The organism is Roseovarius spongiae (assembly GCF_003651245.1).
Lineage (GTDB): Bacteria > Pseudomonadota > Alphaproteobacteria > Rhodobacterales > Rhodobacteraceae > Roseovarius > Roseovarius spongiae.
The window spans coordinates 1-55,770 of record NZ_RAPE01000007.1; the positions used below are offsets into that span (position 1 = coordinate 1).

56 protein-coding genes and 1 pseudogene (1 of these 57 only partly in view) are annotated in these 55,770 nt (G+C 60.3%); 23 read left to right on the forward strand and 34 right to left on the reverse strand.

All coding sequences use genetic code 11. The features are described 5' to 3' along the window. The coding region (locus D6850_RS17395) for an AAA family ATPase (protein WP_147438920.1) at positions 1-3,359 on the reverse strand (3,359 nt) is incomplete at its 3' end. Then, positions 3,356-4,534, reverse strand: a complete 1,179-nt coding sequence (locus D6850_RS17400) for a metallophosphoesterase family protein (protein WP_121168895.1) — start codon at positions 4,532-4,534, stop codon at positions 3,356-3,358. The genes D6850_RS17395 and D6850_RS17400, both read right to left, overlap by 4 nt. A gap of 387 nt (positions 4,535-4,921) precedes the next feature. Between D6850_RS17400 and D6850_RS17405 the strand changes: the two genes are divergently transcribed. After that, positions 4,922-6,328, forward strand: coding sequence for a hypothetical protein (locus tag D6850_RS17405; RefSeq protein WP_147438921.1), 1,407 nt, complete (start codon positions 4,922-4,924; stop codon positions 6,326-6,328). Between the two features lie 79 nt (positions 6,329-6,407). Here the strand turns inward: D6850_RS17405 and D6850_RS17410 are convergent, their stop codons facing one another. Both D6850_RS17410 and D6850_RS17415 read right to left on the reverse strand, forming a co-directional pair. Continuing rightward, entirely contained in the window at positions 6,408-6,689 is a 282-nt protein-coding gene (locus D6850_RS17410; protein ID WP_121168897.1) for a hypothetical protein, read from the reverse strand. 86 nt (positions 6,690-6,775) lie between these two features. Beyond that, a complete protein-coding gene (locus D6850_RS17415; protein WP_147438922.1) occupies positions 6,776-8,074 on the reverse strand; it encodes a DUF5623 domain-containing protein in 1,299 nt (432 codons plus the stop codon). Positions 8,075-8,371: 297 nt separating this feature from the next. Between D6850_RS17415 and D6850_RS17420 the strand changes: the two genes are divergently transcribed. Further along, positions 8,372-9,409 carry a hypothetical protein gene (locus D6850_RS17420; RefSeq protein ID WP_147438923.1) on the forward strand — a complete coding sequence of 346 codons (1,038 nt, stop codon included), beginning with the start codon at positions 8,372-8,374 and terminating at the stop codon, positions 9,407-9,409. After that, the gene (locus D6850_RS17425) at positions 9,403-10,161 is read left to right on the forward strand and encodes a hypothetical protein (RefSeq protein WP_121168900.1); all 759 of its coding nucleotides are present in this window, start codon (positions 9,403-9,405) and stop codon (positions 10,159-10,161) included. The genes D6850_RS17420 and D6850_RS17425 overlap by 7 nt, the downstream gene beginning before the upstream one ends. Before the next feature lie 55 nt (positions 10,162-10,216). Here D6850_RS17425 and D6850_RS17430 read toward each other — a convergent pair whose 3' ends face one another. From D6850_RS17430 to D6850_RS17445, 4 genes are read right to left on the reverse strand one after another with little or no spacing between them, the layout of a single operon-like run. Further along, the gene (locus D6850_RS17430; RefSeq protein ID WP_121168901.1) at positions 10,217-10,693 is read right to left on the reverse strand and encodes a type II CBASS E2 protein; all 477 of its coding nucleotides are present in this window, start codon (positions 10,691-10,693) and stop codon (positions 10,217-10,219) included. 5 nt (positions 10,694-10,698) lie between these two features. After that, entirely contained in the window at positions 10,699-11,898 is a 1,200-nt protein-coding gene (locus D6850_RS17435; protein ID WP_121168902.1) for a nucleotidyltransferase domain-containing protein, read from the reverse strand. Beyond that, positions 11,895-12,881 carry a CBASS cGAMP-activated phospholipase gene (locus D6850_RS17440; RefSeq protein ID WP_121168903.1) on the reverse strand — a complete coding sequence of 329 codons (987 nt, stop codon included), beginning with the start codon at positions 12,879-12,881 and terminating at the stop codon, positions 11,895-11,897. Before D6850_RS17440 ends, D6850_RS17435 begins: the two co-directional genes overlap by 4 nt. Positions 12,882-12,888: 7 nt before the next feature. After that, entirely contained in the window at positions 12,889-13,113 is a 225-nt protein-coding gene (locus D6850_RS17445; RefSeq protein ID WP_121168998.1) for a DUF2188 domain-containing protein, read from the reverse strand. A gap of 103 nt (positions 13,114-13,216) precedes the next feature. Here D6850_RS17445 and D6850_RS17450 point away from each other — a divergent pair, with 103 nt between their 5' ends. Beyond that, positions 13,217-14,287 (forward strand): helix-turn-helix domain-containing protein, encoded by a 1,071-nt coding sequence (locus tag D6850_RS17450; RefSeq protein WP_121168904.1) that lies wholly within the window; start codon positions 13,217-13,219, stop codon positions 14,285-14,287. An 8-nt stretch (positions 14,288-14,295) separates the two neighbouring features. Further along, positions 14,296-14,799, forward strand: a complete 504-nt coding sequence (locus D6850_RS17455; protein ID WP_121168905.1) for a PIN domain-containing protein — start codon at positions 14,296-14,298, stop codon at positions 14,797-14,799. Positions 14,800-14,886: 87 nt separating this feature from the next. On the opposite strand, the gene D6850_RS17460 is transcribed toward D6850_RS17455, so the two are convergent. Genes D6850_RS17460 through D6850_RS17475 form a run of 4 tightly spaced genes read right to left on the reverse strand, consistent with a single transcriptional unit; the run spans position 14,887 to position 18,424 of the window. Next, positions 14,887-16,044, reverse strand: coding sequence for a HEPN-associated N-terminal domain-containing protein (locus tag D6850_RS17460; RefSeq protein ID WP_121168906.1), 1,158 nt, complete (start codon positions 16,042-16,044; stop codon positions 14,887-14,889). A gap of 60 nt (positions 16,045-16,104) precedes the next feature. After that, positions 16,105-16,845: a peptide arginase family protein gene (locus D6850_RS17465; RefSeq protein WP_121168907.1), complete on the reverse strand. Its 741-nt coding sequence runs from the start codon at positions 16,843-16,845 to the stop codon at positions 16,105-16,107. A 23-nt stretch (positions 16,846-16,868) separates the two neighbouring features. After that, a complete protein-coding gene (gene scpB / locus D6850_RS17470) occupies positions 16,869-17,474 on the reverse strand; it encodes an SMC-Scp complex subunit ScpB (protein ID WP_121168908.1) in 606 nt (201 codons plus the stop codon). Continuing rightward, complete coding sequence (locus D6850_RS17475; RefSeq protein ID WP_121168909.1) at positions 17,471-18,424, reverse strand: DUF1403 family protein; 954 nt, start codon at positions 18,422-18,424, stop codon at positions 17,471-17,473. Before D6850_RS17475 ends, scpB begins: the two co-directional genes overlap by 4 nt. Positions 18,425-18,580: 156 nt before the next feature. Here D6850_RS17475 and D6850_RS17480 point away from each other — a divergent pair, with 156 nt between their 5' ends. Next, a complete protein-coding gene (locus tag D6850_RS17480) occupies positions 18,581-19,681 on the forward strand; it encodes a tyrosine-type recombinase/integrase (RefSeq protein ID WP_121168910.1) in 1,101 nt (366 codons plus the stop codon). A gap of 33 nt (positions 19,682-19,714) precedes the next feature. On the opposite strand, the gene repC is transcribed toward D6850_RS17480, so the two are convergent. The 5 genes and pseudogenes from repC to D6850_RS17500 form a co-directional block, all read right to left on the reverse strand. After that, positions 19,715-21,010: a plasmid replication protein RepC gene (gene repC, locus D6850_RS17485; protein ID WP_121168999.1), complete on the reverse strand. Its 1,296-nt coding sequence runs from the start codon at positions 21,008-21,010 to the stop codon at positions 19,715-19,717. Between the two features lie 241 nt (positions 21,011-21,251). After that, positions 21,252-22,202 carry a plasmid partitioning protein RepB gene (repB, locus tag D6850_RS17490; RefSeq protein WP_245964242.1) on the reverse strand — a complete coding sequence of 317 codons (951 nt, stop codon included), beginning with the start codon at positions 22,200-22,202 and terminating at the stop codon, positions 21,252-21,254. Positions 22,203-22,225: 23 nt separating this feature from the next. Then, positions 22,226-23,410 (reverse strand): plasmid partitioning protein RepA, encoded by a 1,185-nt coding sequence (repA, locus tag D6850_RS17495; protein ID WP_121168912.1) that lies wholly within the window; start codon positions 23,408-23,410, stop codon positions 22,226-22,228. 302 nt (positions 23,411-23,712) lie between these two features. After that, a complete protein-coding gene (locus D6850_RS19330; RefSeq protein WP_147438924.1) occupies positions 23,713-24,276 on the reverse strand; it encodes a TraB/TrbI/VirB10 family type IV secretion system protein in 564 nt (187 codons plus the stop codon). Then, positions 24,272-24,752: pseudogene (locus tag D6850_RS17500) on the reverse strand (recombinase family protein); the annotation flags it as partial. The pseudogene D6850_RS17500 and the gene D6850_RS19330, both read right to left, overlap by 5 nt. 358 nt (positions 24,753-25,110) lie before the next feature. On the opposite strand from D6850_RS17500, the gene D6850_RS17505 reads away from it, so the two are divergent. The 16 genes from D6850_RS17505 to D6850_RS17590 all read left to right on the forward strand — a co-directional run bounded on the left by D6850_RS17505 (position 25,111) and on the right by D6850_RS17590 (position 39,736). Further along, a complete protein-coding gene (locus D6850_RS17505; RefSeq protein ID WP_121168913.1) occupies positions 25,111-27,663 on the forward strand; it encodes an NAD-dependent epimerase/dehydratase family protein in 2,553 nt (850 codons plus the stop codon). 143 nt (positions 27,664-27,806) lie between these two features. Then, positions 27,807-28,235 carry a Cu(I)-responsive transcriptional regulator gene (gene cueR / locus D6850_RS17510; protein ID WP_121168914.1) on the forward strand — a complete coding sequence of 143 codons (429 nt, stop codon included), beginning with the start codon at positions 27,807-27,809 and terminating at the stop codon, positions 28,233-28,235. A gap of 19 nt (positions 28,236-28,254) precedes the next feature. Then, entirely contained in the window at positions 28,255-28,596 is a 342-nt protein-coding gene (locus D6850_RS17515; protein WP_121168915.1) for a hypothetical protein, read from the forward strand. Positions 28,597-28,735: 139 nt separating this feature from the next. Continuing rightward, positions 28,736-30,187, forward strand: coding sequence for a multicopper oxidase family protein (locus D6850_RS17520; protein ID WP_121168916.1), 1,452 nt, complete (start codon positions 28,736-28,738; stop codon positions 30,185-30,187). 32 nt (positions 30,188-30,219) lie between these two features. Beyond that, positions 30,220-31,137: a WD40/YVTN/BNR-like repeat-containing protein gene (locus D6850_RS17525; protein WP_245964243.1), complete on the forward strand. Its 918-nt coding sequence runs from the start codon at positions 30,220-30,222 to the stop codon at positions 31,135-31,137. Continuing rightward, positions 31,137-31,646 (forward strand): DUF411 domain-containing protein, encoded by a 510-nt coding sequence (locus tag D6850_RS17530; RefSeq protein WP_425452415.1) that lies wholly within the window; start codon positions 31,137-31,139, stop codon positions 31,644-31,646. Before D6850_RS17525 ends, D6850_RS17530 begins: the two co-directional genes overlap by 1 nt. Positions 31,647-31,650: 4 nt before the next feature. Further along, the gene (locus tag D6850_RS19870; RefSeq protein ID WP_281272600.1) at positions 31,651-31,779 is read left to right on the forward strand and encodes a hypothetical protein; all 129 of its coding nucleotides are present in this window, start codon (positions 31,651-31,653) and stop codon (positions 31,777-31,779) included. Further along, the gene (locus D6850_RS17535) at positions 31,776-32,261 is read left to right on the forward strand and encodes a c-type cytochrome (RefSeq protein WP_121168918.1); all 486 of its coding nucleotides are present in this window, start codon (positions 31,776-31,778) and stop codon (positions 32,259-32,261) included. Before D6850_RS19870 ends, D6850_RS17535 begins: the two co-directional genes overlap by 4 nt. Then, complete coding sequence (locus D6850_RS17540) at positions 32,258-32,830, forward strand: DsbE family thiol:disulfide interchange protein (protein ID WP_121168919.1); 573 nt, start codon at positions 32,258-32,260, stop codon at positions 32,828-32,830. Before D6850_RS17535 ends, D6850_RS17540 begins: the two co-directional genes overlap by 4 nt. After that, complete coding sequence (locus D6850_RS17545) at positions 32,827-33,342, forward strand: TlpA family protein disulfide reductase (RefSeq protein WP_121168920.1); 516 nt, start codon at positions 32,827-32,829, stop codon at positions 33,340-33,342. Before D6850_RS17540 ends, D6850_RS17545 begins: the two co-directional genes overlap by 4 nt. A 321-nt stretch (positions 33,343-33,663) precedes the next feature. Continuing rightward, on the forward strand, positions 33,664-33,954 hold the full coding sequence (locus tag D6850_RS17555) for a hypothetical protein (RefSeq protein ID WP_121168921.1): 291 nt from the start codon (positions 33,664-33,666) through the stop codon (positions 33,952-33,954). A 240-nt stretch (positions 33,955-34,194) separates the two neighbouring features. Next, entirely contained in the window at positions 34,195-34,695 is a 501-nt protein-coding gene (locus D6850_RS17565) for a hypothetical protein (protein WP_121168922.1), read from the forward strand. Beyond that, entirely contained in the window at positions 34,689-35,423 is a 735-nt protein-coding gene (locus D6850_RS17570; protein ID WP_121168923.1) for a cytochrome c biogenesis CcdA family protein, read from the forward strand. Before D6850_RS17565 ends, D6850_RS17570 begins: the two co-directional genes overlap by 7 nt. A gap of 192 nt (positions 35,424-35,615) precedes the next feature. Beyond that, positions 35,616-36,281 (forward strand): L,D-transpeptidase, encoded by a 666-nt coding sequence (locus tag D6850_RS17575; protein ID WP_121168924.1) that lies wholly within the window; start codon positions 35,616-35,618, stop codon positions 36,279-36,281. Positions 36,282-36,796: 515 nt separating this feature from the next. Next, positions 36,797-39,160: a heavy metal translocating P-type ATPase gene (locus tag D6850_RS17585; RefSeq protein WP_245964245.1), complete on the forward strand. Its 2,364-nt coding sequence runs from the start codon at positions 36,797-36,799 to the stop codon at positions 39,158-39,160. A gap of 99 nt (positions 39,161-39,259) precedes the next feature. After that, positions 39,260-39,736 carry a L,D-transpeptidase family protein gene (locus D6850_RS17590; RefSeq protein WP_121169002.1) on the forward strand — a complete coding sequence of 159 codons (477 nt, stop codon included), beginning with the start codon at positions 39,260-39,262 and terminating at the stop codon, positions 39,734-39,736. A 3-nt stretch (positions 39,737-39,739) separates the two neighbouring features. On the opposite strand, the gene phnE is transcribed toward D6850_RS17590, so the two are convergent. From phnE to D6850_RS17610, 4 genes are read right to left on the reverse strand one after another with little or no spacing between them, the layout of a single operon-like run. Continuing rightward, a complete protein-coding gene (gene phnE, locus D6850_RS17595) occupies positions 39,740-40,498 on the reverse strand; it encodes a phosphonate ABC transporter, permease protein PhnE (RefSeq protein WP_121168927.1) in 759 nt (252 codons plus the stop codon). Further along, on the reverse strand, positions 40,498-41,280 hold the full coding sequence (locus tag D6850_RS17600; protein WP_121168928.1) for a phosphonate ABC transporter ATP-binding protein: 783 nt from the start codon (positions 41,278-41,280) through the stop codon (positions 40,498-40,500). The genes phnE and D6850_RS17600 overlap by 1 nt, the downstream gene beginning before the upstream one ends. After that, the gene (locus D6850_RS17605) at positions 41,277-42,152 is read right to left on the reverse strand and encodes a phosphate/phosphite/phosphonate ABC transporter substrate-binding protein (RefSeq protein WP_121168929.1); all 876 of its coding nucleotides are present in this window, start codon (positions 42,150-42,152) and stop codon (positions 41,277-41,279) included. The genes D6850_RS17600 and D6850_RS17605 overlap by 4 nt, the downstream gene beginning before the upstream one ends. Beyond that, positions 42,152-44,008 (reverse strand): cytochrome c peroxidase, encoded by a 1,857-nt coding sequence (locus tag D6850_RS17610; protein ID WP_245964246.1) that lies wholly within the window; start codon positions 44,006-44,008, stop codon positions 42,152-42,154. Before D6850_RS17610 ends, D6850_RS17605 begins: the two co-directional genes overlap by 1 nt. Before the next feature lie 116 nt (positions 44,009-44,124). Between D6850_RS17610 and mntR the strand changes: the two genes are divergently transcribed. Next, complete coding sequence (gene mntR, locus D6850_RS17615; protein WP_121168931.1) at positions 44,125-44,577, forward strand: manganese-binding transcriptional regulator MntR; 453 nt, start codon at positions 44,125-44,127, stop codon at positions 44,575-44,577. Between the two features lie 42 nt (positions 44,578-44,619). On the opposite strand, the gene D6850_RS17620 is transcribed toward mntR, so the two are convergent. The 13 genes in view from D6850_RS17620 to D6850_RS17675 are tightly spaced (at most 47 nt apart) and all read right to left on the reverse strand, a layout consistent with a single transcriptional unit that may run on beyond the window. Continuing rightward, positions 44,620-45,714 (reverse strand): cytochrome c oxidase assembly protein, encoded by a 1,095-nt coding sequence (locus D6850_RS17620; protein ID WP_121168932.1) that lies wholly within the window; start codon positions 45,712-45,714, stop codon positions 44,620-44,622. Between the two features lie 38 nt (positions 45,715-45,752). Then, complete coding sequence (locus D6850_RS17625) at positions 45,753-46,748, reverse strand: cytochrome c oxidase assembly protein (protein WP_121168933.1); 996 nt, start codon at positions 46,746-46,748, stop codon at positions 45,753-45,755. Further along, on the reverse strand, positions 46,745-48,697 hold the full coding sequence (locus D6850_RS17630; RefSeq protein ID WP_121168934.1) for a penicillin acylase family protein: 1,953 nt from the start codon (positions 48,695-48,697) through the stop codon (positions 46,745-46,747). The genes D6850_RS17625 and D6850_RS17630 overlap by 4 nt, the downstream gene beginning before the upstream one ends. 24 nt (positions 48,698-48,721) lie before the next feature. Then, positions 48,722-48,889 (reverse strand): hypothetical protein, encoded by a 168-nt coding sequence (locus D6850_RS19575; RefSeq protein WP_166434118.1) that lies wholly within the window; start codon positions 48,887-48,889, stop codon positions 48,722-48,724. Beyond that, entirely contained in the window at positions 48,889-50,457 is a 1,569-nt protein-coding gene (lnt, locus tag D6850_RS17635; protein WP_245964247.1) for an apolipoprotein N-acyltransferase, read from the reverse strand. The genes D6850_RS19575 and lnt overlap by 1 nt, the downstream gene beginning before the upstream one ends. Beyond that, positions 50,454-50,957 carry a signal peptidase II gene (lspA, locus tag D6850_RS17640; RefSeq protein WP_206019315.1) on the reverse strand — a complete coding sequence of 168 codons (504 nt, stop codon included), beginning with the start codon at positions 50,955-50,957 and terminating at the stop codon, positions 50,454-50,456. The genes lnt and lspA overlap by 4 nt, the downstream gene beginning before the upstream one ends. Further along, positions 50,941-51,723 carry a ZIP family metal transporter gene (locus D6850_RS17645; RefSeq protein WP_121168937.1) on the reverse strand — a complete coding sequence of 261 codons (783 nt, stop codon included), beginning with the start codon at positions 51,721-51,723 and terminating at the stop codon, positions 50,941-50,943. The genes lspA and D6850_RS17645 overlap by 17 nt, the downstream gene beginning before the upstream one ends. Positions 51,724-51,749: 26 nt before the next feature. Further along, positions 51,750-52,205 carry a DUF411 domain-containing protein gene (locus D6850_RS17650; RefSeq protein WP_121168938.1) on the reverse strand — a complete coding sequence of 152 codons (456 nt, stop codon included), beginning with the start codon at positions 52,203-52,205 and terminating at the stop codon, positions 51,750-51,752. Positions 52,206-52,208: 3 nt separating this feature from the next. After that, positions 52,209-53,531, reverse strand: coding sequence for a peptidoglycan DD-metalloendopeptidase family protein (locus D6850_RS17655; RefSeq protein ID WP_425452414.1), 1,323 nt, complete (start codon positions 53,529-53,531; stop codon positions 52,209-52,211). Between the two features lie 47 nt (positions 53,532-53,578). Continuing rightward, positions 53,579-54,205 carry an SCO family protein gene (locus tag D6850_RS17660; RefSeq protein WP_121168940.1) on the reverse strand — a complete coding sequence of 209 codons (627 nt, stop codon included), beginning with the start codon at positions 54,203-54,205 and terminating at the stop codon, positions 53,579-53,581. Next, positions 54,205-54,672, reverse strand: coding sequence for a copper chaperone PCu(A)C (locus tag D6850_RS17665; protein WP_121168941.1), 468 nt, complete (start codon positions 54,670-54,672; stop codon positions 54,205-54,207). Before D6850_RS17665 ends, D6850_RS17660 begins: the two co-directional genes overlap by 1 nt. 23 nt (positions 54,673-54,695) lie before the next feature. Beyond that, positions 54,696-55,355 (reverse strand): DsbA family protein, encoded by a 660-nt coding sequence (locus D6850_RS17670; RefSeq protein ID WP_121168942.1) that lies wholly within the window; start codon positions 55,353-55,355, stop codon positions 54,696-54,698. Next, positions 55,352-55,770, reverse strand: partial view of a disulfide bond formation protein B gene (locus D6850_RS17675; protein WP_121168943.1) — the 3' portion only. Its footprint extends 4 nt past the window's final position; 419 of the gene's 423 nt are visible here — the last part of the coding sequence; its start codon lies beyond the right edge, outside the window; its stop codon occupies positions 55,352-55,354. Before D6850_RS17675 ends, D6850_RS17670 begins: the two co-directional genes overlap by 4 nt.

The following is a 55,770-nucleotide window of genomic DNA, read 5'->3' on the forward strand; positions in this document are numbered from 1 at the left end:
ATCTCAACCAGGTGCGCGTGGTGCGTGAATAGGATCGCCTGCCCACTTGCCCCGATCTCGGCGCATAGCTGCAGCGCGGCCCGGGCGCGCGTGTCGTCGAAAGTTTCCATGATGTCGTCGAGGATCATCGGAAGAGGACCGGGGTCGCGCGCAAAGCCGCGATAACCGGCCAGCCGCAATGCGAAGTAAAGCTGTCCCATCGTCCCCGTCGACATCTTTTCGACCGGAACCTTGGCGCCGTCGGCGTCGATGCCGACCAACTTTTCGCCTTCGACCTGGCTCCAGGCATCGACGCCGCGCCACTTGGGCTTGGTCATTGTCACAAAGGCAGCCTCGACATCGCGCAACATGTCGCTGCGTCGTTCCTCCGCCAGCCGACGAAGTGCCCCGCGGGCCGCCAGCACACCCAGCCTTGCAATGACCGCCTTGCGACCGCCACTTCGGAGCGCCTCCAATAACGTCGCCTGTTCGGTGACCAGATCGCTACGGTCGGCGGCGTCGAATGCTTCGCGGTACAAACGCTCGGCCTCACGTTGTGCGTCGCGCGCGGAGTCTCGGCTGTCTTGCGCGTCTCGCACCTGCTGTTCGAGAACAAGTCCGCGGGAGGCGTCCGGCATCCGGTCGAGTTCCTCCCCGAAGAGATCTTCGTCGACGCCAACGATGGCCTGCTGCCTGTCCTGATCCGCCGCCAGATGGTTGGCGCGCAACCGATCCCGTTCAACCAGCCTTGCTATCCGATCGCTCGGCAGAAGGCTGTCATCTCCCTGACCGTTGAAATGGGCATCTAGTTCGCTCCTTGCGGTCCCAAGCTCGGTCGTATGGCGATGCCGTGCCGCCATGACCTTGTCCCGGCGGGACTTGGCATCACCGCGTTTCTCGTCGGCGCGCGTTGCCGCCGCCAGACGCAAGCGCACCTGGTCGATGGTCTGAATAGGTTCCAGCCCGCCCTGATCCTCTGTCGTACCAAGAATCTTCGCCAGCCGTTCGGCCCCCTCTGACAACGCCGAAATCGCCTGTTGCAGAGCCTCGATCCGGTCATCGAGACGCTGATGATCGGTATTCAGCCGAAGTAGGTTCCGCAAATGTGGAAGAGCATTCCGGACCCCCTCGACCGAGCGATCCGGCAGCGGCAAAGAGGAAGTCAACCGTTCGAACTCGAGCTCTGCCCGCTTGAGATCGTCCTTCTTGACCTGCTCGTCGCCGTCCAGTTTTTCAATAGCCTTCTGGCTGTCCTGCCATTTGCTCCAAGCCCTGCGATCGCTTTCTTCGAGCGCCAGAACCCTTTGCACCCGGGCCGCCAGATCGCCCTTCGCCGTGCCGAGGTCGAGAGCGCGAACCGCGTCCGCCAGCTCAGCGCGCAAGGTCCCTTCGCGGCGACGGCCGGTATCCAACGCTGTTTGCGCGTTCGAGTGATCGGCTGCAGCGCTAGCGGCGGCCGCAAGAGCTTGGTGGCGTGGTCCGAAAGCCGCTGGAGGAGCGCCTGCTTCCAGACCAAGCCTCAGCGACAGCTTCGAATAAGTTTCGGACAAACTCTCGTGGCGATCGATCAGGTCTGCCAGCCGCGCCTCAGCGGTTTCGACACCCGCCTTTGCTGTCTTTTCCCGCCTCTGCGCTTCGAGCCGCCGCTGGCGGATCTCGGCTCCCGCCACGAAATGGGCGCGCGCACTGTCATCCGCGTGCATCGCCTCTTCGAAATGGTCGGCGGACGGATCCGACAGGTCGTCGCGGTGGCGCATCCAAGCCAAGTCGCGGTAACGGCGGGTTTCTTCGGTCGTGGCGACATCCACCGCCTCAGGCGCGGCTTGCAATGCCGACATGTCAGCCGTGGCATCCGCCAGTTCCTTCGAGCGCTCCTCGACGTTGCCCTTTGCGGCGGCAATGTCCGCGGACAAGGCCGACCACTCCCGCGCGGCTTGCTCAAGCGTTTCGGGCGCGGGCAGGCCGGCATCCACCAAACCGGTCCAGTCCGAAGGCAAACCGGCGGCAGCCTTGGTCAGTCGCGCAAGCGTCTGATCCCGTTCCGCCTCGAACGTGGTCAGGTCCGAAACCGGTCTCCAGGCCTCGAATGCGTCGCGCAGGAGGGTCAGATCCTGCGGTTCGCTAGGCGCCTCGCCCTCCCGCGCTCTCGCCGCATCGGCAACGGCCTTCGCCGTGTTCAACGCCTCGCGGGCCATGCGGCACGCCTCGACAGCCTCGGCGATCTCTTCCAGTTCCGCCGTGTCAAAAACAAGATCCGACACCAAAACATTGGAAAGCGAAAGCCGCGCCAGCGCCGCTGATATCTCCGTGGCGAGCGCATCCCGGTCTGCAGTCCGACGGTCGAGATCCGCGCGCGCCGTCGTGGCGCGGTCCATCAACGGGGCTCCATCGATCGTCATCTGATCAAGACGTTCCAACTCGGCGTTTAGCGCCGGAGCGAGCGTGTCAGCGGGATTCTCCTCAATGATCCCGTCCAGGCTGGCGACGTCATTGTCTGCCTCGGAGATCCTGGCCTCGAGCGAGGAAGTTTTCTCCACCAGCGCCGCGACGCGCTCCGCCGCATCCTGGGGCAGGTCCGGGCCATCGGGGTAGTCCCCCAGGGCCTCGGCAAGTCGTTCCATCTCCTCGGTTCGGTCGAACCACGTACTGGCCGCCGTGGCGGCAAGACGACGTTTTTGAGCAGTGACCAGCGCCAAGTTTTCCGCCTCGAACCGCGCGGTCTTCTGTTCACGGTCCTGACGAAGAGTTCGTTCCCGTTCCGAGGTCAGCCGATCAGCTCGAAGCTCGCGGCTGATCTGTTTCAGGCGGTCGTTCGCCTGTTTCAGCTCCGTGGCACGGCCATGTTTTTTGTGGAATTTGTCGGCGCGCTCCGACAGTGCATTCAGCGTCTCCGAAATGCCGGTCAGACCCGAGACGCCCGCATGCAAAAGCTGACCGAGATCGCCCTTCGCACTGGCAATCCGTTCACCGCCGTCCCGCAGACCTCTCTCATCCAGCGAGAACCTCTCCTCAAATTCCTCCCGCGTCAGCCCGTGCAACGCGCTCGCGAGGATCGCGTCGGCGACCGGCCGATTGTCTGTATCCAGCAAGGACTGCGACCGCTTGCTGTTTCGCCGCAGGACAGTTGCCCCGCGACCGGGTAGATCAAGCCCCGCCCCCACAAGCAAGTCGCTTCGCTCGAACCGGAATGCATAGGGATGCGCACCAGCTCGGAAGCCAAAGAGAACTTCCAGTAGCGCGTGAAACGCCGTCGACTTTCCGGCCTCGTTCGGCCCGTAAACCACAGTTACGTCGGGGGTGCCTGGCCCCGGCACCGGAAAGACGATCTCAGCGTCTTCGAAATTGCCGTAGCGGATAAGATGCAGCTCATTCAGTCTCATTCCGGCCGCTCCGCATGAAGCGCAAGCATCACCTCGGCGATGGCATCTTCGAACAGAGCGTCCAGAGCGCTGTCGTCCAACTCTCCCGCGATTTCGCTCGCCAGGGCGGTACGGACTTCATCAAGTTGCTGAAGGGCTGCTTGCCGGAAGCCGTCTTCGGCCATTTCGGCGCGCATCAGTCGAACAAGGTCATCTGTCTCGGTGTTGAGTGGGCGAGAGGGCGGTACGACTGTGATCTTGTCCAGAAAAACCTGATCGACGTCGCCCACGACTTCTTCGGCGAGTTCCGTGACATACTCGGCACTCTGCCCCAAGCTCGTGGCCGTCAGCCGGACGGCGATATGCTGATTCCGCACCTGCGCCGACAAGAACCCGTCTCTGAGGCGACCAACTAGGTCCTGCTGATCGCCGCAGTCTTGGAGGTCTAATTCCAGTTCGGCGAAACCCAACTGCGCAACGTCGCGCCGCTCGACTATGGGCGCGCCGTCTCCCATTTCGACAAGCGTGACTGTCCCGCCCCGGCGCTCACCGAAATGGCGCGGCTGCGGAATGCCCGGCATGACCGCCAAAACGGGGCCGTCCCGACGCTCAAATGGCGCATGTATATGACCGAGGCACCAAAGGTCGAAGCCGTGCGCCATCAAATCGGCCGCGGCACAGGGCGCATACGGATCATGACCGGGAGCTCCATCAAGCGAGGTATGCATAAGGCCGACATTTCGTTTGCCCGGCACCGGTTTTGGGTAATCGGGCAGGAAGCTCTTTCGGACATGAGCTGCATCGTACGAAAGCCCATGAAAAGCGACATCGCCAATTTCGACCGTCGGCATGTCCTTGTGCAGTAGATGGATGTTGGGGCCAAGTTCTCCGTGAGCTTGGTGGTCGAGCAACGCATCGTGGTTACCGCGGACCAACACCGTTGGCACACCTGCCTCCGCGGCCCGTGACAACTGTGCGATCAGGAAGGCGCGAGAACGCAAATCCGGGTATCCATTGTCGAAAATGTCCCCCGCCAAAACGAGCGCATCCACGTTCTCGGTCACCGCCAGATCGACGATCCGTGCGAACGTGTCACGACTCGCCTGTTTCAAACGATCGCCAAGATCAGAGTTTCGCAGCGCGACCGACCTGATCGGAGATCCGAGGTGAATGTCAGCTGAAACAAGGAGCCGCATGATTGTCTGCTTAAAGATTACAAATTGAACAGTTCATTACACCTACGATTTTTTGCCTCTGTGCTCCAGCTTTGTCCTACCTCACGTCGCAGTGCCTAAACTTCCGGATCAAGCCAAAGTGTGTCCCGGATTCTGGGCACCTCGCAGGTAGTTGCTTGTCGAGCGTCAGCAATATAGACTTATTCTAGCTCAGTTGGGGCTGGCGCGCTGTGAGGAACAGGTCGGCGCAGCAGGTGAGAACCAACCCAGCGAACCTGATCCGGGCCCATTGGATCCTGGTTTGCCGAGCTTCTTGAAATTCATCGGTTTGCTCAATCAGCTGCGCGCTTTCCGACTCCTGCTATAGGGCCCACGGCTTGAATTTGGACTCGGAGGCACGCCAGAGGGATGAGCAAAATGAACATGAACACAGATGTGCCATCAGCCGAGACCTTCCCGGTCGAACTCGACCGCCTGTCGAAAGGCGTGGATCGGATTCTGGAACGATGGAGGGGAGAAGATCGCCCCACGAAGCTGACACTTCTGAACGATCTCGCCGCTGCAATCTGCCCAGGTTCAAATTGGGGCGCATTGAAAGCCAGGCAATCCAAGCGTACCCGCCTTCCGGTAGGCCTTAACATCGGTTTTATTCCACCGGTCGACCGAAATGCTATAGAGCGTCCTGCACGGTTGGCGGAGGTGAAGAACACCGACAACGGCATTGACCTCGCCTATCTTGTTGAAGAAATCCGTCCCCTGTTTGGGATGCAGCACGCAGGCGATCCAATCATCGGTTTGGAACTCAGCGTCGTTGAAGGCAATGGTTACAGCGAGGCATCCATCTACGCAAAACTGATCTTGAATCGCGGTGGTGCCTTACGCATCGCCGAAGCCTTTGCATCGGACCTTGAACCAGTCGTTGCGCAGCTCATCTATGACGTAATCCAAAACCTGAACTCCATCGAGCTGTACCCCGTCTTGGCGCAGAGTGCTTGCCAAGCGCTTCGGATCGTTGTCGGTCCCTTCGATTGCGTGTTGTCCATCCCGGAGTTCTATGGGCGTGCGCCTGACGATGGCTATGCGTCTCAGGGGGTCCGGGTCCTGCTTGATGAAGGCGACACGCCATCGGTAACAGATCTCGATCTGGCACTCCGCCTGGCATCAGCAGCGGCCCCGCATCTCGAGCAGAAGCAATTTGCGGAAGTTGGTAGCGTCCGGTTCAGGCTGTCGCAGCCACTCATGCAGGTTTGGAACACAGTAGAGTTCTCGCCGCCGGACTCGCTTGATGATCGACCCATGTTCTGGATACCTGACGGCGAATACTGGACCCACGAAAGCGACGACTACCTCCTCGATAAAAACATCTGGACACACAGCGCTCTCGGCGAGCCGCTCGACCTGGCGTTGGCACTCATCAATATCGATGATCCGGATGTCTACCTGAAGGTCTCGTTGTCGCCGATGCCGAAGAGGTCGAAGAGATCCGGCCGGTTGCAGGTGAACTGGCGGGGAGGGTTTTATCGGGACTTTCAGATTCTCCGGATACGAGAAGGTGAACCAGTTCAAGAACTTCGCCTGGACGACCAAACGAAAGAGCGCTTCGAACGGGGGTTTATCGGTTGGGCTGTTCACGAAGGGCACGAGGTTGTTGAGGACAAAGCCCGAACAAGAACTGAAGCACTCATCCCGCGGGACCTGAGGCGTGCCTCGCAGCACCTCAGTCAGGTGGACGCGATCATGAACGGTGCAGACCCAACGGACAAAGAGCTGTTGCGCCGTATCAGGGAGGGGAAAGGTGGCGAGCAGGCTGGCTAGCAATCAGTGTTCTTCGTCTGCACCGAACAAGCGAGGCAAACCTTTGCCTCGCTTAACCGCCCGGCGCCCTCGTTGGCAGCTACTGAACGACTATGCTTTCACCAAGCGCAAAAGCAGCCAGAGCTGGATAGCGCGAGAACACTCCCTGCTCTGCCGAGGCAATTTTGAAAAGCCGAGACTGCGCATCAGTGATCGAGTTCGGGTCATCGGGGTTCAACTGACGAAAGATCGCAAGGACGGGCATGGCGACCTCAACAGTCGTAGCAAGCGTCCCGCGTTCACTGAACTCGTTGTTGAAAGCCCCGTTGCCGATATCGTCGACCAAAGCAAAAGCTTCCCTACAAATTGCCGGATAGTCCATGATCAGAGGATCCCCTTGCCTTGATATTGACCGCGCCTGGAAGAGAGCTGTTGCGAGCCAAATTATCCGTTGGCGCGCAACGCAAGTTACCTCGCTTTCTCTATTATCGATACGGACATCTCAATGCGCCGAAGCTGTTGGCGAAGTGGGGCGCAATCCGGATAGGCGTTCTTCAACATCCGTGCTAGCCCACGAAGGGCTGCAACAAGGTCGTCAGCTGAGGTCAATGCCCGTTGAAGCGTTTGATCCTCTTCAGTTCTGGTGTAGTAGACTTCGAAGAACTCAGGGCCTTCGAGTTGCCCCCGACCAATCTCAAGGCTCAGCCAATCCTCGAGCTCTGACCGAAGCGAATTCAACCGCGAATAAACCCCGCCTGGCGCATGCTGCGACGACATCACGGCCTTGATCACGCGGCCTGCCTGCACATGCCCATCAGTTCCGAGTTCACCAGCTGGACGGCGGCGCGAACACCCGGGGTTGTAGTTATAGGGTACGGTGGCCTTGCTCGGAGAGGGATAGATCATCCCCTTGCACCTTGCGCGCCGTTCGTCCTGTTTCGTCTTCGCCATTGGGCTGAGAAACGTCTCCCACGAAGGTACAGATTCGCCCACCCAGTTTTCGCTGACGACCGGCTCCGGCATGTCACTGATCTTTTCCATGAGAGCGTCAAGGTCGTATCCGGAGCGTGTGTCGATACCGACATAGAGATCGCAATCGTAGGGGCGATACATCCCAGGCCAAGACGCCTTATCGAGCCGCCAGCCGTTGCGAGTCGCCCAAGCGGCGCGTTCTGAATCGTCGGGCGCGTTGCCATAGGGCTCGTCGATCAGGACGAATTGACCGCTGGCTGGATCTACCCAGTCTGTTGAATGGTCGATATTGGGTAGTTTGTCGGTGTCCAGAATTCTGGGGTAGTTCCTGCGGTCTCGGTTTGGTCGCAGTCCGGTATGCTCCATGAAACGAAGCGAACGCTCAGCGGCACAAAGCCGATCCCGCGCATACTCTTGCGTATGGGCGATGTCATCACAAATGAAGTGGTCTTCGGCAACCATTCGAAGGTTTCCGAAACCGCGGACGTATCTGAGTGCACTTTTGGGGCAGAGGTCGAGGATTGGCTTGGAAAGCCCGATCCGCAATGTTTCCCGCCCGCAGCGGTGGCAGCGATCCTTGTCGCTCCAGTAGATCGTCAATAACACGTAGGGCTTGGAGTTCGCGAACCCACTGGTGGGCAAAGTGCGCTGTGCATGACGAAAGTTGACACAATCGGCAGACTTGGCAGCGAGATCAAGCGCATCAGAATGCTTGATTCCGTTTGTCTTCTTGAGCTGCTTGGCAAGGCGTTTCACCCCAACAAGGGTGGTGGGTCGTGGACCATCGATCAACATAGCTATCTCCCGGCTTGACACCGAACGTCACTCGCCTACCGCCCTACAAGCCAGAGTGTTAGCTGATGGGGATCGCTAGAAAGATCTTCGGGCAGTGCTGCCTGCAGCTTCGGAACGGCGAGTGCCATGCTCCTGCCAAGAGCATCTACAAGATAGGATGGATCGCACCATCATGCAACGGGCACCTGTCCGCGTCGCCGTCTGCGGAAACACGGTCGGCACCGGGATCACAGTTCGCAGCGAAGACACTAACATCATACTTGAATAATAACACCACCAATGTTAGTTTCAAAATTCATGTTAGAAATGGATCGGAAATCCTCCCAGGACCTCATCAAGGATGCGCAGTCTCACCTGCGTACAACGCTTCATGTGCCAGCCAGCCTGAAGGCCTGGGGGAGCAAGAAAGGGTTGCCGCTCTTTCTTGCCAATGGATTCGAGTACCGACAAACGGAGATCTTCGGGAATACGATCTTGCTCGTCGTCCCGAAGTCAGAGGACGCCAAGACTACTACAGGTCTTTCCAAACAGCTTGGAGCTATCCAACGCCACTTTGGGGGAATCCTCGTATTGGTACTGGACCACCTATCCGCCTATCAACGCAGCCGGCTCATAGAGGAGTCTGCGGCCTTCATCGTGCCAGGAAACCAGCTCTTCATTCCTCAACTTGCGATGGACCTCAGAGAACATTTTCGGCGAAGACGTGATTTCTCGGAAGATCAACTGTCGCCGGCATCGCAGGCACTCTTCTTGCGACACCTGAACCTCAGGGACGTGGAAAACGCGCGACCGAGCGATCTTACGGAAATCTTGCGATACTCGGCGATGTCGATTGGCCGCGCCTTCGAAGAGCTGGAGGCCAGCGAGCTAGCGCATGTGGAAACGCGAGGGCGCAGCAAGCATATCCAGTTCTCCAAAGCTCCTCGAGAATTGTTCGGAGCGGCGGCTCCGAGACTACGCTCGCCGGTCAAAGCCGAACATTGGTTTCGGGCACCCTCTCTGCCGAAGGGCTTCCATGGCAGTCCATTGCCCGAGTATCTGCCTGCCGGCGGCGAAAGTGCTCTTTCCGAGCGCTCGACCATGTCCAGGCCCCGCATCCTGCGTTTTGCTGCCGGGCCAAAAGACTGGAAGCGGATTCAAAGTGGCGAGTTCGGGAAAGAGGTCGAACAGGACGAGGAGCCGAACTTCGCGATCGACGTTTGGTGGTACGATCCCGATATCGTGTCGGGTACGCGTGAGGTCGACGCGCTATCGCTCTACCTGCAGTTCCGCGAAAACGCCGACGAGCGGCTGGAAGCCGCCGCGGAACAATTGTTGGAGGAGTTCGCATGGTAGTAGGCCTGGACAGGTTCCGAGAGCATTTTGCGGACCATGCCGACCATTATGCGGTTATCGGCGGCACCGCATGTTCGATGATTTTCGAGGAGGTCGGCATCGATTTCCGCCAGACCAACGACATCGACATGGTGCTCTGCGTCGAGGTCGTGGATCCGTCCTTCGCACAGTCCCTGAAGGCCTTCCTGGATGGCGGAGGTTACCAGGCGCGCGAACGCAGCAACGGCCGCCGGGAGTTCTACAGGTTCCACAAGCCGACCGAGCCATCGTATCCGGCGATGCTCGAGCTCTTTGCGCGCAAACCAGAAGCGCTGGAAATCCCGGAGGATGCAGGGTTGACGGTGATAGAGGTTTCGGACGAAACCCTGAGCCTTTCCGCGATCCTGTTGGACACGGACTACTACGAGGCACTCATCGAGAGCCGTCGCGCCATTGATGATATTCTTGTTCTCGATGAGCGCCTGCTCATCCCGTTCAAGGCCAGAGCATTCGTCGACCTGTCTCAGCGAAAGGATGATGGAGACGTGAATGCCAAGGGCAGCGATATCAGGAAGCACCGCAACGATGTGTTCCGGTTGCTTCAGCTTCTCCCAACCGATCAGCCCATCGAGGTTACCGAGCCACTGAAAGCTGACCTCAGGGCCTATGTGGAGAGGGTGAACGGGCTGGCAGACTTCGACCCGAACGCCTTCGGTGTCCCCATCGATCGAGAAACTGGCCTCGGCCTGATCTCCAGTCTCTACCAGCTCTGACGACCGCTAACCAACACGTCTCCGAGCCAAGCTGAGAACGTTGCGGGTGCGAAACTCAATGCATTCGGCGCAGGCTGCGGCGCAACGCGCGGTTGCCCTCGTCTGGGTCATCCTCTCCAGGGTGTTTTCCCCCGCCCTTCCAGTCGTCCGACACGAGCCATTCCTCGAAATAGATCAGCCAGAGGTGGGTCCAGGGGATGATGGTGAGGTCCAAACGTTTGCTGGCGTCCCATTGTCCGGTCCCGGGCAGATAGAGACAGAGCCGATCCGGGTCATGGTAGATATGCGGCAGGTCGCGCCCACCCGCGAGCAACCTCAAGTCAGGATCTACGACCCAAACATCCGGCGTCCCGTCCCTTTCGAGGACAAGGGTGACCTGATACGACCGGGAAAGCGGCGTGGGTTGTGCGTGAAAACGCCATTCCAGACGGCCCGGTCCGAGCACCCCTTCGCCGGCGATCGTCTTGGACCTCTGCAGGAACAGGTACTGCTGGGGCAGTGACAACCGGTTTCTCGTGGTCGATCCCGCCATCGCGCCTAGTCCCCGAAAAACTCGTTCTTGGGAACGGGCGTCGAAGCGGCCGATTTTTGGGTGGTGAGGCCAACACCCGCACCAAGCATGAGAGCGCCCGTCTTCCGCCCCTCGTTCAGCGCGTCCATCCGCCGGTTCATGGTTCGGGCAACAAGTTTGTCACCCAGGCTATCCTTCATGGAGCCGACAATGGCGTCTAGGCCGACGAGGTCACGAAGGGACTCAAAATCCGCAAGCGCCTTGCTATGCCATTTGTAGAAGGCCTCGACCCGCGCGGGTTCTTCATTCCATCGCTCGGCAAAATTCTCGCCGTTGGTGGTCTCGTTCCAGACCGCGTAGATCTGGCGGCCATTGACCAGAGGCCGCTCGATGAAGACCGGCATCAGGCGGATCGTGTCGATCAGCACCTCGAGTTCGTCGGCGAAAACATGACGCCTGACACACATCTCATAGGATCGCATGGCCAGGGTCGTGATGATGATCGAGATCGGTGCGATCTCCTCCTGAACATGCAGGAATTCCAGATCCCGGTGACGCTTCAGGAGCTGCACGGTCCGCCGCAGAATGCCCTTGACGGACTGACGTACCGGGAAAGGCTCTGTCGTCGCCGCATCGCGCTGTGCCGCGATGATCGACTGCGTCATCCTCGGAACCAAGGCCGCCCGTTCGTCGAAGAGGGCCCGATAGGCCCGAGGATTCGTAGCATGCCAGTCCCGTAGCTTGCGATCGGGCACCAGCTCACCGCCGTTCATGCAGTTCGGATTGGCAATGGTCGGGGAGATGTCGAGGTGAAAGTCACCGGCGTAGTTCAGGCGCCAGCAGCGTTTCTTTTCTTCCAGGATCGACGAGTAGTAGGCATGTTCGCGCAGGCGCTGACCGATCGCAGCCTTCAGGCGTGCCGGTGCGATCTCCGGGCCAAGGCCGAGGATGAAGCTGATCAGGTCGACGTCGAACTCGTCGCGTCCAATCGGTTTGATTGAGGTGCCGAGTGCGCCGGAGCCGTGCAGGTAGACATGGAGGGAAGCAAGAATCGGGTCGCTCGATCCGGCCAACCAGTCAGCGACGGCTTCGTAGCTGGTACGGGCCTTCTCGAACTGGGTCTGTGTCCATTCCAGCTCCTGGCAGATTTCTTCTAGGATCGTGAAAACCTGCGCCCGCCGCTGAATGGCGGTATCGGTGAGGTGGTGCGAGAAGATCTGGTTCATGCCGCGTTCCGTTCGAGTTGATGCACGGGCACGAACGGCTCGGCAGGTTGCTGGAAGAAGATGGGGGTCAGGGTGGGGCCCGCGTGCCGGGCGCTCGATGCGCCAAGTCCCTTGAGCCTCTGTATCTTGGTGGTGTCGTCGAGGGAAAAGAACCCATCCGGCACGCTCGGCGAATACCGGTGAACGGCCGTCCGGTCGTGAGGATCGCCTGTCAGATGGCGCGCAATGCCGAGCGCACCGCGGGACTGCCCGTCCATGAGAAGGCTGAGGGCCTTCACCCCGAGACCGGCCTTGCCGGGGAATTCGGGTAGCAAGTAGACCTCGTCGACACAGCCGAGGCTCAGGATTTGCAATTCCTGCGGAGACCAGCCCAGCATCGAGATCGCTTCGACGGTCGCGACGCCCACCGGATTGTTGCACCAGGTGCCTCCGTCGAGAAGCCCAACATCATCCACCGTCTTGTGGCGCGCGAAATAGGTCGGAGCGGCCGACGTCGCCATCGCCGCGTCGAGGGCCGGCTTCCTGTAGTCCTTGGTGAGCCGCGGATGATGCGACGTCTTGTAGATGTAGACGCTGCGCTGATCGGCATCCCAAGCCGGGATCAGCAACCGGGTCTCCGCTTCGCCGATGAGCTTGTCACCGAGGACGGCGTGGAGCTCGTCCCGAAGCGTGGTTGCTTCGTGCTTGGGCTTGGCCAGGTGACGCAGCGCGGCACGCGCGTCCCGGGCCTTTCGTCCGAGCCAGCTCTTGTCTCCAGCTTGCCCGAAGATCGTCGGCCCGCGGTTTTCGTAGAGTTCCAGAAGGGTCTTGGCCCGGATGCCGAGGCCGAGGCCGATCGCGAGAATACCCCCGGTTGACGTTCCCGCAATCAAGTCGAAGTAGCGGCCAATCGGTTCGTCAAGGTCTTCTTCCAGACCCGCCAGAAAGGCCGCCGGTTGGGTGCCTTTGATGCCGCCGCCATCGATACACAGGATACGTCTCATGGTTCACTTAGCCTTCCGGGGGGTAGGGATCTTTGCCGTAGGTGTTGCGCTCGCGGATGCGACCGTTGGTTCCGTGGATGAGCATTTCCGAGCCCTGATTGCGGGCAATGTCACGCGCCTGGGTGATCGCGGATTGCTGCGTCTGGTGGATGGCCGTTGCCTTTTCATTGCCGGCGCCTTTCACGGCCCAACCATCTTTGTGAGGGACAACATGCTGATTTTTCTTGGTCATTTTGACCTCCAAGTATCTTTTTTCTTGACGATTCATCAATCTTGTGTTGATATATACAGCAAGAAACGTCGCTTATCAACCGACGTTTTCACGGGAGCAGACCATGTTTGGACAACGATTGCGACTGGCCCGCAAGAAGGCGGGATTGTCGATGCAGGGCCTAGCGGACCGCACCTCACCAAAGATCACCGCGCAGGCCATCAGCAAATACGAGGCGGACAAGATGAACCCGTCCTCCTCGGTGCTGGTTGGTCTGAGCAAGGCACTTGGCGTGTCGCTCGACTTCCTGATGGGAGGTCAGGTTGAAGAGCTGGTCGGCGTCGAATTCCGCAAGCATTCCAGCACCTCCGCGAGGGACCGCGCTCATGCGGAAGCCATCGTCATAGAGAGGCTGGAAGACTACCTGGCGATCGAGGACATCCTGGAGATCGCACCGCCGGATGATCCGTTCGGCGATTTGGTGACCGATGTCGTCAAGAACTACGAAGAACTGGACCTCCTTGCACGCAAGCTGCGAAAGCACTGGAAGCTCGGCAACGACCCAATTCCCAGCATGTCGCGGCTGCTCGAGGACAAGGGCATCAAGGTCATCGAAGCCGATTTCGCCGAGCGCTTCGATGGGCTGGCCTGCGAGGTACGTCGCAGCGAAGGCCGAAGCTCCACCGATGTAGTGGTGGTTTCAAGCCGCACCAATGTCGAGCGCAGGCGTTTCAATCTGGCCCATGAACTGGCGCATCGTGTCATTCGGGCGACCGGAAACTCGGCGATCAAGCTCGAGAAGGCGATGAACCGTTTTGCCGGGGCATTCCTGATACCGACCGATCACCTGATCGAAGAGGCTGGTCCCTCGCGCAGTGGCATGACCTACATGGAGATCATGCGGCTGAAGCGGCTCTATGGCGTGTCGGCAGCCGCGATGCTGATGCGTCTCGGACAGATTGGCATCTTGCCCAAGTCGATGATCGACTACGCGTTCCGGACCTACGCACGGCGCTGGCGCACCAGCGAACCGGACGAGATACGAGATGATGAAGGGTTCGGCGCTTTTGAGCATCCGCAGCGCTTTGAACGCCTGGTTTGGCGTGCGCTTGGTGAGGAGTTGATCTCGCCGGTACGCGCCGCTCAGATGCTGCACCTCTCACTGTCCACCGTCGAAGAGAATATCAGGGGATAGTCCGTCTCGTGGCCCGCGTGATCGTCAATGATGCCAGTTGCTTGATCGATCTTCGGAAAGGTCGGTTGTTGCACGTCTTGTGCGCCCTTCCCTACGAGTTCATCGTACCGCTTCCCGTACGCGCCAGCGAGATTCTGGATTTCACACCTCAGGAGTGGGCACTTCTCGACGGAAGCGGCATGGCGACGTATGACCTGCCGCCCGCCCAGGTCGGTCAGGCATTCGATATCAAGAAACGGTACGGGCGTCTTTCAGCGAATGATTGCTTCTGCCTCGTGACGGCACAGATGCATGCTGAAGCCATCTTGCTAACAGGAGACCGTTTGCTGCGGCGCGTCGCCGAGGACAACGGGATCGCCGCGCATGGCGTCCTTTGGGTCGTCGATCAACTGCTGAGGGAGAGCCTTTGCGATCCCAAGCTGCTTGAAACGGCATTGACCCTCTGGCGGAACGACAAGGCGGTCTTCTTGCCAAATCAGCTCATCGACAACTTGCTGCGTCGGGTGCGGTAGCCGCAGTCTATCGTTCCTCCGGGTTGCGGCGACACGGACCCAGTGCCGCTAAGCAAAATCTATCTGTTATGGTTCATGAAGCACAGGTTACGGCGGCTCTACTTCGACAAGCCGCAGCCATGCACCATCTTCGGACGCATCAGCATCGACGACGTTGTCAGGGCCGGCAAACAGCACGACATTGGCGGCCGTAGACCCCAAAGCCGAAACATAGCGAATGCCGTGGGGGTTCCCTCCGGAAAATGACCAATCCCTGAAGAACTCCGTAACGATCTGGGTCGGGATATAGTCGACATTTACACGATCATCCTGCTCGACCGGCTCCGCCATCTCGCGAGTCAGTTGGTGCAGAAACGACAGGCCCTGACGAACCCGCCGAGGCGCCGTCGAGAAGAACCCCGGGATCCGTGGAAGCTCGGCAAGATCAACCAGTGTCATCGGAATTTCGGTTTGAAAACGCGCCAATACAGGCTCGTCCGCGCGGGCCTCGGCGATTGCGGAGGGACCATCTTCAGCCCCGTAGAACATGGGAATCCCAGGCGGGTTCATCCGGTTTGATTGCAGACAGATGCGGGCCGGCGGCGGGCCAAGGGCGGCAGACGTGGGTTCGAACGGCGGAATGGTCTGATTTCGCACCCGATAGTACGACTGCCCGGCAGGAACCGAGCGCACCAAACCCAGTTCTTCGATGAGCTCGGCAAGTTCCACAAGAAACATGCCAGCAGAGCGTTCATCCGGGTGCGACACATCGCTTGCGCCGACAGAGTGAAAAAAGAACCTTCGCTCCGACATCGTGATGCGCCGAAAATCGCGCCAGCTAAAAGCCATGCTGTCGTCGAATTCGAGGGAAAGCCAGTCGTACTCGCACCAGAGACCGTCCTCGATCTCGCTGAGCAGATCGTCCATCAGCCGGTCATGATCTCGAGCTTCGATAGCCAGACCAATCTCGTCGAAAAGCAGTTCTTGCGTATCCCAATGCGACCCTAGGTAACCACCTTCACGGGAATTGTAGGGCAGCTGGTCGACCGCGGTGCCGTAGAATGTTCCCATCCGGCCCTCGATGAACTCCGCGATCTCTTCAAGGGGTAAGACCTTACGGCGACGTGCGCGGCAATAGCTGCACCGGCCGGGGTCCCCATCATTCCGGATGACATCTTTGAGATCTTCGTCGTCAAAGCACTTTGTGCAGACGTATCTGTCGGAAATGCTGTCTTGTCGGAAGTTGGCGGGGTCGATGCGGCTCATTGTGCTAGGGTATCAAAGGATTGGGGGCTCGATAAACTCTGGCGGGAGATATCTTTCCCGCTACATGAGTTCGACAACATCCGGAAGCCGGAATGCCAGATCCAGCCGCTCGAGAATCCGGGCAGCCAGAGTCTCGGTCGCCGCCCAGCCTGGTGTGTAGCTATCCGGCGTCAGGCAAAGTGTCAGAACTCCGATCGTGCCACGATCCATCGCATCCTTGAGGCCTGTAGCGACGGCGTCAATGTAGTCATCGGAGACCATCATGCGAATGTCTGACTCAAACTGGCAGTAGAAGTAGTCCAGGTCGATGTTGACGATCCACGGCGCCTCTCGTTCCGCAAGCCAAAATGAGAGGTTCTCAGGTAGTTCCCATGGCGAACTGTACAGCGGATGGCCGAAGTTCGGTGTGTCCCCATCTTCATGGGTCAGGCATCGGAAGGTCGTGAGGCTGTCCCCGAATTCCCGCAGGTAGATGGAGAGATAGTTGTCCCAGCGGACGACAGGACAATCGAAGTCGTCACACCGGTAGGTCTTCCCGAGATAGGCATCGATCCCAGCCGACCAACTTGGCAAATGCTTAAGCCACTCGTCCAAACGGCTCTGAAGCGCGTCGGGATGACGGTCGATGTGTAAGAGGGAATGGGGTGCGGTGAGATCGAGTTCTTTCAGCCAGCACCACAGGGCTGCACGATGATTGTCCATCACGTAGACATTGCCCGCTCTGCAGAGAAAGTTTTGGTCGACGGATCCGGAATGGCTTCGTCCCTTGAAGGGTACGATCCACTCCCATTCAGTTGTCATTCCTGTGCACCTTTCAATGTTACTCAACCCCCATCACTTTGGAGTTCCAGCTCGGGCAAGTCCCGCAAGCTCTGCAGATCGAACGTCACCAGAAACGTTTCCGTCGTCACGAAGGTATGCGGGGCCCCTGAACGCGGCGCCCTTGGACCTGACGCGATCAAATCCTTGAACCTCAGCCGCGCCAGCAAATCGCGGCTGACCTCCTTGCCAAAAATGTCCTTAAGCCCTGCCCGATCAATCGGTTGATGATAGGCAATGGCGCAGAGCACACCCATCTCCATCTCGGTGAACGCGAGTGCTTGGTCGCCTAGGTCGGCCGCCGCCTTGATCGCGTCGGCAAACTGCGACCGGGTTCGGAACATCCAGCCGGCTGCAACATGGGCCAGCTCATACGGACGGCCGGTCAACTCCGCTTGGATATCCTCGATCAGCATTTCGACCGAAGCCCCCTGCCCCACCACGCGGGCCAGGTCGTCGCGGCCAACCGGTGAGGCACTGGCGAAGAGCACCGCCTCGATCCGCCCCATCCATTCGCGCCAGCGCAGCTCCGGCGGCAGATCGCCGAGCTCCCGGTCAAAGACGGCCTCTCCATCACCCGCGGGTTTCCGTTTCTTGGTCGCAACATTCATGGTCCGACCCCGTAGAGTCGGAAAGTCGATCGCCCAGTCAGTTCCCGCGCCACACCCAGTTCGACCAGCCGATCGCAGAACCGGCGCGCGGCGCGGGAGGTCATGGGGGTCGAGGTGCCGCGAACGCGCGGCGAGAGCATCGACGCAGGGGCTACCGCATCCTCGCTCAGAAACACGTCGACCGCTGCCTCCGATCCTTTCGCGCGCAGTTTTGGCGCGACGGCGCGAAGCGCGTTGGCACGGTTGGTCAAGTCCCTCGCTAACCGGATGGCAGTTTCGATGCTGTCCAGAATCCGCACCTGGATCGCCAGCTCGGCCCCCTGCCCTTCTGTGGTCAGGTCGCGCAGCATCGCTTTGGAGAGACGTAGGGCTGAGACCGGTAGCGCTGTCTTCCAATACAGCGCCCGCGCTAAGACGACGTCCGAGAGCAGGCAGGCGACCCGCTCCGCCCGGTCGTCCGCTTGGAGCACGGCGCGCAGCACGACCACGCAACCGGCCAGCGGCCCATGGGTCCGGGCGCATTCTTGCCCGGCGTCCAGCCAGACATCCACTTCGCCTGCAAACTCCGCTCCAACCAAGTCGGCGATCTCGCCCGTCCAATTCGGACGAAGCCGTCCTCCATCGCGCCAGAACGCCAGCAGATCGCCATCGGGTCCCCGTGCCTCCCCCGGAGGCGTCAGGTGGTAGGCATCGCGGATATCTGTATCCCGCGCCAGGCGCCCCTCCAGTTTCGAGGTCGCTGTGGCCGCCGTCAACGCCAGGCGGTTGGCGAGAAGCCTCATGGGCACGCCGTGGGCCGGATCAGACACCAGCGCATCGAGCACGGTTAGGGCCGCCCCGGATCGAAAAGCCACAGTTTCAAGGGTTACCGCACGACCGGAGGTGACCCAAGCAGGTAGCTTGGGTAGGATCTTCAGATCGTCAGTGATGGCTAAAGGCTGGTAATTCATGCCACCAGGCTATCCTAGGGCGGCGCTTTTCACCAGAAAATATCGCCCCAACCGCCCCACCTTAAAGCTTTTTGTCATGTCCAATAAGTTTGCATTATCGGACGTGAAGGAATATGCTGAAGAGCAGTTCAATTTCATCGCTGGAGTCACCGGAAAATGCCCACAGAGTCCAAGAAATCGACGTCAGCGGCCTCTGATGAACATGACGATGCTCACGTCGACGAGAGAGATCAGGACACAGACGGTGCCATCGCCCTGCCCTCTCATGTAGCAGGCTCCGGCACCCTCGACCGGCTGGTCGACACGGCGCGCGACTATGCGAAGGCGTCGACGGCCGAGAACACCAACAAGGCCTATGCCGCGGATTGGAAACATTTCGCGCGCTGGTGCAGACTGAAGGGCACGAATCCCCTGCCCCCGTCCCCCGAGATGATCGGTCTCTACCTTGCCGACCTCGCCTCCGGATCGGGCCCCTCCCCTGCTCTTTCCGTCAACACGATCGAGCGTCGGCTTTCCGGTATGGCCTGGAACTATGCGCAGCGCGGCTTCACTTTCGATCGCAAGAACCGTCACATCGCAACGGTCCTAGCCGGGATCAATCGCAGACATGGCAAGCCGCCGGTGCAAAAAGAAGCGATTTTGCGCGATGATATCCTCGCCATGGTGGCCACCCTGGCTTACGAGTTGCGTGGGTTGCGGGATCGGGCGATCCTGCTGCTTGGCTATGCGGGTGGCCTGCGCCGCTCCGAGATCGTTAGCCTGGATGTCCACAAGGACGACACGCCGGACAGTGGCGGCTGGATCGAGATCATGGAACAGGGCGCCCTGCTGACGCTGAACGCCAAGACCGGCTGGCGCGAGGTCGAAATCGGTCGCGGGTCATCCGACCAGACCTGCCCCGTTCATGCGCTGGAGCAATGGCTGCACTTCGCCAGGATCGACTTCGGGCCGGTCTTCGTGCGCACCTCGCGCGACGGCAAGAAAGCACTCGAGACTCGTCGCCTCGGCGATAAGCATGTCGCGCGTCTGATCAAGCGGACCGTGCTGGCCGCCGGCATCCGGCCGGAGCTACCGGAAAAGGACCGCCTCGCCCTGTTCTCGGGCCACAGCTTGCGCGCGGGTCTCGCCAGCTCGGCCGAAACCGACGAGCGCTACGTCCAAAAGCATCTCGGCCATGCGTCGGCTGAAATGACCCGACGCTATCAGCGGCGCAGAGATCGGTTTCGGGTGAACCTGACCAAGGCCGCTGGACTCTGACAGTCACACCGTCCCGTGCATCCACCGCGACTATCACGCCGCCTGCCCGGTCAACCGGCCATAAAAACTGCGCTCGAGATGCAGCTCCCCTGCCGTGGCTTTCTCGACCATGCCACGCAGATAGCCGCCCGGTGAGGCCACTTCGCCGGCGCAATGCTTGTCAAACGTGAGAACCAGCGCCGCTGTCGCAATCTGAGGCCCAAGCCGGTCTTGTGCGAGGTTCCAAGCATGCTCGGAGACGCCAATCATGGGCCTCAACTGCCCCGCAACCCGGTGAAGGTCTCCCCAATCTTTCAGATACCCGCCCATATTGCGCGCCCAGGAGGCGAATTCAGGACAGGCCCGCATGACAGTGGGCAAATCAAGTGCTGCACCGCGTTTCTTCTGGATTTCGGCCACCCCATTCTCCAACTCCCTATCCCCTTGGTCTTCCGGTGCCGCTTTGGGCACCACCCCCGCCGCTTTCTCTTTTTCTGAGGAATTACTAGTTACAGGATTAAGTTGATTTGTAATTAGTATATGAGGTTCAGAATTGACCCCCGTGGGGTCCATTTCTTGAGCACTATCACACACCTGTTCGGCAGTTTCTGCCGAGTTGTCCACAGCTTGTTCCACGTCGGACGCCCCTTGGAACGCAGTTTCCACCCGGTCTTGCAGGTCTCTGAACCAGGCCAGGAGACGTGACAGCGCGTCCGAGGTGTCATTGCGGCGGGGAAGTCGGCCCAGAAGATCCTCAAACAGCCCCGAAAGATGGCTCCACGGGCCCCTCAGTGCGCCGCTGAGCGCCGCTTCGATCCGAGCGCGGATCATGCGCCGTGCAACGGTGATCTGGCGCCTCAAGCGTTGGCACAGTTCGCGCTCGGCCTGTAGTTCAGCATGGAGCTGCTCGAACTCTTCTACGCGGGCCGACAGCGGCGACAGATCGAAGCCATAGGCCTCGATGATGACGCCGTCTGCATCCCTGCGGCCCCACCGCTTGCCGTTGGGGCTGTCCTTGAACGCGATCACGCCGGCTTCGGCCAGGCGTCGTGCATGGCGCTTAAGCGCAGAGAGCGAGAACCCCGTTTGGTCCATGAGGTAAGCGTTTGAAGCCCAAACGATCGGACGGCATCCCTGCTCCCAGTCCTGCGCTTGCGTGAAGGCCCCGAGCGTGTCGAGAAGCATCATGTCGCCGGCTTTCAGGCCGATATGTGCACCAACCCGCTTCACGGCTACAAACGCTTGTGATTTGGGCATCCCTATCCGTTCGCCGGCTTGGGCAAGCTGCTCTGATGTGGCGAGTCCCACCGTTGCTTTACGCCATCCTGATAGTTGTTTGATGTTGGACATGCCTTCACCGTTCTGAGGCATGCCTGTCCCAGTCGCTCCATCCGGAGCTTTGCCAATATTTTTCATTGCTTTGTCAGCTGACAAAGATTTCCCGTTCGCTCCAGAGCGTTTTCTCTTGTGTAGTGATTCGCTGGCTGCTAGATTCTAGGTGTCTAATCTAAGAATTGCGCCTTGCGCAGCAGCCCTCGAAGCTCCGGTTTCGAGGGTTTTCTTTGTTCGCCTTCCTCCTTTCTGCTCGTCCTCAGTTGTCATCCCGCGGGTTTACATCTGTAAACTCCGCGTAGGATTTCTTGATGATTTCGGAGAGATTGCTCTCTAGCCAATTCGCAAAGCCAGCGTTTGCACCGGTCTTCTTTACCGACAACGACAAGGCGTTTCGCCCACTCTTGATGACCACACCTTCCATCGGGGTGATCTCTTGAGGCCGGTCGCCTGTCTTTGCCCCGCGCTTCTTTGCCTCCTTCAGAAGCGCTTCAAGGCGTTCGTCAGAACCCATCGAAGGGCTGACCTTCGTCAAGACGTCGCGCGCGACTTTTTCAGTCAGCTTCTTGGCTAGAAACAACTCCGCCAATTCCGTCCATTTTGGACGGCCAGACTTGGGGGCCGATCCGACCATATCTCCAATTTTGGTCGGTATGTTCTGCGTTACTTTTATCAGATGAGAATGGCCTGATGCGGATAGGTTCAAGACCTGCCTCACAGTCCCGGTATCGTGGCCAGCACTCTGAATAGCCTCGGCAAAGCGCGCTTTTTCGTAGAACGATAAGTTTCGCCGCGCCGCGTTTTCCAGGCCTTTGGCCAACAGCGCTGTCGCGTCGTCGACGTCCTGAACGTTTGCCCGTGCCTTGATGCCAAGTTCGCGGCAAGCCTTCAGGCGGCGACGGCCATAGATGGCTTCAAATCGGCCGTCGGCAACTTTTGATCTTCTGACAAGGATCGGAACCTGCTGCCCGCCCTCGCGAATACTGTCCTTCAGCGCTACAAAGCTGTCGCCGTCATCATCCTCAGCGTTTACAGCTGTAAACTCATCCAATCGATCCGTGGGCCCCCAATCATCAATCAGGTTTGGATCAATCTCGCGGATCGAAGCCAAAGAACCTTGAAGCGCGCCCAAGGCCGGCGCGCTGGTTCTCGGCGTCTTTTCAGCTGACGAACCGCCAGAGCGTGCGATCGTGTTTGCAATACCGGACATGTCACGAAGGGATTTTCTTGCCATTACTTACGCCCCCATGCCTGATGAATCATCACTTCAACCTCGTGCCCGACTGCATCCATCGAACTCTTGGCGCGATCATATGTGGCACGAGTCATTTCTGATCGAAGCACCTCATAGATTGACTGTTTGAGCATCGTTGCGTCGCTGATCGCCGTGCTTTTCAATGCGGTCGCAGACATAACTCGATCCTGGAAAAGCGCCCGCATGAAGGATGTAAGCTGTTGCGAGGGAATGTCCGTCGGCTCATCCCGCGTAATCAGAAATTTGAAGTGATCAAATTGCAGCGTCGCGCCCGCATCTTCGATCACGCCCATATACGCGCCCGCCAGTTCAAGAAATTGCGCCGTTGACGAGACATCCAACATGGACGGAGCCAGCGGAACGATCAATGAGCTTGCAGCAGCCATTCCCGCGATGGTCAGGAAACCGAGCTGCGGAGGGCTATCCATAAGAACCAGATCAAATTTATCTTCGACCTGTGCCAATGCATTGCGAATGCGCGTGAAGAAAGGACGGTCCGGGTTTGATTGAACTGCCGACTCCGTCTCGAACTCCGACAGCATCAACCGGGCAGGGGCAATCGAGAGGCCTGGGAAATACGTTGGAACAACAACGTCAGCCATACTCACGGGATCATCATAACGTATCGCATCGTAGACAGTTAGACCGTCGAACTCGATCTCGGGGCTAATCCCGCACATGGACGTGAGTGAGCCTTGCGGATCGAGGTCGACAACCAAGGTCCTGTAACCACGAAGCGCAAAGTAGTGGGCAAGATGGATGCTTGTAGTACTCTTGCTGGAGCCGCCTTTGAAATTCATCAACTGCCAAACTTGCAGCTTCTCTTCATCCGATCGCTTCGGCAGATAGCGACCCTTCGTTCGCGAAGATTTCTCAAGCACTTCGCGTGCGCTCCAGATGTCTTGCGCAGTGTAGAAGCGTCGCCCTCCGCGAATGTCTGCCGGTTCAGGGATCGTGCCTTCTGCATGGACTTTGCGCATAAACTGACCAGAGACACCCAGCAGTTCCGCCGCTTCGGGTGCCGAAAAAGGTCGTAGCATTTTCGTGCTATCTGGGGCAAAAGCAGTAAGAAGATGCTCCCTTATGGCAGCGTTCAGCCGTTCGGAAATGTCCGTAGCGAGCGTCGAAGGCCGTTCATTTGCAAGTGGTGTCACAGGAATCATGTGGTTGCCTCAAATTCAGAAATGCGGCCTTTTTCACGCCACTTGGTGACAAAAGCCGTGATTCACTCGCCTAAGTCAAGATTTTTCCTCTATATAGTGTCTAATCAAGCATCAAGAGACTACATCCATGCACCTGCACTGCACCCAGTTTACAGTTGTAAACAGCCTGACGCGTGAGGTATCTCTGCAGACCTCCGCCAACAGCCGCGCCTTTTGACTCCCAAGAAGTCATGTCTTCGAGGTGGAGATCAGTTTGCCGAGCCGGAAATCGGAGCGACTCCACAGGCGCACAAGTGCGGAGATCAGAGGGCCCTTGGGCGCAGTTTGGACGAACTCGCCCGCGAGATCGTTGCCGACCTCCGCGAGGCCCTTGTAGAGATCTTGCTCAATCGTTGGGGCCGGGCGGGCGACGCAGTAACGCAGCCGAGATCGACGAGAGACGTGCCAGGGTCGGAAAGCGCGTCGCCGACGCCCGACACGAGCGCTGCGGCAACCCGCGGCGCATAGCGCGCGAAGAGACGCCGATTCAGGTCGCTGCGCACAGCAAGTGACTTTTGCCGCGAATCAACCGCATCGGCGGATACTGGGATCTCATGCCGTTCGCCAGCACCGCCGTGTTGAAGCGGACGATGAAGCGGCCCTTTGCGGATTTCAGCGACGACCGGGCCCGGCGTGTCGCTGGTGATGATAATCGAGGCGAGAACGACCACGTCGGCTCGAATGAGCGGTTCGGCAAGGGCAGGGGGGCCGGACCAAGGCCCCGTGCCATTACTCGTTCGCCAAGATGGGGCAGGATCTTCACCGGCGACCAGGTCTTTTTCGACAACGACGGTGACGGCCGACGGTTGTGCGTTAAATGCAGCCATTTTGCCGCGCCAATCGCACCTTGCGCAGCGCCGCCGGATCCTTGGCGCGGAGTCCAAGGTTGCCATCCACGCATCCCTTGCTGCGGGCGCTGGCCAGTCCGGCCCTGGGGGCGCTCGCGGATCAGTGCGCGCTCGAACTCGGCGGCGCGCCCCAGGCCCTGCAGGGTGAACTTGCCCTGCGGGAAGCCGTTTTGATCGGGCCTGTAGTGAGCGGAAGAATGCGCCCTTCGCCTCGAGTCGCTCGATCACCTCCAGAAGATGCGCCGAGACCGCGCCAGGCGGTCGATCCGCATGACGGCCAGCGTGTCGCTCTTCTGAGTCCGCTCCAGCACGCGCGCCAGTACGGGCCGGGCACGATTGCCGCCAGAAGCGTGCTCTTCAAAATCTCGACGCAGCCCGCAGATTTTCAGGGCCTCTGACTGGGGCAGGGCAGTTTGATCCTCGGTGGAGACGCGGCCATAGCCGATCAGGGGCATGAAGACGGACCTTTTGCAATTTAGCATGCTGCGACTAGACGACGGGTTGCCGACAATCTATTTAAAGCTTCCAGTATTTGGAACGTCAATAGAAGACCTTTTTTAACTCGAATGGTTCAACCGTAGTGGAACCCCCAACCTTCCAGCGCTGGAATTTGAAAAGGGATCACATAGTCTTACGTCATAATTGAACCGTACCTGAGCAAAGGAAAAGGACGATGATGGATGGTGGTTCGATGGGTGGCAGTATGATGCTTGGCATGGGAGTTGTCTCGCTTCTTGTCGTGGTAGTGCTGGTTCTCGCGATCATTGCGCTAGTGAAATACCTGCGCACATAGCGGATAGCCGGAGCGTTGCGATGGCGGATGAAAGTAAACCCGTTGTCATTGTCACCGGTTCGAGCGGTTATCTCGGGGCTGCGGTGGTGCGGCGCCTGCATGAACGTTATCGCGTCGTCGGCCTTGATCGGTACTCACCGCCGCATCCACCGCATCAGGCCGAGTGCGTTTGTTTCGACATCACCGATCAGGCCAGTGTCGATACCGCTCTTGACCGCGTGCGTCTTGCCTATGGCGACAAGATTGCCGCCTGCGTTCATCTTGCCGCCTATTTCGACCTGACCGGCAGGGATGACCCCGCCTATGATGCGGTCACGGTCGAAGGGTCGAAACGTCTTCTGAAGGGACTTCAGGCGTTTGAACTGGAACAGTTCGTTTTCGCGTCAACGATGTTGGCCCATGGCCCGACCGAGCCGGGCGAGCCGATCACCGAGGACCATCCCTTCGACCCGAAATTGCCCTACCGGGCTTCGAAAGTGCGCACGGAAGAAGCGCTGCGCGAGGAACGCGGCGACGAGAAACTCGTCCTGATGCGCCCCGCCGGTATCTACGACGACACCGGGAAATCCACCTTCCTCGCCCATCAGATCGCCCGAATTTACGAACACCGCGTCAGCGGCAAGGTCTATCCGGGCGATCTTTCGCGCGGGCAGGCGTTTCTGCACCTCGACGACTTCCTCGACGCGGTGGAGCGCATCGTTGACCGTCGCGGCGATCTGCCCGACGTTTTTCCCGTACTTCTTGGCGAGACTGATCCGATTCCGTTCGGCGAATTGCAGCGTCTGATCGGTCGCGAGTTGCATGGCGAGGACTGGATCACCTGGAACGTGCCGCCGACACTGGCCAAGCTGGGTGCCTGGACGGAAAACAAGATCTTCGGCGAGGATGCCTTCATTCGAGCATGGATGGTCGATATTTCCAGCGATCACTATGAACTCGATCTTTCGACGGCGAAAAGGCACCTGGCCTGGACGCCCGAGCACAGCCTGCGGGCGGACATGCCGGGCATACTTCAGGCTTTGAAGGACGATCCCCACGGATGGTATGAGACGAACGGATTGAACGCCGCGCGAGTCTCGGCGGCCAAGGTCGAGAACGCCGCGGCCAGAGAGGCTGATCAGGACGCCCCCTCCGAGGCCGAGGTAGACGCGGCAGGCCGCGAGCACGATCAGCACATGCGGCAGATGCATTTCTCGATGCTCTGGGTGCACTGGCTGGTCATGGCCCTCGGCCTGTGGCTTGCCACAGCGCCATCGGTGTTCGGTACCTTCGATCAAACAGAGTTCAGCGCGGCGGTCCAACGCGTGACAGAGGATCGCGGACTCTGGGCTGCTGCGACCCGCAGTTGGATGACTGCCTGGAACGACGTGTTCACCGGACTTGGGTTCATGGTCTTCGCGGCGTTCTCGCTGCGTCATGGCAATGGCTGGGCACAATGGGCGAACGCTGCGCTTGGCGTCTGGCTGCTGGCCGCCCCGCTGGTGTTCTGGACTCCGGATGCGGTCGTCTATGCCAATGACACGCTGATCGGAGCATTGGTGATCGCGCTGACGATCCTGATCCCCATGATGCCGGGCATGTCGCGCGAAGGGATGATGGACGACACCGATATCCCCCCCGGCTGGACCTACTGCCCCTCCACCTACGTTCAGCGCTTGCCGATCATCGCTCTCGGGGTCGTGGGTTTTATCCTGTCGCGCATCCTGTCGGCCTATCAACTGGGCCATGTGGACGGCGTGTGGGAGCCGTTCTTCTCGTCGCCCTCCGCGCTGAACGGAACCGAGTACATCATCACCTCCGACGTCTCGAAAGCGTGGCCGATTGCGGACGGCGGCCTTGGTGCCATGAGCTACATGTTCGAGATCCTCATGGGCGTCATGGGCAGCCGCCTGCGCTGGCGCACGATGCCGTGGATGGTGGCGCTCTTCGGCATCGTGGTCGGTCCGCTCGGGGTGATCAGCATCTATTTCATCATCATTCAGCCGATAGCCATCGGCACTTATTGCACGATCTGTCTGCTGGCGGCGCTGGCGATGCTGATCATGATCCCGTTCTCTCTTGATGAGATCGTGGCGATGATCCAGTTCATGGTCTGGAACACCCGCCGGGGCAGACCGTTCTGGCGCGCGTTCTTCCGGGGCGATGCGCTACCCGGTGGCACGACCGGAGGCGAAATGAGCTTTGATGCACGACCGATGCAAATCTTTCGACAAAGCGCCCGCGGCGTCACCGTTCCCTGGACACTCGGGCTAAGCGCGGCAATCGGTGCCTTCCTGATGCTGTCGCGCGCGATCTTCGGCAACGAAGCGGCAATGGCGAACAGCGATCATCTTCTGGGCGCGCTGGTCCTGACCACCGCGGTCATCGCCTGGGCCGAGGTCGCACGCCCCCTGAGGTTCCTCAACATCCTCTTCGGCCTTTGGCTCATTATCGCGCCATGGTTGCTGGACGGAGGAACCGTTGCGGGTGGCTTGGTCGGCATCCTTTCCGGGTTGGCGCTTGTCGCCCTCAGCATGCCGCGCGGCAAGCGCAGCAAGGAGCACTACGGAAGTTGGGACCGGTTCATCGTCTGAATGGCAGCTACGTACCGCTGAAACTGCGCGTGGTGTTCGGCGACCAAGCTTAAAGCAAGGCGTCAAACAAACTCCAAGGATTTTCCTTGACCTTCCAGTAAGTGGAACTTCTATATCACTTTTTGAAGAGAGGATCATCGGCCATGAACATCGGAAATGTGTCTGAACAAAGCGGGTTGCCCGCAAAAACGATCCGATATTATGAGGATATCGGCCTTGTGCAACCGTCGCGGCACGAAAACGGCTACCGCGATTTTGCTGTTCAGGATCTGCACAAGCTGGCGTTTCTCGGCCGGGCCCGGTCCTTGGGTTTCAGCATCAAGGAGTGCCGCACGCTATTGTCGCTGTACGAGGATCGCGAACGCTCCAGTGCCGACGTCAAGGCAATCGCCCAAAGTCACCTCACGCGGGTGGACCGGAAAATCAAGGAGTTGCAGGCCCTGAGCGCGACACTTCGAGATCTTGTTGTTCGGTGTCATGGCGATGAACGACCTGATTGCCCGATTATGGATGATTTGACGCGCTCCGACTTCGCGAAGACGCGAAAGCATCTCGCTGGAACAACCCTCTAAACATTGGTAAGTAATTCCCATGCACCTCTTCGCCCGCCTCATGATGACAGCCGTCCTTGCCGCCTTCGCGGCGAGCTCGGTTGCGCATGCGGCCGGTTCAGCGAGGATGGCATCGGAAATGATCGTTGCGGGTGTCGACGTGACAGGTGCCGGCTGCGAGGCGTGTGATGACGATGCGGCGGGAACCTTAGGCATCGCATGCGATTTCGTGTGCAACTCGGCGGTCGCCGCCGCGCTGGTGGAAACGTCGGCGGGATGCGGTCCTTTTGCAGTTTCGAGCGCTCATGGAATGATGATCGAGCAAGATTTTCACGGTCTGACCGGCCCGCCAGCCAAACAACCTCCAAGACTCCTTCTCTGATCTGACACGCGCCGCGGCTTTGCGGCCTCGTGTCATACCGTGACGCCAGAGCCATGACGCTCCGCGTTGCGGGTACTCCCAACCGCAGTTGCCGCTATGGCTCCGGCGGAGGATCCAATTATCAGAGAGCTCCTGTCCGATGTCGTTGAAATACAAACCTACCGTGACGCGCCGCGCCTTTGTCGCGTCGTCGCTCGCGGGTGTCATGTCCACCACTCTGCCTTTTCCGGGGGCGGCGGAAGCCGCCACCCAGAGATTCTCGCTCCGGGCCGCACAGGGAAGGACACGGCTTGTTCCTGAGCCACATCCCGACACCGCGGCCTGGTGCTACAACGGCAAAGTACCGGGCCCGGAGATCCGCATCCGGCAAGGCGAACGCCTGCAGGTCGAGGTTACCAACGACCTTGCAGAGGAAACTACCGTGCATTGGCATGGTATCCGGCTTCCGAACGCAATGGACGGGGTGCCGCACCTTACACAGGTGCCGATCGCCCCGGGCGACAAGTTCGTCTATGAATTCGATGCAGTCGATGCCGGCACCTTCTGGTATCATCCGCACCAGCGCAGCTTTGAACAGATCGGCAGAGGATTGTACGGCGCGCTGATTGTCGAAGAGAAAGAACCACCGCGGGTTGACCGCGAGGTCACCTGGATTCTGGACGATTGGCGACTGACCGAGAGCGCGGCGATTTCGGACGATTTCGGCGACTTGGGTGACATGAGCCATGGCGGCCGCCTTGGCAATACAGTCACGGTCAACGGCAACGTTGCGGATACCTTCAGCGTAAAATCCGGTGAGCGAATTCGCATCCGGCTCATCAACACGGCCAACGCCCGTATCTTCGCGCTGAACTTCGAGGGCCATGCACCTCGGATTATTGCGCTTGATGGACAGCCCGTAGAACCGCACGCGCCACAGGACGGGCTGGTGCTGCTGGGTCCCGCAATGCGCGTGGACCTGATCCTCGACTGTACCGCCGCTCCCAACGCAAAGGCACAGGTCGTCGACCGTGCCTATCAAGACAGTCCATACCGCATCCTTGATCTGGCCTATGACGAAACCGCCTTGCGCGATGCCCCGCCGGACTGGCCAATGAGTTTGACCCCTAATCCCTTGCCTGAACCCGACCTTGCCGCCGCGAGCCGCCATGAAGTGGTGTTTACCGGCGGAATGATGGGTCAGATGGTCGAACGGCAGATGGGCCTTTCCGGATCCAATCGCATGATGGGGGGTGGCATGATGGGGATGCAGGGCAAAAGCCCGGGTATCTGGTTCGTCAACGGCGTGGCCGCCGAAGAACGTGTCAGCGACCCCTTTCTGACCCTCGCGCGCGACACCAGCCACATTCTCGAACTGACCAACGCGACGGCCTTCGCACACCCGATCCATCTGCACGGTCATTCGTTCCGGGTGATCAGCCGAAACGGCGTTCCGACCGAGCATCAGGAATGGCAGGACACGGTTTTCATGTCCGTCGCCGAACGGGTCGAAATCGCATTTGTCGCCGACAATCCCGGCGACTGGATGTTCCACTGCCACATTGCCGAGCATATGGCCGCCGGAATGATGGGCGTTATCCGCGTCACGTGAACCCTGGAGACTAAGACATGAGAACCGCAACAATGGAATTTGAACCGACTAGGCGTCACTTTCTGTCGATGGGTGCGAGTGCTGGCGCAATGCTCGCATTGCCCGGCGCGGTGCGCGCGGCAAGTGGGATCACAGACATGCGCCTGCTCGCCTTCGATGGCGACAGGTTGTTGACCGCAAGTGAAACACTGATGGCCAGCCCTGACGGCGGTCGCAGCTGGCATGAGCGGCCAACACCCGCGCCATTCTCCTCGATTGCCACGCATCCTGCGCGTCCCGGACGTGTGCTTGCCGGTTTGGCGCAGGAAGGCGTGGCCGTGTCCGACGATGGTGGGGCGACATGGCTGCGCCGAAGCGAGGGGCTCGCACCCGGCGAGGTCACCGCGGTGATTGTGGCGGCCGGAAATCCTAACATGTTCTATGTCGCGATCCGTGGCGACGGACTTTGGAAGAGCGAGGATACGGGCAAAACATGGTCACTTGCGATGGACCGGCCCTGGCTCGACGAAGCCGAGCGCGATCCACTTGCGTTGGCGTCGGTCGATCTCGAAACAGGGATGGGCGGCATCTGGATCTATGCCGGAACCGAGAAGGGTCTGACCCGCGTTCCGGATTGTTTCTGCCGCTGGCAGGATGTCCAACCCGGTAATGCAATGGACGCTCTGGTGACGGGCGATGCACCGCCGGCTGAGGCACCACTGCCTTCTGACGAGCCGATCCTGTCGCTGGTCAGCGCCCCCACGGCACCGTCGACGCTTTTCGCGGCGCTGCCGTCCGGGGTGTGGACGTCACAGGACGGCGGTGTGGTCTGGGCGCACAAAGCAAAAGGGCAGGGGAGGGCCGTCGCGGTCCACCCCACAGACGAAAATCACGTAGTCGCCATCCTCGATGGCAACCTGAAACTCAGCCGCGATGGCGGCGCAACCTGGACCACCATCGCGGTCGCATGATGGAGAACCCCATGAAGAGAAGAATTTTCCTTGCATCCCTCGCTGCACTTGGCGTTGGCGGAACCTTCGCGTTGACGACGCTGACCGCGGCGCAAGGCACTGACGACACGACCGATTTCACCGCACCAGATGCGGCAGGCGGGCCAAAGCAGATCATCATCTGGCGCGATCCCGGCTGCGGCTGCTGCGATGCCTATGCCGATTATTTGGAGGAACACGGCTATCAGGTGACGCGTGTCGATGACCGCAACTTTGACAAGCGCTCAGTTGAGGTCGGTGTTCCCGAACAAGGGCTCGGCTGCCACCTGGCCGAGATCGAAGGCTATTACGTCAGCGGACTGGTGCCAGTCGAAATCATGGAGCGGCTGGTCTCCGAAAAGCCGGACATCACCGGCATTACGCTGCCAGGGATGCCGCGCAATGCTCCGGGTATGGCACGTGAGAAGACCGGCACGCTCAAGACCTATGCGTTCGGCGAGGGCGGGATCACCGTTTACTCCAATGAATGAATGCATGGACATGATGAGCGGCTCAATGATGGGAGGGATGATGATCGGCGGCGGGATTTTGCTGCTGCTTGTCGTCCTGGTTCTGCTGCTGAGCCTCGCCGCACTCGTGAAATACCTCCGGAGTACGATATGAGACGGGCCGCGACCTTTGGTGCGGTCGCCTTCGCGCTGACCGCAATCGGCTTTGGCGTCCTTGCCGAACCTGGCCTCGATAATGGCTCGGTGAGCGGCCTGTCTTTCCTCGGGGAGTCCGTGACAGGGGCTGATATCGCAGCGGGCGAGGCGCTATATGCGGAGAGTTGCGCGTCCTGCCATGGCGCTGAACTGGAAGGGCAGCCTGACTGGCGCCGGCGATTGGACAACGGTCGCATGCCCGCGCCGCCGCACGACGAAACTGGCCATACCTGGCACCATTCAGACCGGAATCTCTTCATCGTGACCAAGGGAGGCGTCGGCGCGATCGTCCCCGGTTACGAGAGCGACATGCCCGCGTTCGAAGACATCCTGACCGACGATGAGATTGCCGATGTACTCTCATATATCAAGAGTACGTGGCCGGACCGTCAGCGCGAATTCCAGGCGGAAGTCTCCGCCAACGACAAAGGTGATTTATGAGCCCGGTGGAGGAACCACGCCGCCGGAAGGGTCGGCTTGTGTCCGTGCTGCCGGTCGTGATCTTCGCCCTCATTGGCGCGGGCTTCTACTGGGGCCTGTTCAATGGCGACGACAATCTGCCTTCACCGCTTATCGGAAAGGCAGTGCCCGAATTCGACCTGCCGCCGATCGAAGGGCGGGCAGACGGTCTGTCGACCGCCGACCTGAAAGGGCAGGTGTCCATCGTCAATGTCTGGGCGTCCTGGTGCGTGCCATGCCGGGTCGAGATGCCCTTGCTGAACGAATTGGCCGCTCGGGACGAAACTGCGATTTTCGGTATCAATTACAAGGACCGCCCCGAGGAAGCTCTGAGTTTTCTTGTAGAGCTTGGTGACCCGTATACGCGGATCGGTGCCGACCGGAACGGGCGCGTGTCCATCGACTGGGGCGTCTACGGGATTCCGGAAACTTTCGTAATCGATGCCGACGGCCGGATCGCCTACAAGCATATCGGCCCTTTCAACCGCCGCTCACTGGAAGAAGACATCCTCCCGTTCGTGCGGCAGCTTCAGGAAGGAGCAGAACCATGAAAAGACGCGACCTATTCGCTGGTATGGCGGCACTTGGCGTCGCGGGACCGGCTCAGGCACGGCCTCTGATGCCGCTTCACGATAAGCCGCGCGAGATGCTGTCGCCACCATTCGTGGACGGTAAGGGCCGCGATCTGACGCTGGCGGATTTCCGGGGCAGGGTGGTTCTGCTGAATATCTGGGCGACTTGGTGCGTCCCCTGTCGCGACGAGATGCCGACACTTGATGCGTTGCAGGAAAAACTGGGCGGTGATGATTTCCACGTCCTGCCGCTGTCTATCGACCGGGCCGGGATGCGGGTCGTGCGTAGCTTCTACGACGAAATCGGCATCCGCCACCTCGAGATGTATCTCGCCGACAGCACGCGGGCCATGCTGGCCTTTGGCGCGATGGGCCTTCCTACCACGATCCTGATCGACCGCGACGGTCTCGAGCGCGGGCGACTTGTTGGACCGGCGGAGTGGGACAGCCCGGAAGTCATGGCTCAAATCCAGAATCTCATCAATGAATAGGAGTGAACAACGAATGTCTGAAACATCTTCTCACACGGAGACACCGGTAGCAGGCCCGTGGCGGCCGCAAATGGGACGCCGAAGTCTGATTCTTGCGTCAATGGCGATCATCGGTGCCGGGCTCTACCTGAATTGGGGCTGGGTGACCGCCATCGGGGCGGCTCCGCTGATCCTGGCCTTGGCACCCTGTGCCGTTATGTGCGGGCTGGGTGCCTGTGCAATGTGCAAATCGAAATCATGCGAAAAAGAGAGTTCGGCCGCAGAACCGGGCCTGCCGAGGGACTGAACCCGACAACCTCAAGAAACCTTAAGGAGAGACTAATGACACCTATCAAGAAACTGAGCTTCGCCGTCTCCGTGGCAACCCTATTGGCAACCGGTGCGGTTGCCCAGGATAGCACCGGATCGTCTGGCCAGATGATGGACGGTGAGAGCGGCATGACCGGCAACATGATGAACAGCGATATGTCGGGCATGGAGGGCATGGAGGGCATGATGCCCATGATGAAAATGATGCAGCAGATGGGTCCGATGATGAAGGCCTGCACCGAAATGATGGAAGCGATGAACAGCTCTATGGGTGAAATCGCACCTTCAACGGACAATGGCTGAACAACTATCGCCAGGGCCAGCCGCCCCCGGCGATACGACACGGAGGATAAGCATGACCTGTAGACCAACCGCTCGGAAGATCTGATCGCGCAGTCGCGCCAAGGCGCCGCTTGTACATGTCATAGCCCGCGGCAACCGCCATGCAGGGATCTTCGAAGGTTCCGCTTTACGCCACATCAACATGATCCTGTACGTCAACGGCCTTGCAAATGAGTATTGAAGGAAAATTGGATTCCCAGCATGACAGTAAATACAGAACGCTTTGAGACAAGCGAAACCGGATGGCTGTCCGTCATCCGGCGGTACATCGTCTATTCCGCCGCCGGACACCTGGTCTGGGAAGCCGCCCACATCCCGCTCTACACGATCTGGATCGAGGAAAGCTGGGGCGAAATTGCTTTCGCGATCGTGCATTGCACCGGCGGGGACCTCTTGATCGCCATGAGCACTCTCTTGCTCGCTCTGTTTCTTGTCGGGGGGCACGCATGGCCGTCGGAGCGCGCAGGCGGCGTCCTGCTTCTGGCCGTGGGCTTGGGCGTTTCTTACACGATCTTCAGCGAATGGCTAAACATCGTGATCCGGGCGGCGTGGGCGTATCGCGACCTCATGCCGGTGGTACCCGTCGTTGACGCTGGTCTCACGCCCCTACTTCAATGGATCATCGTTCCAACACTGGCGTACTGGGCCGCCACAAGAGTCCCCCTACACAGGCTTATCAGGAGTAGACGTGAACCATGGTAGATATCTCGATCCTGGGTTTAACTGCCGCACTCTTGGCCGGCACGATCTCGTTTCTGTCGCCCTGCGTGCTGCCGCTTGTGCCGGGATATGTCTCGTATGTGGCCGGACGTACAGCCGCCGAGGGCGGGGCAGTTCCGGCCTCCGCCTCGCGCGCCGTTTGGCTGAGCTTGTGTTTTGTCCTTGGCTTTTCGACGATATTCATCGGGCTTGGGGCATCGGCGACGGCAATGGGTCAGGCTTTGCTGCGTTGGCGATATGAACTCAACCTGGTTGGGGGCGCCATCGTCATTGTGTTTGGACTGTTCATGATCGGAGCTGCGCGCTTCTCGGTCATGGAACGCGATCTCCGTTTCAATCTGAACATCCCCGGAGGCCAACCCGTCGCATCTTATGTTCTCGGGCTTGCCTTCGGTTTCGGTTGGACTCCGTGCATCGGCCCGATCCTTGGCGCGATCCTCACGGCGAGCGCCGCCAGCGCCACAATGAGCGAAGGCGTTGCGCTGCTTGCTGTCTATTCCGCCGGTCTTGGAATTCCGTTTTTGATCGTGGCCGGCTTCACAGATCAGATCGCGGGCCGACTTCGGGCCATAGGCCGGGTCGGCCGTCGCCTTCACCAGGGTGCGGGCGTCGTGATGATCCTGATGGGTTTGGCAATGATGACCGGACAACTGAGCGCGCTGTCATATTGGATGCTCGATGCTTTTCCGATTCTGGGACGGATTGGATAGATTCAAGGAAAGATGAGTCGATTGGTAACAAAAAGTTTCCTTGAACCTCTAGTAGCTTTAGGAGTTAGCCCACAACTAACAACGGCACCCGAGGGAAAGTTTCCAACACTACCTCACTCTTTCCTGGGCGAAAAACAATGCGTGCGGAATATCGCTCGGCCCGCCGTCAAAATTGGGAAAGGATAACAAAAGATGCTGACACGACGTCACTTCATCCAAACGACCACCGCGCTGTTTTCGGCGTCAATCTCCGGCCCGCTCCTTGCTGACACATGGCCGACCGAAGCGCAAAAGGCGGCATGGGACGCACAGGTCACACCGCCCGGGTACGATCCGGCCACATCGAACCCATGGGGCGTGCACCCTCGGTTCCTGCCTCAGCGGGTTGTCGCGAAAGACGGGCTCGTCCCGGGAGATATCCATGTGGATGCCGTGGCGCGCTATCTCTATCACATCGAAGAAGGCGGCACGGCAATGCGCTATGGCGTGGCAATTGCACGCGGCAAGCTCTACGAGCCGGGCACGTACACGATCAAACGCAAGGTGAAGTGGCCACATTGGCAGCCGACGCAAAACATGATCGACCGCGACCCGGAACTCTACGCCGATATTGCTGACGGTATGGAGCCGGGGCCCGAGAACGCGCTCGGGTCGCGGGCCCTTTATCTCTATGTCGGCAACCGGGATACCTATCTAAGAATACATGGCACGCCGCACCCGAGTAGCATCGGTGGGCGCGCGAGTTCCGGCTGCGTTCGGATGATAATGGCACATATCAACGACCTTTATCCCAACGTGCAGACTGGCTCGACAGCGTTCCTTTACTCGGCAGAGGATAGCGTAGTCAGGCAGAGCTGAGGCCGCATCTGTAGCGGCCATACTTGGAGAAATGCTCTATTGAACCTTACGACTGGCGGGCGGTGCAGATAGGACTGCCGCCAACCGCGCGCAGCGGCACCAGGGTCGTTTCCACCGGGCCGCTATGCTCATACCAATAACAACCGTCTTCCGGGCGCAGCCTTGCCGAAGTGAGATCCTGATTGGGAGCAGCAAGGTTAGCGACCGCTTCGGGAACGCTTCCGACCTCGTTCAAAGCGCCGGGAGACTCAAATGTCGGAGCTGCGCATCCGGCGATGAGCAGCAGTCCCGCTGCGACGATAACGTTTCGTTTCCACATATAAGCCTCTGACGCTTCACATATTATTGGTTCCGGTCAGTCTGGCACACCGCCAGCTTGGTAACAAGTTGCAAGGAGGCTGTTCCTTTCCTCAATTGGCTAGAGCCGATCTAAAAACAAACGCAATTTCTGTCTTGAAGCTCTAGTTGCTGTAGCTGCTATATCAATCAGGTCTCAGCGAATCCCGAGGTATTTTATGTCGTCCGACAGCCACCGTCTCGACCACGACCATTCCAACGCAGCCGACCATGCGCATGCTCAAGCAGCTCCTTGCTGCGGGAACGGCAAGTCATGTGGAGAGGTTTCTCCGCAGACTCCTGCACCATCCGGCGGAAGAAACTTCCAGGTCTCTGGCCTGGATTGTGCCGAAGAGGTGGCGATCCTGAACCGGGTCGTGGGTCCGAAAGTCGGCGGAACCGAGCATCTTGCCTTCGACGTGATCAACGGACGGATGACCATTCTCGACAGCGCGGAGAAGATTTCGGACGACGAAGTTGCGCGGTTGGTCGCAAGCACCGGGATGACCGCGAAACCGTGGGATGCAGACAACGCAGCGGAAGACCAAGCGGCGCACGTGGCTCGTCAAAGGCGTTTTACCGCGCTGAGCGGTGGGTTCTGGGCCGCGGGTTTTCTATACCACATCGTTGAGACCGGAATGGGCGGGGCGCTCGGGCTCTTTTCAGGGCATGGGGAGGTGCCTATGCCCCTGACGGAGGCGGGGCTCTTCGCGGTTGCTATCCTCTTTGGTGTCTGGCTCGTGGCGCCCAAGGCCTGGTCTTCAGCGCGCCGGCTCTCACCCGATATGAACCTGCTGATGGTGGTCGCCGTGGCTGGCGCCATCGGCCTCGGCGAATTCTTCGAGGCGGCGACGGTCGCGTTCTTTTTCTCGCTCTCGCTTTATCTTGAAAGCTGGAGCGTCGGTCGCGCGCGCAATGCCGTCTCCGCTCTCCTCGACCTCGCGCCTCCGACGGTGCGGGTGCTCTATGACGACGGATCGGAAGCAGACGTCCCGGCCTCTGCCGTGGCAGTGAATGCAAGGTTCATCGTGCGCGGCGGCGATCGTGTCCCGCTCGACGGTGAAGTCGTGGATGGGGCAGGGGCCGTCGACCAGGCCCCCATCACCGGTGAAAGCGCGCTGGTGCCAAAAGAGTCCGGAGACGAGGTCTATGCCGGAACGATCAACGGCGAAGGTACGCTGACGGTGCGGGCGACCAAGGCCGCGTCGGATACGGTGCTCGCAAAAATCATCCGCATGGTCGGCGATGCTCATGCCCGGCGGGCGCCGGTCGAACAATGGGTCGCGAAATTCGCCCGTGTCTACACCCCTATCGTGATGGCGCTGGCAATTGCGATCGCGCTGCTGCCGCCGCTCGTGCTGGGCGGAGCATGGAATTACTGGTTCTACAACGCACTGGTGCTTCTGGTCATCGCCTGCCCCTGCGCGCTGGTCATCTCGACGCCGGTCTCCATCGTCGCCGCGCTCACAGCATCGGCGCGTGCTGGCGTTCTGATCAAGGGAGGTGCCTATGTCGAAGCGCCGAGCCGCACCACAGCGCTTGCGATGGACAAGACCGGTACGATCACCATGGGCGAGCCCGAGGTGGCAGCGGTTCATCCGATTGGCAGGGTGTCGGCACGGGATCTGCTGACACGGTCCGCAAGTCTCGAGGCACGGTCATCGCACCCGCTCGCACGGGCCATTCTGGCGCGGGCCGAAACCGATGGTATCGACGTGTCTGCCGCAGAGGACACCCGCACGGTTCCGGGGCGGGGGTTGGAAGGACGCTCGGATGGTCGGTCGATCTGGCTGGGCTCAGACCGTTTCGCCGAAGAGAAGGGGTTCAGCAAGGCCATTCCGAAGGATCTTCGCGACAGGATCGAAGGTGCCGGCAGCACGCTTGTTGCCGTGGGCGACGAGAGCGGGGTGACCGGCGTTCTGGAACTGCGTGATCGCATCCGGCCCGATGCCAAAGGCATCGTCGCGCGACTGCACGCACAGGGTGTGAAAACCATTGTGATGCTGACGGGCGACAATGAGCGCACGGCGCGCGCGGTGGCCGCCGAGGTCGGTATCGACGAGGTCCGCGCCGAGCTCTTGCCAGAGGACAAGGTCACGGCCATCGAGGAGCTAGTCGCGGATCACGACATCGTGGCGATGATCGGTGACGGCGTGAACGACGCGCCGGCCATGGCGCGGGCGCATTATGCCATCGCCATGGGCGCTGTCGGATCGGACGCGGCCATCGAAACGGCGGATATCGCGCTGATGACCGACGACATCGGCAAGGTTCCCTGGCTCATCGGGCATTCGCGCCGAACGATGGCGATCATCCACCAGAACATCGGCATCTCGCTTGCGACGAAGGGGCTGTTCGTTGGCCTGACCGCATTCGGTATGGCCTCAATGTGGGGTGCCATCGCCGCGGATGTGGGCGTGTCGCTGCTGGTTGTCGCCAACGCGCTACGGCTTTTGAACGGTCACCGGGACGATGCAAGGCCTTCGGGCGGCGAACCGGTTGGCGAGCAGATGGCAAAGGGCGCGCTTGCACACGGGCATTGATCAGGCCCGCTCGGTCGAGTAGCGTCGGAAATCAAACAGACCTCGCATAAGGGGCTTTGAGCAGTGATATATAACAGAATTCCGCGTCGGATCCTGCTGTTGGGTGGATTGGCCGCCTTCCTGTCGGGCTGCGCAAGCAAGTTCCGATCGTATGATGGACCCGAAGTGACCCGGCTGCGCATGTACAAGGCAGAGCGGTTGCTGGTCCTTGATGGGGCGGACGGTGTTTTGCGCACCTATCCCATCGGATTGGGCTTCGCGCCTGTGGGCCACAAGCAGTTCGAGGGCGACGGTCGCACACCGGAGGGCTCCTACCTGCTTGATCGGCGCAATCCTGACAGCCTTTTCCATCTCTCCATCGGTATTTCGTATCCGAACGAGGCCGACATTGCTTACGCCAAGACGCAAGGGCAATCTCCGGGCGGGGACATCTTCATTCACGGCGGCCCGCGACGCGGGATAGACCCCATGGATGTCCGCGACTGGACGGCAGGGTGCATCTCGGTCACAGATGACCAGATAGAAGAAATCTACGCCATGGTAAGAAACGGAACGCCCATCGACATCTATGCCTGATGGTCAGGCAAAGCGACGGCGGAGCGCGACATTGATCGCCTCGATCGCGATGACCATAACGACAACGGCAATCGTGACGCTGGCCGCCTTGTCATACTGGAACGAGCGCACGTAGGTCTGGATGTAAAAGCCGATCCCGCCCGCGCCGACAATGCCGAGGATCAGCGACTCGCGGAGGTTCAACTCGAACCGGAAGATTGTGTCGCGGGCGACGACAGGTGCCATCTGCGGCCAGATCGCATGTCTGAGCCGTACGAGTGGTCCGGCGCCCGCACTTTCCAGCGCGGCGATGGGTGCGCGGGACACGCCGTCGATCGCCTCGGCATAGAACTTGGCGAGCATCCCCGTCGCATGAAACGCGACCGCGATGATGCCGGGCAGGGGTCCGAGTCCGACCGCGCCGACCATCAGCATGGCCACCAGGATCAACGGGATCGCTCGAATGAAGGCAAGCAGCGTTCGAACCGGCCGGAACACTGCACGCGACACCATCGTCTCGGATGCAAGGATGCCCAGTGGAATTGACAGGATCACCGCGCCGAGGGAGCCGAGGATCGCGATCCTCAGGGTTTCCGCGCTGCCCTTTCTGATCTCGGCCATCACCGACGGGTCGGGCGGAAACATCCGACCGAGGAAGTCGGTGATCCGCGGACCGGCCGACATTAGACGCGACAACTCGACATCGGTCGTGGCGAAGGACCACAGAATCGCACCGGCGATCAGGGTGCTGGTCACAAAGCCGCCAAACCCGCGAAACGCCATCAGGATACCGCCCTGAGACCGCGGCCGGACATTGGCTCGACCTCCCGGTAGAGGTCCGCTGTTGTATCGTCATTCAGCTCTGAGGTCGGCACATTGAAGGTGATCCGCCCGCCACGTATGCCGATGATCCGCTGCGCGAAGCGCCGCGCCAGGTCGGGCTGGTGCGACGAAAACAGCGCCGTCGCGCCGCGCACCCGTGCCGCCTCGGTCAGCAGTGCCAGGATTTCTCCGGCACGCGCGGGATCGAGATTGCTGACAGGTTCGTCGGCCAGGATCAGTCGCGGTTCCTGTGCAAGGCAACGCGCGATGGCCACGCGTTGCCGCTGCCCGCCGCTGAGACTGTCGACCCTGCGCTCGGCGAGGTCGGCGATGCCGCAATCGGCGAGCGCTCTGTGCGCAACCTCCACATCGCGGGCGGTTGGCGATCCCAGGAAGGCGCGAAGGGGAGGCATTCGTCCCAGACGACCGTTGAGGACGTTGCGTAGTACCGTTGATCGCTCAACCAGGGCGAATTCCTGAAACACAAAGCCGGTATCGGGGCGAAGCCGGCGCAGCGGCGGTTGATCTGGATCGAGCGACGCACCCAGTACCGAAACCCGTCCGCGCCAGCCCCGGAGCCTGCCGTCGAGCAATGCAAGGAGCGTCGTCTTCCCAGCCCCGGACGGGCCGAGCAAAGCTGCGCTCTCGCCAGCCGGAACAAGAAGCGAAACCTTCTCCAGCGCAGGAAGGTCTGCGCCCGGGTGGGCGAAGCTCAGGTCGTCGATTTGCGCGGCTAAATTCATCTCAAGAACCCGTATCGCCGTGCCATGTCGCGCACGCCATCGTAGGCGGAGGAATCGGCCCTGACATAGCCATCCGGGCCGTAGAGGTGACGCAGCTTGTCGCGATTTTCGGGCTCGTTGAGCCGCATCATCGCGTCGACAAACCGGTCCTGCAGGCCAGCGTCGAGTCCCGGGCGCGCGATCACCAAGTGGCTCGGGATTGACTCGCTTTCCGCAATCCAGGTCACCTGAGCCTGCTGCGTCGGGGTCAGAAGCAGGTCGGCATACTGGCTCGCGCCTGCCGCATCGACCAGGCCCTCGGCCATCGCCTGCATCGCTTGCTGATAGCCCCCCGCAAAGAACATTCGGCCAAAAAAGGTCTCCGCCGCCCCGGCATCCTCGACCAGCCCAGCCTGCACAAATTCGGCGAGTGGATAGAGATAGCCCGATTCCGAGATTGGGTCGGCGAAGGCAATGTCTTTGCCGCGGAGGTCGGAAAGAGTTTTGATACCGCTGTCGCGACGGACGAAGATACGTCCGGTGTAGCTCGGCGCGCCACGATAGACCTCGGACAGGAGCGGCACCGCGCCGATCTCGGCCTCGGCCAGCACGAAGGGCAGCGCGCCCATGAAGGAAATATCTGCGTCGCCGTTCCTCAGCGCCTCGACCGCCGCGGCATGGTCGATGGTAACGAAACCTTCGACTGGAACGCCGACCTGCTCCGCCAGCCAACGGGTGATCGCGTCGATGTCGCCAAGCAGTTTGTCGGGGTTCTCCTGCGGGATGAAGGCGAGGCGCAGCATATTCTCCTGGCCCACGAGCGGAGTCCCGAAGGCGAGCGCACTTGCGCCGGACAGGATCAATGCCGTTCTGCGGTTCAGGTGCAGTGCCATCAGAAAGCCCTCTCGTCGAGTGCGGCTGCCTCGGCCTTGAACGCGCTCCAGCTTGCTTCAGCGCTCGCCCAGTCCTCGTCTCGCACTGCGGCACCGACTTCAGCCAGCCGTTCGGCGAGCACGTAGACCTCGGACCGGGCGGCAAGATTCGACATGGTGCTGGCGTCGGCGGAGAGATCGGCAGCGACTGTGTCGGTCAAGAGCAGAATGTGTTCGGCGTCCCGCCGCGGCAGTAGCGTGTCCAGTGTCGAGGCGAATGTCGTCAGTTCCGAGAATGCCAGCCGAAAGGACGTGTTCGCGGCGTCGAAAGCCTCATAAGGTGCGTCCGCCGCGCCTATGGTTTCAAGATAGGCCGTCAGATCCGCGCGGTCCGCCTCGGTCAGCCCGAGCGATTTGGTATCGTCGAACCAGTCAACCACCGCTGCGAGTGACGGCTGCGATCCGTCGTGGAAGTAGGGGGCCGTATACGCAGTACCGAGCAACGTCGGCGTGTCGAGCGCGCCCGCGCGCGCGCCTTCGTAAGCCGCCGCGACGGAACCGATGTCGTGAGCCTGCCGGTCGAGGAAGTTTCCGTCCGGCACGTGGCAGCTGGCGCAGGAACGGTCGCTGAGCCCTGCGAGAGGTCGGTTGAAAATCTTCTCGCCCCGTCGGGCCGCTTCCGGGGCCGCGTCGGTCAGCCTGCCGTCCCCCGTCAGCATCCTGTTCGGCAGAAAGTCGAATTCGAGCATATATGCGACGAGGGCGTCCATCATGAACGGTGTCGGCTCGTCGCCGCCGAATTCGTTGACGATCACGTTGCGGGTAAAGTCGCGCAGAGACGCAAAGCGACCGTCGCGGCCGTAGGGCCCAGTGAAGCGGAGGCCCCGCAGCGACGGGATGTCGAGCGGATCGTCGCGCCGGTCGTTGAAAATCGGGTTGAAGAAGGCACCGTCCACGTCGATCGCACCCGGTTGGTGGCTGGCACCCGGAATGAAGAGTCTCTGGTTAACGTCTGAGCGGTTGTGACAGGTCGAGCAGGCGATGCCCAGATCGCGCGCCGGGCTGCCGAAGATTTGTGCGCTGTCAAACAGCATGTCGCCATAGGCGACGAGCGGAAGGTCGGTTTCGTCGATGCCTTGTTCTTCGAAGTTGAGTACGAGCAGCGGCAGCGGGTCTTGGTCGAAGATGTCGGAGCCGGGCGGCAGGCTTGGCGGCACCTCGATCGTGCGACCGCTGAGCACGGCGGTTTCCGGCAAGGCGCTCAGCTTCTGACGCGGAGCGAAGCTGTCCAAGAGGTAGTTCTCCGCGAGGTAGTCGGAGATGACCGCGCGCGTCGCCTCCATCGTGTCGCGGTCAGTGGATGTGGCGCCCGCGCCCAGGACGCCGGCGGAACCCGTACTGCTGTTGAGCTCAAGCCAGGCCAGGCCGATTTGCCTCGCTGTGTCTGGCTCGGCTGCCGCGATGCCGTCCGCGAACCCACGATAGAGTTCCCGCGCTGTCCGCACGGCCTGCTGCGCAAGCGCCGGGTCTTCGACCGCAACCGCCCGATCCAGTTCCTCTTCGATCCGGAGCGCGATGAGCTGCGTCGCCTCGGCAAAGACCGCCTGCCGGTCTTCAAGGGAGATCGCGTTCAGAAGCTGGGCAGTATCGATGTCGCTTTCGCTGTCTAGCCACGCCAGAGCACCGCTGGAGAATTCCGAACCCCGGTAGGGTTCGGTCCAGGCCCTTTCAACTTCGTCCCAGGGCAGTGGTTCGAGATTTCCAAGGAAGAGCGTTAGCCGGTAGGCCGCCGCCTCGGGAAGCCAGGGGGCTTCCTTGGCAGGCGTCGCGGTAACAGGTCCGGACAGGACGAGCGCACCTGCACATATGGCAAACAATACTCCCAAGACGTCTCGTATCACAGGGTCCTCAAGATCAAAAGTTAGACATGGCTAATTTATCTACCCAAAGCAAACAAGTTGTCAATCCCACTGTTTCGCGGCAAAGTCCGGATATGACAAAGCCGCAATCACATGGGCGTGAACCGTTCGAATCCGTCGACAGGGCTCCCGAGGCACAGGCCGAGGGCTTTGCAACCGTGCGCCAGGCACACGAGAGCGAAATGGCAGAGGATTACGTCGAGCTGATCGCGGAGTTGATCGAGACGCGCGGAGAGGCGCGGCCAGTCGATATCGCCGAACGTCTCGGAGTGAAGCCGCCGACCGTCACCAAGAACATCTCGCGATTAAAGGCGGCTGGCCTGGTCCGGCGTGAAAGATACCGCGCAATCTTTCTTACAGCAGAAGGACAGGCACTGGCTGAGGCCTGTCGACGGCGGCACAGGATCGTTGTTGCGTTTCTTCTCAGCCTTGGGATCGATGAGGAAACTGCGGAGTGCGATGCCGAAGGAATCGAACATCACGTCAGCGATACAACGCTAGAGGCATTCGAACGAGCGCTGAGGTAGTCCCAGGATCAAGAGGAGTGACGCTCAGGTTCCCGACTACAATCAGACCATCACGACCACGGTGGAGGCAACGCCTATGATCAACGCAATTATTGTTGGCACGATCAGCGCCAGCAATAGGCCGGTGCGCTGATTTCGAACGTTGGCATCAGGACCCGATCGTGTCCTAAAGGTACCATCGGAAGTCTGCAGCAGAGCGCCGCTTCTGTCCAAGCCACGGCCGATGCGCTTCTCTTCGATACGGTTCCAGTCATAGACGACGATCAGCAGCGCGACGATCCCCATCATGCTTGCGGGAACCCAAAGAACGATGCCGCCTCCGGTCTCGTCCGCGAGCGGGGCTATGCCGTAGAGCCGTCCTTCGATATCGTACGCTGTGTAGAGAACCGTGGTTTTGAAGGTCGTGAGAGCGCCGAGCAGGATGTTGGAGATAATTGTCATGAAAAGAATAATTATGCGCAGGAAGTGAGAAGGCTCGTCCGGCCGGTCACGTTCGGTGAATATGACGGCGAAGAAGAGAAGTCCTGCGGCCAGCATCGTCAAATGCATTGCCCAGTGAATGACGTCGTTGACGATAGCGGCATTATGGATGGATGGCACCTGCCAGACATATAGAGACAACACAAACAGCACGGTGGCAATCCACGGTTGCCGCAGGCGGCGATATGTACGACCCACAAGACCGCTCGACGCCAACGGCGATAAAATGCCAGTCCGAATAATCCTTGGTAGACCCGCAGCCATAATTGCTGCGGGACGCGACAGCATGATCAGCATTGGGCCGAGCATCCGCAGAAAAAGATGCTGAACCTGATGCGCCACGAACAATCGCTCGCCCATCGGGTCAATAGGCGATTGCAGCGAAAGAAATATCGCTAAAAGTCCTGTTGCGAATACGATGTGGCGCGCGATGGAAGCCGTTCTGCGCACCCCAGACCGCCGAACGGCGCCGCGAAGATAGATCGCGCCCAGCAGGACCAGGGGACCGCTGACCTCGAGAGTCGGATTCCACGCTGCCCAGACAGCACTACCATCGAGGGCGCGTCCTCCATGAGCCCAGGCGACGCGAGGCAATACAACCGCTAGCCACCCGGACACAAAGGCCCTTATTGCCAAACTCTTTATCTTTTGGGTCATGCCAGAGGCTCCCGCATCGCTGAGTATCGGTGCAGCTTTCAAAGCGCATAGACGATCGTCATGATCGTGATCATGACGATCGAGAACATTGCAAAAGCGCCCAAAGCGAGTGTTCGGCCCATGTCGCGATTTGGCTTTGTCACCTTCAGACGCAGTTCCTCAGCAGTTTCCGGGAACTCGAGCACCGCGGAATTTGAGCCGCGTGTTAGATCGTATCGGCTATCCCAGCGACGCACTTCCGCCGCATTCCATCCATTGAGGACAAGGATGATCGCGACGATCAGAACCATTGAAGACGGAACCCAGATCGTGTAACCGCCGATGGTCTCGTCGGCGAGGGCACTGAGCAGGTGACTGTTTCCTGCCGTCTGGGAGGACGCGTACAAGGCTACCTCCTTAAGGGTCGTCAGGGAGCCCAAGAAGATGTTTGAGACGATCACCACGAACCCGGATATCAGCCTTGCCCCGCGTCGAGCGCCCTTGGGCGGATCTTTGGGATCGAACAACATGGAGAAATACCAGATTCCTGCCAGAACCATTGACAGATGTGCGATCATTTCGATCGCCGCAATGCGCTGCGCAAGGCCATAAAGTACAGGTACCTGCCAGACGAAGAGCGCCGTCACGAGCAAGACAGTGGCCATCGCCGGATGTGCCATGAACCTGGCGAGGCCGGTCCCACCGAGAGCGCTGACGCGTCGACGCCAGCTTCTTTTGAGACCAGCCTGCAGTACTTGCCAAGGCTGTGACACGGCGATCAGAAGCGGCCCTGCCAAGCGGAGCAGGAGATGCTCCACCTGATGCGCGGAAAAGAGGCTGTGTCCCAATGGCGAAAGGGGCGCGTTGGTCGCAGCCACGATGCAGACGAGACCTGCGAAAAACAGGGCCTGACGCCACGCCGCAGTCCTGCCGAGCATCCGAGATGATCGAGAAAGACCGCGCAGATAGAGCCCTGCGGCAAAGCCGACGAAAATCAAGGTCAGCGGGGAAATCGCATAGCCAAATGGATCATAGAGAAAAAAATACGTTATCATTGCTCCCGCTCTTGCATCGATTTCGAGGACTCGAAAGGTATTGGTGATAAACGGGCTTCTCCGACAGCGCCTCCCCGGGCCAAAGACAGATCCGTCGACATGACGAGGTATTCGCCCTGCGTCCACATCGGAAAGAGATTTTCGAAGAACCGCGAGAACGGATGGCCGGATTGACCGGCCGGGGCGATAAAATAGGAACCGCCTTCTTCCGAAAGCGACATAACCGTTTGAAAGTTGGTGCCCGCTTTGGAGTCGAACGGGTCATTCTCGTCGGATGTGAACAATGTCGAGGTCTGGGTGTTGGGGGCCCCCGATGCCGGTGCTTCCAGAGTTACCAAGTCGCCTACTATCCCGCCCGATCTGATAGGCGACCACGCCATTTTCAAGGTATGTTCCGCGCCCCACGACCAGGCGGACGGATCGGATCCATAGCGATCGACGAGCCAACCGAGGGATTCATCCAAAGCGGCCAGAATCTGGTCGTCGCACGTCTCAAGTGGCGTGGAGGGGCGAATGTCACACCAGGTTGCGCTCCCGTCTCGATTGGACAGCACCGCGTAAAGAAATTCTGGATTCGGCTTGGCCCATAGCTCATTCGTAGCGGGAAATTCATCCTTCAGAATGCGCCTTTGCAGCGCACGCACCCATGCCCAGAAAACCAGCGGCTCCGGCGAAATCCGATCCATGTCGCCATTCCATTGGGCGAGCCTGTCCAGAGTCTCACCGCGAAGCGGGTCGGCACGCGTACTTTCTGTGGAGTCCGTCGGGCTCACAAACCAAATTTCACGGGCCATCAGCGGAAGAAGGGTACGAGCCGCTGAACTGACAGTGTCGCGTTGCACCGCAATCGCGCTCTCCACTGAGAATATCGGCTGTCGGTCGTCAAGAGTGGCGAGCCGATATTCTCGAAACGACGCCGAGCGCGGAGAGAGTGCGCTTTCGGTGCTCGCCTCCGGCCAGCGAGCCACAGACTCACGATCAACTGCCACGACCTCCAGTCCGGCAGGTGAAAGATCGGCGGCTGCGTCTACGGCAAGTTGCGCGTCCGCAGACCGCGCGAAACGGTCAAGCATTGTCAGAAAATTGCCGGCACTCGATACAGAGGGGGTCTCTTGCTGTTCATCGTTCGACGAACCACTTGACCTGAACGCCCAAGCTACACGATCTGTGCGACCGACAACGACGAACGGTATCCCCGGCAAAGTGGCCCCTATGGCAGCCCCTGTCGGAAATTGAAGATCGGCCAAATACCATTCCGAGGGCACCGATAAAGGACCATTGATATCGGCAGCGAGAATCGGAATGCCATTAGCAGTTCGGCTGCCGGGGAGCGCCCAAGCATTGAGGCTGACTTCGGGCAAAGTCGCAAACATTTCGGGTGTCTTGGGCCGATCCGCTGGAAACAGTACATCTGGTGACTCCAACACTCGTTGCCGACCGCTCCTGGGTTGCAGATTGTTTAGAAATGACCGGGCGATCCTGAGACTGTCTTCAGGTCGCCAAACGGAGATCGTTCTCTCACCTGCGATCAACAGTTCGGGTGAACCTCTGCCGCGACCGCCTTCGGATACGAGCCCAATCCAGGCGTTGACACCTGCGGCATAAGCTTCCAGCGCGTCAGAGAGGGAAGGTTCAAGATCGATCGCACGGTCCGGAAGCGGCAGGTTCTCAGCCGCACGTCGCGCCCTGAGAAGCTGACCAAGCCTGTCTTGGGCATGAACGAAGCCGATGGCAAAATAAATGTCGGCGAACGATGCCGCAGTGACGTGCGGTATGGCCGAAGAATCCCTCAGTACTTCAACAGGTCCTTCGATGCCCGCGACCTCAAAGTCTTCGTCGTAGTCAGGAACTGACGCGCTCAGCAGAAAGTAGGCACCACCGGTAACAACCAATCCCGCCACGACGGCTGCGACAAAAGTGCGCAGCAATATGTTGAACAGACGTTTCAATTTAGCACCGATGCAGAAGCGCTTTCATGCGAGAATGCGCAGGAAGATCACCGTAGCGAAAAAGGCAAAAAGGCCGAAGGCAATGCCGAAACCCGTCGCGTATTGCAACATATCGAGGCGGTTGCCTTTCCGCCGCCGTGCGAGAAGAGCACCCCAGGTCGCCCCACCCACGATGCCCACAATCACCAACATCACGTTCCCTCCGTTTTTGAGTTTCTTGCCCTGCGGACCCGTCCCGCCGCCCCGGCAGTCTTGATCAAGATCCAGCACCCTACGATGAGCACCAGAAGGGTCCAGTCGCCAAGCCGCGCGTAGAGTGTGGGAGCGCGCGCGCCCGGCAGCCTGGCATCGATGATCCCTGTTTCCCCGGTATCGAGCCGCGCGACGACATCACCGTTGGCATCGACTATCGCGGATATTCCGGTGTTGGCCGCACGAACGACAGGAAGACCTTCCTCGACAGCGCGCATGCGGGCAGAAGCGAGATGCTGCTCGGGCCCGATGCTTGTCCCGAACCAGGCGTCGTTGGTCGCGTTGAATATCCAGCCGGGCCGGAACAGGTCGTCGACCACATGACCGGGAAAGATGATCTCGTAACAGATCGCCACGGCGACGAGTGGAGCGCCCGGGAGCGCGAGTGTGCGAGGCCCCGGCCCGGGGGTGAAGTCGCCCAATCCCTCGGTCAGCCGCTCGAACGGCAGCCAGTCTCGGAGGGGGACATATTCACCGAACGGGACGAGATGATGCTTTGCATATCCAGTCAGAATCTCCCCGCTGCTGTCATACGCCTGGACGGTGTTGAAATAGCGGGTGCCGTTATCGCTCTCCACGCGATCAGGTGCCCCGGTGAGAAGGAGCGCACCCTTCGGCAGAGTTGCCGCGATCCGAGCGCGGGCTGCCTCGTCCTCGTCGAGAAAGCCGGGAAAGGCCGTTTCCGGCCAGAGGAGCACAGTTGCATTTCCGGGACTCGACGAGAGGTCGATATATCGCTCAAGGGTCGCTTCCCGGTTTCCGGGTGCCCATTTTTCCCGTTGCGACACATTGCCCTGTACGACGCGCAGATCGATGCCGGTCGCAGTTGGTGCGCCAGTTCCGAGGCGGAGCGCACCGGCCCCCCAGATTCCAAGAAAAATCAGCCCGCACAGGACAGCGGGCCGCCTTCGTGTATGGGTCGAGAAAGCCGCCCCCGGCAAAGCGCCGGCAAAGACGGTGAGAAAGCTCAGTCCGTAGCTCCCGATCCACGCAGCGGGCTGGCGTAGTGGGGCATAGTCGACGAGCGCGTAGCCGGCCAAGTTCCACGGAAATCCTGTCAGCACATGACCCCGCAGCCACTCTGCCGCCGTCCAGCAGGTCGCGAACAGCAGGCACGCCGCAATACCCCCGAGCCGCCTCCGCCGCGCGATGACGGCAAAAAGGGCCGCTGCCATGGCCGGGAAGATGGCAAGGACCGCTGACAATCCCGCGACGGCCGGAATCGCCAGCGCACCGAAACGATCAGCATCGACATAGAAGCTCTCCGCGATCCAGGAGATGCCGAACCCGAACTGCCCCAGACCGAATGCCCAGCCGATGAGGAAGGCACACTTGGGCGAAACGGTTCGGAGGACGGGGAAAAGCGCGGAGAACACGACAGGAACCGCGATCAGCATCGAAAATGGCGGGAAGATCAAAACCGATGATCCGCCAGCCGCGAACGCAAGGCCCATGCGCAGGAGCAGGGCATCGCCCTGACCTATGAGTCGCACCGAGCCCGGTTTCATGGACCGGTCTGACGTTGCACGGCCAACCATGGCGCGACGAGCAGCAGCCCCACGCCGCCGACCACGAACACGTCGGCCATGTTGAAGGCAGGCCAATGTGCCGACTCGATATAGAAATCGAGGAAGTCCGTCACTGCACGATATTGCAGGCGGTCCACGATATTGCCGAGCGCGCCGCCAATGATCGCGCCATAGGCAAGGGCCTCGACCCGGCTCGTTGCACGGACCATAAGGACCGCCAACCAGATACAGATGCCAAGCGCCACCACGACGAGGCTCCACCACGGCGCACTGCCGAAAAGCCCGAACGTCACGCCATCATTGCGCAGGAAGGTGAGATTGAAGCCGGGAAGGACCGGGACACCTGGACTTAGCGCCGCTGCATTGGCGACGACCATCGCTTTCGTTCCCTGATCGACGGCAAGAGCAGCCAGAGCGGCAAACATGCCGATTCTGAGTGATGGTTTCTCTATAGCCATCGCATCACCCCAGCCAGACATCGAGAAACAACATGATCACGAGGCCCACAGCGAGGCCGAGAGTCGCTCTGTTCTGATGGCCGGAACGGTGCGTCTCCGGAATGATCTCGTGACTGATGACATAAAGCATTGCGCCCGCCGCAAAGGCGAGGCCCCACGGAAGGAGCGGCTGCGAGAGGCTGATAATGCCTGCGCCGAGGAGCCCGCCAACGGGCTCCACGAGCCCGGTCAGCGCCGCGATACTCCAGGCACGCAGCCTCGAGTAACCTTCTCCCAGCAACGAGACGGCCACTGCCAGACCTTCGGGGGCGTTTTGCAGTCCAATGCCGATCGCGAGAGGCAGCCCGCCGGAAATTCCATCCGCCCCGAAACCGACCCCGACGGCAAGCCCCTCAGGAAAGTTGTGGATCGTGATCGCGATGATGAAAAGCCAGACGCGCCGCAGCGAGGCGGCATCCGGGCCTTCGCGCCCTGACCTGAAATGCTCGTGCGGCAGTTTTTCGTTCATCAGAGCAACCGCACCCATGCCGAGCAGGATCGCGAGGCAGACGATCGCTGCGGGCGTGGCACCGTTCTCGAACTGTCCTTCGGCCGCGTCCAGAGCCGGGATGATCAGCGAGAAGAACGAAGCCGCGAGCATGACCCCCGCCGCGAATCCAAGCAAGAGATCACGCGTCGCACGAGACGGTATGCGCCCAAAGAGCACAGGCACGGCGCCGAACGCGGTAAGCGAACCGGCGGCCAGGCTTCCGAGAAAGCCAAGTGCTATCGGGGAGAGGGGTTCCAATTCCTGAATTCTTGCCGCGCAGTCTGTCAGGCGCTCTGATAGCTGCTGTAGACCTCGGTCGACCCGTCTTCGCGGATCAGGAAAACATCGTAGGCCTCACGGTCGTCTTCGGGTCCCATGCCGGGCGAGCCGTAAGGCATTCCCGGAACCGCCAAGCCGACCGCCCCCGGGCGTTCCTCGAGCAGGCGTTGAATGTCGGAGGCCGGCACGTGGCCTTCGATCACGTAGCCGTCGACCAGGGCCGTGTGGCAGGAGACCATGCGCTGCGGCACGCCCTTTTCGAGCTTGAAACGCACGAGAAGCCCCCCGAACATGTCCTCACCCGTCGGAGCGAAACCGTTCTCCTTGAGGTGCTCCATCCAGGACAGGCAGCAGCCGCAGCCGTTGGTCTTTCGAACATCGATCGGGATAGCTTCGGCGATGGCCTGCGCCGCAGGAAGCAAGGCCATTGCGATGGCGAGAGCGGGAACATGTCGTTTCATGGATCAAAGCCTTTCGGTTGTCGTTTGAGCAATTTCGCTGGCAAGCCTTTCGGCAAGAAGTGTGCGCGCCTCGTCCAGCCGCGACAGCGCAGCCGTGTCGTCCGCTTCGCGTTCGGCGGCCTCCGCGAGCCGTTCGTCCGAGAGAGGATCGGTCGGGCGACCATCCACCAAAACTTCGTAGTGCAGATTGGGTCCGGTCGCGGTGCCGGTCGCGCCAACCCGTCCGATCAAATCTCCGGCCATCACGCGCTGACCTTGTGCGAGATCGTCCGGCACGGCGCTGAGATGCGCATAACGCGTCACTGTGTCGGAGCCATGCGCGATCTCGACCACTCGTCCATATCCGCCGCGTCGGCCTATGAAGCTCACCCGGCCAGGAGCTGTCGCTTGGATCGGGGTCCCTCGCGCAGCCGCGAAATCGACACCCGTGTGCATCCGAACATTCCCGTAGACCGGGTGTGTGCGGCGCCCGAACACGGAACTCAGCCGCGCACCTTCGACCGGTTGTGCAAAGACACGCAGCACCTCTCCGTCAATATAGATCGTCGCCCTTCCGCTGCCGTCATTGGGCCAGACGATTTCGTAGACGAAGTCGCCAGTGTCCAACGCCGCGAAAGCGAGCTCGGGCTGGCCAATCCTCTGGGTCCCGTCGCGTGCCTCGCGCCAAAGAAGACGTACCGTTTCGCCGCCCACAAGCTCGCGCCGGAAATCCACGGTCCCGCCCAGCATTTGCGCCAGGTCAACCGCAAATCGGGCAGGGATGTCGGCCTCGGCGAGCGCAGCAAAGATCGAGCTTTCGATCACCGCCTCGCCAGCGAAGGTCACCAGTTCGGAGTTCGGTTCCACGACGCGTGTCGCAAGCTGCTCGCCGAAGATCACCTCGATTCTTACGCCGTCATCGACGGCGAGTTCCACACGGCGCGGGTTTCCGTCCGTCGTGGAAACAAGGGTGATCGAATGACCCGGACGCAGACGACGCAGGTCGTATTCCGCACCGAGTCCCAAGGCGATCTCGGCGCGGTCCGGAGCCGCTAGTCCGGCATCGGCAAGGACAGCATCGAGCGTCTCGCCCGACGCAATGGTACGCGACCAAGTGATCAGGGGAGGGGCGATCGATGGCAGTGAGTTGTCTGCGAGGGTGACGGGCGGGAGTTCCGCGGGTCTGAATTCGGGAACGACGTCCGCCCGCATCTCTGCGGGGCGAACCAAATTGGAGGCGGAAAGCTGCGGTGGAGCGAGTGGATCAGGCGTCCAAAGGCTTGCCGCCGCGAGCGCAGGTGGCACCGGTTCCTTTGAGAAAACACCTGTGACTCCGACGACCGTCATCGAAACAGCACCTGCAGCCACCAGTCCCGCCGCTAAATTTCTTATCCTCATGTCGCCCCCGTAGTTTCTTCCTTCAGCGCGCGGCGGATCTTCGGCACCGCAAATTCCCTTGGTTCGTGATAATCGATCATGGTGACGAACTGCCCCTTGGCGTCGAACAGGAAGACGCTCGCGGTGTGGTTCATCGTGTAGTAGTCACCGTCGGCTGCCACCTTCTCATAGGTCGCGCGGAAACCGTCTATCGCCCGCGCGATCTGCTGCTCCGGGCCTGTCCAGCCGCGGATCGCCTGGTGAAAGTAGCCAACGTACTCCGCCATCGCATCCACCGTGTCGCGCTCAGGGTCAACCGTGATGAAAACCACGTTCATCCGCTTGGCCTCTTCGCCCAACTCGTCCAGCCAGCCTGAAATGTCCGAAAGCGTGGTCGGGCACACATCCGGACAGTAGGTGAACCCGAAAAAGACCATGCTCGGACGACCGATCAGCGTCTGCGGACCCACGTCGTTGCCATCGTGATCGGTCAGGCGAAAATCCATCGCGGACAGAGACAAAGGCCGCTGTCCGGTCGGCTCCGGCGCGCCGGGCCCATCCTCGCGCCACCAGCCGACGAGGAGCGTCAGACCGAGGGCGCCGACACCGGCTGCGCCGTATCGAAAGACCTGCCGTCGCTGCATTAGCCCTCCGGTCCGCGCGAGGCGATTCCGAGGATGGGAACTTCGGCGGTCACTTCGCCGCCATCCGAGAATTCCAAGGTCAGCACGAAGGTCTCACCTTCCGTCATCGGCTCCTGCAACTGCATCAGCATCGCGTGCAGGCCACCGGGCGCCAATTCGATGCTGTCCCCTGGGGCAATCGTGATCTTGCCCGCCGGAGCCATGGAACTGACGCCCTCGGCATTGGTCGACGTTTCGTGAATCTCGGGCATCACGGCCAGCGGCGTCTCCAAGCCAGTCAGCGTCACCGGCGCGTCGCCGGTGTTGCGAACAGTCATGTAGGCGGCACCCGGCCGGTTGACACCGATCGCGGCGCGGGACCACGCGCCTTCGATAACGACATCCTCCGATCCGGCCATTAGCGGAGCCGAAAATCCTGCGACAGCCAGAAGCGCAGCCAACGCGTTGGTGCGAATCAGTTTTTCCATCGATCTGTTCCTCTTGCCATTTATCAGGTTTTAGCGGCCGCGACTTCCGCCGCCACAAGTCGCCGCAACTCAGCCTCACCGAACGGATCAAGCGGTTTGCCGTTCACGAAAAACGTCGGCGTCTGCTGAACCCCGACGGTTTCGACATCGGCGCGGTCCTGATTGAGGACCCCCACGACATCGGGCGCGAGCATTTGTGTTCGCGCGGCCTCGACATCGAGCCCCCCAGTCGCGGCGATCTCCAGGATCAGGCCGGGTTCCGGCGCCCCATGCGATGCCCAGCGGGGCTGCTCGCGCAAGACCGCCTCCAGCACAGGTTCGAAAACTCTCTGCATGCGTGCCGCCTCGAGCACACGGATCGCTTCTTCCGAGGCCTCACCATGAAACGGCGTGTAGCGGATCACAACGCGCACGGCATCCCCATGCCGCGCCATGATGTCTTCGACAACCGGATAAAATGCGCGGCAGGCCTCGCAGGCCGGATCGAAGAATTCGACTATGGTGACAGGCGCATCCTCGGGTCCGAGTATTGGAGAGTAGGGCCGGATCAGTGCTTCGGCGAGTTCCGGGGCGACGGATGCTGTTTCGACGGTCGGTGTGGGGCGGGTTGCATACCATGCGGCGCCGCCGAAACCGGCAGCACCGACCGCGAGAACGGACAGGATGAGGCCACGTCGATTCATTCTTGTTTTTCCTTCAGTGAGTAGGCTGACAGCAGACCGATCAGCGTGAAGGCGGCGAGCGCCATAAGCGGAATCGGGATGCCGAATAACAGTTGATTTTCGTCGGTGCAGGACGGGCCGGTCGCGGTGCAGGGCTGGATGCGTTCGGGGATCAGGCCGACATAGAGACCCAGGTGCCAAAACGCGACGGAGGCACCACCAAGTGCCAACGCGATCCCGTAGCGGCCGACGCGCCGGTCCTGCCACCAGAGTCCAAGCCCAAGGATGACGGCCAAGGGAAACATGAAGGCGCGCTGGAACCAGCAGAGCACGCAAGGCGTCTGCCCCAACACTTCGCCGATGAACAGCACGGCAAACGATGCGATGAGCGCGGTGATCCACGCCAGAGCGAGGGCGGTGTCTCCAGAAAGTCGGT

What these genes read in the sequence shown, in the direction of transcription:
- D6850_RS17400 (WP_121168895.1), bottom strand. Translation starts at nt 4,534, where the DNA reads ATGCGGCTCCTTGTTTCAGCTGACATTCACCTCGGATCTCCGATCAGG.
- D6850_RS17405 (WP_147438921.1), top strand. Translation starts at nt 4,922, where the DNA reads ATGAGCAAAATGAACATGAACACAGATGTGCCATCAGCCGAGACCTTC.
- D6850_RS17410 (WP_121168897.1), bottom strand. Translation starts at nt 6,689, where the DNA reads ATGGACTATCCGGCAATTTGTAGGGAAGCTTTTGCTTTGGTCGACGAT.
- D6850_RS17415 (WP_147438922.1), bottom strand. Translation starts at nt 8,074, where the DNA reads ATGTTGATCGATGGTCCACGACCCACCACCCTTGTTGGGGTGAAACGC.
- D6850_RS17420 (WP_147438923.1), top strand. Translation starts at nt 8,372, where the DNA reads ATGTTAGAAATGGATCGGAAATCCTCCCAGGACCTCATCAAGGATGCG.
- D6850_RS17425 (WP_121168900.1), top strand. Translation starts at nt 9,403, where the DNA reads ATGGTAGTAGGCCTGGACAGGTTCCGAGAGCATTTTGCGGACCATGCC.
- D6850_RS17430 (WP_121168901.1), bottom strand. Translation starts at nt 10,693, where the DNA reads ATGGCGGGATCGACCACGAGAAACCGGTTGTCACTGCCCCAGCAGTAC.
- D6850_RS17435 (WP_121168902.1), bottom strand. Translation starts at nt 11,898, where the DNA reads ATGAACCAGATCTTCTCGCACCACCTCACCGATACCGCCATTCAGCGG.
- D6850_RS17440 (WP_121168903.1), bottom strand. Translation starts at nt 12,881, where the DNA reads ATGAGACGTATCCTGTGTATCGATGGCGGCGGCATCAAAGGCACCCAA.
- D6850_RS17445 (WP_121168998.1), bottom strand. Translation starts at nt 13,113, where the DNA reads ATGACCAAGAAAAATCAGCATGTTGTCCCTCACAAAGATGGTTGGGCC.
- D6850_RS17450 (WP_121168904.1), top strand. Translation starts at nt 13,217, where the DNA reads ATGTTTGGACAACGATTGCGACTGGCCCGCAAGAAGGCGGGATTGTCG.
- D6850_RS17460 (WP_121168906.1), bottom strand. Translation starts at nt 16,044, where the DNA reads ATGAGCCGCATCGACCCCGCCAACTTCCGACAAGACAGCATTTCCGAC.
- D6850_RS17465 (WP_121168907.1), bottom strand. Translation starts at nt 16,845, where the DNA reads ATGACAACTGAATGGGAGTGGATCGTACCCTTCAAGGGACGAAGCCAT.
- scpB (WP_121168908.1), bottom strand. Translation starts at nt 17,474, where the DNA reads ATGAATGTTGCGACCAAGAAACGGAAACCCGCGGGTGATGGAGAGGCC.
- D6850_RS17475 (WP_121168909.1), bottom strand. Translation starts at nt 18,424, where the DNA reads ATGAATTACCAGCCTTTAGCCATCACTGACGATCTGAAGATCCTACCC.
- D6850_RS17480 (WP_121168910.1), top strand. Translation starts at nt 18,581, where the DNA reads ATGCCCACAGAGTCCAAGAAATCGACGTCAGCGGCCTCTGATGAACAT.
- repC (WP_121168999.1), bottom strand. Translation starts at nt 21,010, where the DNA reads ATGTCCAACATCAAACAACTATCAGGATGGCGTAAAGCAACGGTGGGA.
- repB (WP_245964242.1), bottom strand. Translation starts at nt 22,202, where the DNA reads ATGTCCGGTATTGCAAACACGATCGCACGCTCTGGCGGTTCGTCAGCT.
- repA (WP_121168912.1), bottom strand. Translation starts at nt 23,410, where the DNA reads ATGATTCCTGTGACACCACTTGCAAATGAACGGCCTTCGACGCTCGCT.
- D6850_RS19330 (WP_147438924.1), bottom strand. Translation starts at nt 24,276, where the DNA reads ATGGCTGCATTTAACGCACAACCGTCGGCCGTCACCGTCGTTGTCGAA.
- D6850_RS17505 (WP_121168913.1), top strand. Translation starts at nt 25,111, where the DNA reads ATGGCGGATGAAAGTAAACCCGTTGTCATTGTCACCGGTTCGAGCGGT.
- cueR (WP_121168914.1), top strand. Translation starts at nt 27,807, where the DNA reads ATGAACATCGGAAATGTGTCTGAACAAAGCGGGTTGCCCGCAAAAACG.
- D6850_RS17515 (WP_121168915.1), top strand. Translation starts at nt 28,255, where the DNA reads ATGCACCTCTTCGCCCGCCTCATGATGACAGCCGTCCTTGCCGCCTTC.
- D6850_RS17520 (WP_121168916.1), top strand. Translation starts at nt 28,736, where the DNA reads ATGTCGTTGAAATACAAACCTACCGTGACGCGCCGCGCCTTTGTCGCG.
- D6850_RS17525 (WP_245964243.1), top strand. Translation starts at nt 30,220, where the DNA reads ATGGAATTTGAACCGACTAGGCGTCACTTTCTGTCGATGGGTGCGAGT.
- D6850_RS17530 (WP_425452415.1), top strand. Translation starts at nt 31,137, where the DNA reads ATGGAGAACCCCATGAAGAGAAGAATTTTCCTTGCATCCCTCGCTGCA.
- D6850_RS19870 (WP_281272600.1), top strand. Translation starts at nt 31,651, where the DNA reads ATGGACATGATGAGCGGCTCAATGATGGGAGGGATGATGATCGGCGGC.
- D6850_RS17535 (WP_121168918.1), top strand. Translation starts at nt 31,776, where the DNA reads ATGAGACGGGCCGCGACCTTTGGTGCGGTCGCCTTCGCGCTGACCGCA.
- D6850_RS17540 (WP_121168919.1), top strand. Translation starts at nt 32,258, where the DNA reads ATGAGCCCGGTGGAGGAACCACGCCGCCGGAAGGGTCGGCTTGTGTCC.
- D6850_RS17545 (WP_121168920.1), top strand. Translation starts at nt 32,827, where the DNA reads ATGAAAAGACGCGACCTATTCGCTGGTATGGCGGCACTTGGCGTCGCG.
- D6850_RS17555 (WP_121168921.1), top strand. Translation starts at nt 33,664, where the DNA reads ATGACACCTATCAAGAAACTGAGCTTCGCCGTCTCCGTGGCAACCCTA.
- D6850_RS17565 (WP_121168922.1), top strand. Translation starts at nt 34,195, where the DNA reads ATGACAGTAAATACAGAACGCTTTGAGACAAGCGAAACCGGATGGCTG.
- D6850_RS17570 (WP_121168923.1), top strand. Translation starts at nt 34,689, where the DNA reads ATGGTAGATATCTCGATCCTGGGTTTAACTGCCGCACTCTTGGCCGGC.
- D6850_RS17575 (WP_121168924.1), top strand. Translation starts at nt 35,616, where the DNA reads ATGCTGACACGACGTCACTTCATCCAAACGACCACCGCGCTGTTTTCG.
- D6850_RS17585 (WP_245964245.1), top strand. Translation starts at nt 36,797, where the DNA reads ATGTCGTCCGACAGCCACCGTCTCGACCACGACCATTCCAACGCAGCC.
- phnE (WP_121168927.1), bottom strand. Translation starts at nt 40,498, where the DNA reads ATGGCGTTTCGCGGGTTTGGCGGCTTTGTGACCAGCACCCTGATCGCC.
- D6850_RS17600 (WP_121168928.1), bottom strand. Translation starts at nt 41,280, where the DNA reads ATGAATTTAGCCGCGCAAATCGACGACCTGAGCTTCGCCCACCCGGGC.
- D6850_RS17605 (WP_121168929.1), bottom strand. Translation starts at nt 42,152, where the DNA reads ATGGCACTGCACCTGAACCGCAGAACGGCATTGATCCTGTCCGGCGCA.
- mntR (WP_121168931.1), top strand. Translation starts at nt 44,125, where the DNA reads ATGACAAAGCCGCAATCACATGGGCGTGAACCGTTCGAATCCGTCGAC.
- D6850_RS17620 (WP_121168932.1), bottom strand. Translation starts at nt 45,714, where the DNA reads ATGACCCAAAAGATAAAGAGTTTGGCAATAAGGGCCTTTGTGTCCGGG.
- D6850_RS17625 (WP_121168933.1), bottom strand. Translation starts at nt 46,748, where the DNA reads ATGATAACGTATTTTTTTCTCTATGATCCATTTGGCTATGCGATTTCC.
- D6850_RS19575 (WP_166434118.1), bottom strand. Translation starts at nt 48,889, where the DNA reads ATGTTGGTGATTGTGGGCATCGTGGGTGGGGCGACCTGGGGTGCTCTT.
- lnt (WP_245964247.1), bottom strand. Translation starts at nt 50,457, where the DNA reads ATGAAACCGGGCTCGGTGCGACTCATAGGTCAGGGCGATGCCCTGCTC.
- lspA (WP_206019315.1), bottom strand. Translation starts at nt 50,957, where the DNA reads ATGTCTGGCTGGGGTGATGCGATGGCTATAGAGAAACCATCACTCAGA.
- D6850_RS17650 (WP_121168938.1), bottom strand. Translation starts at nt 52,205, where the DNA reads ATGAAACGACATGTTCCCGCTCTCGCCATCGCAATGGCCTTGCTTCCT.
- D6850_RS17655 (WP_425452414.1), bottom strand. Translation starts at nt 53,531, where the DNA reads ATGACGGTCGTCGGAGTCACAGGTGTTTTCTCAAAGGAACCGGTGCCA.
- D6850_RS17660 (WP_121168940.1), bottom strand. Translation starts at nt 54,205, where the DNA reads ATGCAGCGACGGCAGGTCTTTCGATACGGCGCAGCCGGTGTCGGCGCC.
- D6850_RS17665 (WP_121168941.1), bottom strand. Translation starts at nt 54,672, where the DNA reads ATGGAAAAACTGATTCGCACCAACGCGTTGGCTGCGCTTCTGGCTGTC.
- D6850_RS17670 (WP_121168942.1), bottom strand. Translation starts at nt 55,355, where the DNA reads ATGAATCGACGTGGCCTCATCCTGTCCGTTCTCGCGGTCGGTGCTGCC.